The following is a 57,671-nucleotide window of genomic DNA, read 5'->3' on the forward strand; positions in this document are numbered from 1 at the left end:
TGTCGCCGCTGGTTTGGATCCGTTCTTCCTATTGATTTCTATTCGATTCGTCCCACCAGATATCCTCCAAGGGGATCAGCGGTCGCCGCCTGCGCGACATTCTTGCCTGCAACGTAAGCTTTCCCGGATTTGAGCATGGCTTCTCTCATAAATCTTGCGTTGCCGGCGTCTATCCATAGGCGCGCCTGTTGTTCTACCTGTGTTATTTCGCCGCAAGGGACCGGAATCCTTTTGTCAGTGTGTATTCGCTGTCGAAATCAGAAATACTTGTTGACAGCCTTTGTGCGATGAAGTACATTTTCTACAGATACCCTACCTAGGGTATTGTATCGAAGGAGGTTCCCGATGAACACTCTTGATGACCGAAATACGCTGGAATCACCCCCTTCCCCTGGAGACGCAGACAAAAGCCCCATGCTGCCGGACCGCAACCGGCAAGACCTGATCAACCGCATGCGCCGCCTGGAGGGGCAGGTGCGCGGCATCACCAAAATGATCGAAGACCAACGCTACTGTGTCGATATTCTCTTGCAAGTCAGCGCCGCCCGGGCAGGCCTGCAAAAGGTGGGCCTGTCCATTCTGGAAAATCACACCCGCGGCTGTGTCACCACCGCCATCAAGGAGAATCGGGGCGACGAGATGGTGGCGGAACTGATCGATGTGCTCGATCGGTTTATGAAATAGCAAACCCTACGGAAGGAACGATGTCCATGACGGACGAATCCAGCGGCGCCGCAATCGCCAAAGTGACCCTTCCTGTATCGGGGATGACCTGCGCCGCCTGTTCGAGCCGGGTCGAGCGGGGACTGGGCAGACTCCCCGGTGTGACGACCTGCAATGTGAACCTTGCCATGGAAAAGGCGACCATCGAATACGACCCTGCGGCAACGAGCGTCGAACGCTTCGTGGAAAAGATCGCCGACCTCGGTTACTCGACGCCGGCGGAGCGGACCGAACTCGCCCTCGGCGGCATGTCATGCGCCGCTTGCGCCAACCGCATCGAGCGAAAACTGACCCGCCTTCCCGGTGTTATCAAGGCCTCCGTCAATCTGGCCACGGAAAAAGCAGTGGTCGAACATTACTCCGGCGAAGTTGAGACAGGGGATCTGATCGACGCTGTCGTCGGTCTCGGTTTTCAGGCGCGCCTGGCCGAAGCGGCCGAGTGCGCCGACGACGAACAGGAGGCCCGTCAGCAGCGCTTGCGCCGCCAGTGGCTCCTCTTCGGCGGGTCGGCCGCCCTCTCGCTGCCCATGCTGCTCATCATGATCGGCGAGATGACCGGCCTTGCGCTACCGGCTTGGCTGATCGCCAAGCAGACCCAGTTCCTGCTGGCGACACCGGTCCAGTTTGGCGCGGGGTGGTCCTTTTACCGGGGCGCCTGGAAGGCGCTGAAAAACGGCGGCGCCAATATGGACGTGCTGGTCGCCCTGGGCACATCGGCGGCGTACTTCTACAGCGTCTATTTCACCTTTTTCAGTTCCGGCGCCCATCACACCGATCATGTCTACTATGAGACCAGTTCCATCCTGATCACCTTGATTCTGCTGGGCAAGACACTGGAAGCGGTAGCCAAAGGCCGCACCTCCGAGGCGATCAAAAAATTGATGGGCCTTCAGGCCAAAACCGCCCGTGTCATCCGTGACGGCCGCGAACAGGACATCCCCGTAGAGGCGGTGCTCGCCGGTGATCGGGTCATCGTCCGTCCCGGCGAAAAGATCCCTGTCGACGGCGTCGTTGAGGAAGGCGCCTCGGCCGTCGACGAATCCATGCTGACCGGCGAAAGCCTGCCTGTGGACAAACAGCCGGGCGACAGCGTCATCGGCGCCACCCTCAACAAGCAGGGCAGTTTCAAATTCCGGGCGACCAAGGTGGGCCGTCACACGGCGCTGGCCCAGATCGTCCGCGTTGTCGAGGAGGCTCAGGGATCGAAGGCGCCGATCCAGCGGCTGGCCGACACCATCTCGGGCTACTTCGTCCCAGTCGTCGTCTCCCTGGCCGTCGTCACCTTCCTCGCCTGGCACTTCGTCGTCGAACCGGGCAATTTCACCCGGGCGCTGCTGAACTTCACTGCCGTTCTGGTCATCGCCTGCCCCTGCGCCCTTGGCCTGGCCACACCGACATCGATCATGGTGGGCACCGGCAAGGGCGCTGAAAAAGGCATCCTCTTCAAGGGCGGCGAACACCTGGAAAACGCCCATAAGGTGACTGCGGTCATCCTCGATAAGACGGGGACGATCACCAAAGGCAAACCGGAGTTGACAGACCTGATCGGCGTCGGCAACTGGGCAGGCCGGGAAGCAGAACTGCTGACCATCGCCGGCCGCGTGGAAAAACCCTCCGAGCACCCCCTGGCCGAAGCGATCGTCAAGAAAGCCGCCGAAAAGAATTCGGTCTTGAAGGATCCGGAACGATTCCAGGCGATTCCCGGCCATGGCGTCATCGCTGCCATCGACGGGCGGCAAGCCCTGTTGGGCACGCGCCGCCTGATGGGGGAGCATGGACTGTCCTATCAGGACCATGAACCGCTCATGGAAAAACTGGAGAGCGAGGGAAAGACAGCCATGCTGCTCGCTCTGGACGGCCAAGTGATCGCGGCCATCGCCGTGGCGGACACGGTGAAGGAATCGTCGGCGCAAGCCATCGCCGAGTTGAAGGCGATGGGGATCCAGGTTTGGATGATCACCGGCGACAACCGCCGCACTGCTGAGGCGATCGCCCGCCAGACCGGCGTCGACCATGTCATCGCCGAGGTGCTCCCAGAGGACAAAGCCCGAGAGGTGCAAAAGCGCAAGGACGACGGCCATGTGGTGGCTATGGTCGGCGACGGCATCAACGACGCGCCCGCCTTGGTCATGGCCGATGTGGGCATGGCCATCGGCACCGGCGCCGATGTGGCGATGGAGGCAGCCGACATCACCCTCATGTCAGGCGACCTGCGGGCCATCGCCGCCGCCATCCGTCTCAGCCGGGCCACCATGGCCAACATCCGCCAGAACCTGTTTTGGGCGATGATCTACAACAGCCTGGGCATCCCGGTGGCGGCGGCGGGATTCCTGAGTCCGGTGATCGCCGGCGGCGCCATGGCCTTCAGTTCCGTGTCAGTGGTGATGAACGCGTTGCGGTTGCGGCGGTTTGAGCCGTACTCGTCATGAGCGCCCGCTCACAGCCGATAAAACAGTCCACTATGTCGTCATATTGGCGTCGGGGGAATCCGGGCCGTTCGCTAAGCGTTCCGCGGCGGCTCGCTGGCGCGCCAAAGCTCTGGGGTTTTTCTGCATGTCGATGGCGCGCCGGACGCTCCACCGGCTGCGCTCGCTCTTCGCCGCTCCACGCAAACCGCTCACGTCCCGGATTCCCCCTGGGCGCTCTGCGAAAAGGCGGCTTAAAGCGAGCTATAACGGAACGTGATAGACGCATTATATTTCAAATCAGTGTTTTCAACCCCTGTTACCGTCCGGCCTGACCGGCCGGCAGTATAAAATAGTAAGGAGGGCTCTCTATGACGGATGTTACATTGAAAGTGGAAGGCATGTCCTGCGGGCACTGCAAGGCAGCGGTGGAAAAGGCGCTGAAAGGGTTGCCGGGTGTGGCGACGGTGGCGGTGGATTTGGCCGCCAAGGAGGTTGTCGTCCGCTTTGACGGAACGGTGACCGGAATCGACGCCATCAAAAGCGCCATTGATGACGCTGGGTATGATGTTGTGTCCTAAAGGCTCTGCTTCATAACCGGTTTCTCTCTCCCCCGCCAGCGAACTGGCGGGGATTTTTTGACCATTTCTTTGCCATTCCGGTGGTTGCAGAAGCAATTTCGCATTTTCCCTTGCGCCGTTCTCCAAAGTATGATAAATTCTTTAGTTGTGTGGCTCACGCCACTCCCTGCTCCGCTCATTGAGGCGGGGCCATATGTCCGAAGGGAGGTGCCGATTGTGCGCGAATACGAAGCCGTTGTGCTGGTTCGCCCCAACCTGGAAGAGGAGGCCCTGCAAGGGGTCATGGACAAGTTCGTCAACCTCATTCCCCAACAAGGTGGCGAGATTGTCAAGGTGGACAAGTGGGGGAAACGCCGGCTCCAGTACGAAGTCAGCAAGTTCAAAGAGGCTTTCTACTTCCTCATGAACTTCAAGGGCGAACCTGCTGTCGCCCAAGAACTGGAGCGCGTCATGAAGATCTCGGATGACATCATCCGCTTCCTGGTCGTCCGTAAAGACGAGCAGTAACCCGCCCGCCGGAATCATCCTGCCAACCAGAGGGAAAAGGAGGTTTGAACCATGCACGATAGAGGCGATAAGCCTGAACGCAAAGGCCGCAAGGGACGCCGTCCCCGCCGCCGCATCTGCTTCTTCTGCGTCGACAAGATTGAATCGGTCGACTACAAGGAAGTAGGCAAACTGCGCAAGTACATCACCGAACGGGGCAAGATTCTTCCCCGCCGGGTGTCCGGTTGCTGCGCCAAGCACCAGCGCCAGCTGACCACCGCCATCAAGCGGGCCCGCCACGTGGCCCTTCTGCCGTTCACTGTGAACGAGTAGCCCAAGGGTCTAGGGGAATGTCGTTCTGACTTTCCCGCAGATGATACGTTGGTTATCGCGAAACCGGAGAGATCTCAAAAAAGATCCTCCGGTTTCGTTTTTTAGTAGGTTTTTCCGCCTAAATGTCGAATTTTTTCAACGCATGTATCGCAATGACGTAATGACCATTTTCCCTCAACGGGAGAATATGATGTCGGGAGACACCGCTACACACCTCTAGGCGCCCGCTCCCGGAAAGGAGTGATTCTCTTTGAAACAGCCCTTGGCGTCCGGTTCCGTTCCCTCTGAACCACCTTCCCAGGATGAATCGGGCCTTGCGGCGCCTTCGCCTGCTGCTTCAGAGCCTCTGGAAATGCTCAACTGGGCTGGAGGAAACCGGCGGATTCCCTGGCGAAAGACGGTAGCCCTCGCTTCCGTGCTGGGTATGTCCCTGACAATCGCCGGTTGCACCGATAAACCCGCGCCCCCTCCTCCTGACAATAACCAGGTCAGCGTCGTTCAACCGGCGACGCAAAGCGGCGATGTTCCAAACGGCGCTGTCCAACCGTCTATCGCCGACAACGGTGATGATGAAGACGACGAGGACGATGTTGACGACAACGACATCTTTGTCTACAGCGGAGGCCACTACTTCCCCTATCACAGTTATACCGGTTCCATGGCCAGCAATTCGCTCGTCCGGAGAGATAACGGGACCTATGTGCCCTACACGGGGTCAAAGCACCCCACCTCCTGGACGACAAACCCCGGTTACGTAAAGCCGGCAAAGAGCGCTTCCAAACCGACGACCTCGAGCGGCGTCGGCACGGTGACGCGTAAATCGACCGGCGGTTCCAGCAGCAGTAAACCAAGCACATCGACAAGCGGCGACTCAGGTAATGCGATCCGGAGTTCCGGCAGTTCCAGCAGTTCCTTCGGCTCTTCCGGCTCTACATCAAGCTTCGGTTCTTCCTCTTCGGGCTCCCGGTCGGGCTCATCGAGTTCCGGTTCCTCCTCGAGCGGCGGCTGACTTGACGATATGGAAAGGAGGATTCCCTGTGCAACTCTTCACTGATGTGGATCAAGCCATGGCATCCCTCTCTTTGACAAAAAATGCGCCCCTCTCCGCCGAGGTCGTTGAAGACGTGATCATCCGCCTGGAAGAACAGCAACGCCACTACCTCCTCACCTACTATCCCCGATTCGGCGAACGGCCGGAACACTGGCTGCTTCAGCTCCCCGAAGACGTAGGTCAGTATATGCCCAAAGAACCCCTTGCCCCGACCGTGGAGGCAGCCCTCACGAAATGGCTCCTGCAGCGGTGGGTCGTCGTCGACGGCGATATGGCCATCACACTGGCCGAAGGGCTCTGCGCCCTGGGTCTGTCTTATCTCTGCCTCTATCATCCCGTATCCCCCCAGGAAGAAGCCCACTTTGAGTTCCGTAAGCCCGAATACCAGGGCGCCCTGCTCTTTTAGGGAGGCTTTCGCTTGCGCATCTCCCCTGTTTTGTTCGAAGATCGAGAAGCCTATCTGGATCGCTGGGAAGCGCTCGTCGACCGTTTTGAACAAGACTATACATTCTCCTGGGCCTTTGACGGCCGGGGGCAGCACTTCCTCAACCTGCACGCCCTCGTCCTTACGCCAGAAGAAGATCGGGCGATCCGGGAGGCCCAGGCGCGGGTAACGGAGCTGTTTCATTCCATCGCCCGCTTCCTCGAAAGCAACCCGGAAGCCCTCGACGCCCTCGGGATCCCCGATATCCTGAAGCCGCAATGCCTCAAGCGGCCGCTCCCCTATCTCACCGCCCTCGGGCGCTTTGACTGGTATTGGACCGGCGATGGGCCGAAGCTGCTTGAGTTCAACAGCGAGACGCCCTTTGGCCAGGTGGAGGCCTGCCGGCTGCAACCGGAACTGGCGCGCCTGTTTCACCGGAGCCTGAAAGACCCGAATGCCGATCTGGCCGACCGGATCGGCGAGGGGCTCCGCGAATCCTTCCAGCGTCAAGGCGGAAACAGTGAATCGGTGACAGCCATCGTCGGCTTCTGCGCCGATCCGGAGGAAATGGCCACCCTTTCCCTGATCCGGGAGCTGGCTGACTACCCCTGCCACGCGTTGATCGGCGATGTGCAGGCGCTTTCGGTGAACCACGCAGGGCGGTTGTGCCTGGGCGGCGCGCCGGTGGACCTGCTGCAAAGCTTTTATTCCGTCGAGTGGTATGCTCGCGATCCCGGCGGACCTCAGTTTGTGGACAGTCTCGACCAAGGGCTGCTGCGATTGATCAACCCGCCTTCAACGCTGATCCTGCACTCGAAGGCGCTTTTCGCCCTGCTCTGGTTGGTCGCCCCGCAATTGCCGGCGCCGCTCCGTCAAACACTGGAACGCTACATCCCCTACACCGCCCTCGATCCCGATCCCCTGCTGGGCCGCCCTGCGCTGATCAAGCCCTTGCACAATCGGGAAGGCTTGGGCATCGTTTACACAGAGGCCCTTTCCATTCATGAGGCAAAACGAGATGACGCCGTCTACCAGGAACGGGTCGATGGGATCGCCGTATCGTTTCCAGCGATGCGCAATGGACGGATTCGAGAGCGACGCCTCCTGCCCACCATCGGCGCCTACTGCGCAAAAGATGAATTCGTCGGTTACTATACGCGCCTGAGCCCGCTGATCGTGGGACCCCTGGACGTGTGCTGGGCGCCCACCCTGATTGAATGACACTGACAGGAGGGAGCGATTCCGTTGGTTCCGGAGAACTTTCTCAATGCCCTGCTCTATTTCGCCGTTTCAGCCCTGATCCTGTCATTTGCCGTCTGGGTCTTTTTCCGGGTCACTCCCTATGACGACTCGGAGGAGATTCAAAAGGGCAACGGGGCCGTGGGTCTCACCCTGTTCGCCAAGATGTTCGGCCTCGGCCTGATCCTCTGGTCAGCCATCTCCCACAACGACACCTTGCAGGAGACCGTCATCTGGGGTCTCTTCGGGGCCGCGCTGATGATCTTCTCCTACCTTCTCTTCGATTGGATGACGCCCAAGCTGTCGACGAGAGAAGAATTGCAAAAGGGCAATATGGCCGTCGCCTGGGTCCAATCGGGCATCTTCATCACCCTTGGCGTGATCATCAACGCTTGCATCAGCTAACCCATGAAAAAACAAGCCCGCTTTTTTCCTGCGAAAAAGCGGGCTTGCCTTTTTTATCGGCATTTATTCTTCTACTCTTCCAGCGCCTCCGACGTTTTCAAGCGCTGCCGGGGAACTTCTACCTGTTCCGTCACCACCCGCGGGTAGAAGAGGCCTGGTTCGGGCGGCGCAATATCCCGCACCCGGATCTCAAAGATATGTTCGTTGTCAAAATCGAAAAGATAGGCGAACTTCTGCCTGGACTGGAGATTCAGCCGGTCCAGTTGGGCGCTTTTGGCCTGAGCCGCCGACCCTGTGCGCGGTCCACCGAATTCGGCAGCTTTGTCAAAAAGGTGATTATTGAGATAAAAAGCGTACCGGCGGTCGTCCTTCCAGTCAAAGGCCTCCCGGATGATCTCATGCAATTGGTGAAGCGTCTGTTCCCCCGCCACCTCCACATCTCGCCAAAGACCGCGAGCCCCTTTTTGTTTTACCCGGAAGCGGTAGATCGAGCGTTGGCTCCCCTCGGTCCCATGACCGGCAGCGGGAGGCTGTCCTGTCGCCGTCCTGTCCGGCAGAATGGCAAGGGACCTGCGCAGGAAGCGCACCACCTCCCCCAGCAGTTCCCAACCGGCGTCGGTGAGATAGGCGTCCCATGACAGCGCCCGCTCTCTCCGGCGCCGGTCAAAGTGTTCCTGCAACGGCCGGACGAGACGCTCTTGCACCTCCATGCAACCGAGCAGGCAGCAGCGGTCTCCCGGCAGCGGGAGGAGACGAGCCACAAAGGCTTGCCCCGCGCCAGGCGGCTCGAAGTAACTGCTCAGTGAGAGTTCCCATTCCTCGCCGCGCAAAAGGTCATGGAGGAAGCATCGGCTTTCCGAGCGCCATTCAAGCATCTTGTAAAAGCCGAAGGGCTGTTCCCGCCAGTCGCGCAGAACCTCGGCCAGCCGGTGGTGCAGCAGCTCCGGTTCATGGCGCAGACCCGGCGAGTGGCGATCGGTCGGCAAGGCCATGGCCAGGTATTCGAGCAACAACCCGCGGGCGAGGGAATTTGGGCGCAGCAACAATTCGGGCGAGGCGCCCATCCGGTTGCCGAGCAACACGATCGCCTGGGCCAGATCGGTCCGCTCCCCATCATCAAGCCACTCGCTCCAGGCCCGGAGCACCTGGGACCAGTACACCTCCGGCGCCGGAGCGTCCCCGTTCTCCTGGCGCCACTCCTTCGGCAGGCCCGCCTCCTCTTGGTTCAAAAGGGACAACGCCTTGATCAATCCCCGGCGCCATTCGCCGAACGAGGGGGCGTCGACACTGCGCAGCCGTTCCGAAAAGGCCGGGTAGAGCCAGAGAGGCAACAGCCCCCGCTCCGTCGCAGGCGACTGGCGGCTGAACAGACGGCGCTCCCACAGGTTGATGCGGCTTTCATCCTTGCCCAGGATGATCAGTTCCTGGCCCAGCAGATAGAAACTGCAGCGATAGTCCTGCCCTGCGTCGAGCAAGCTCTTCCAATGGGAAGGCCGCTCTTCCCAATAGTAGTTGACCCGCACCAGGGGCGAAAACAATTCGTCGCTGCCGTCGAGACAGCCTGTCACCCGCAGCAGGTTGCGCCCCAGATCATAGACCCGGTACTCGAAGGGCTGGCGAAGGCGTTTTACCTTTTCGGCCATGGTCAAAGAACGCGGTTCCGATGCCTGGACCTCCCGGATCCACCAGTGCATCCCGGCATGGTAAAGGGTGAAGTCCAGTTGCGATTCCACATAGGGGTGGCCGAGAATGTCCAGGATCAGCGGCTTTTCGATGACCGTGCTCTTCAACCACCGGACATGGTACTGGTGGGTCGTTTCCGGATGGCCAAAACGTCGCCGTGTTTCCGGCACGGGACGCAGGTGGACATGCTCCGATTTCCAGGGGACGATCAGCGCCGCATTCAGCAAGTCTTCCACCATGAATTCGGCGATTTTGCCGCTCCCGTGGCCGGAACCGATCCCTGACCTGCCATCCATGCCTTTTCGCTGCGCCAGCCGCTGGCGCATGCGAGCGTGGAGGTGCCAGGGGGCCATGGGCTCACTGACAGGGAGATCCACCTCCAGCAGGCGCTGCTCCAAGACCTCCCACCAAGGGGATTCCTCCGGATTGCCCAGCGGGCCCCGGAGCGCCCCTGCCAATTCAACGTCCAGGTTCTGCCACGCCTGGAGCCAGGCGAAGATGGCATCGTCAGGCGACATACTGCGGGGACGGAGTTTTTGCAGCAGCCTGCGGCTCTGTTCTGTCGATAGGGCCGGCAGGGGCCGCAACCCGCCGATCAGTTTGCCCAGTTCAGGCCACTGTTCACCGATGGCCGATAGATCATCCACCCGACCATCGATGGCCTGCCAATAGCGGAGCAGGCACTGGACAACCTGCCCCAGTTCATCGCGACTGACGGGAACCTCCTTGCTGTGGCAGCTTTCCATCTGCCACTCCTGCCGGCTCATCTCCTGCCAGAGCAGAAAAGACGTGTCTGTGGGATTAAAACTCAACTGGCCCAGACATACCATCAACGACTTGCCCCGGCCTTGCCAGGCGGCGCGAAAGCTAAATACCGAATGGAACCAGCGGTTTTCCCTCTGCCCATGGGCGCCGACAAAGTCGTGCCCGGAAAACCCTTCCCTGAGTTCCCCCTTTCGGTTCAGGGAAAGGATGTTCGACTGGCTCATCGGTCGTTTACCCTTCTTTCTGCCCCCAATAAAAATGCCCCCGTATGAACGGGGACCCAGAAAAACGTTTTCTGAAGTTCAGTTGTGTCACATGTTTCTCCGAGGTCCCAGAGCCGCTGCAGCGTCCCCGAGAGATGCGGATTGTTCTTTTATACGCTATCCCTATTCGCTGCCCTCGCCGACATTCCTGCCTTACAAATCCTTTTTCTCAAAAAAGTGGACAGCACCGGCCAGGGCCGCCAGCAGGTAGCCCGTCGCGTAGACGACCATGGCGCCGCTCGGCGGCGACTGAGCGCCGAAGGGTCCCTGGGCCAGGGTGGCCACCGGGGTTGCTTCCTGGACCGTCAGGACCGTCATCAGTTTGCGAAAGAGGGCGTCGATGGGGATGACCAGGCTGACGGCGATGCCGATATCGACGAGGTCTGCTTTATGAACCAGACTGCCGATTTGCTCCAAAAAACCGCCCACTGAGGCCAGAACATAGAGAAGCACCGTCACAATCCCTGCGGTCAGCGGGCGCAGGAGGGTGCTGAAGAGCATCGCCGCCGCCAGCAGCGCCAATGGTTGCAAGACGAAGAGAAAGGCGCCGTAGAGGACATGGTCGGCGTCCAGCAGGGATAGCGTCTTCCCGTTATAGAGCCCGTTCAGAAGCAGGACGCCTCCGTAGAGAAGCAAGCCGAAACCGGCGATCATCGCGGCATGACCGGCAAATTTGCCCACAATGACGGAACGCCGGGGAAGAGGCTTGGAAACGACGGCGTCTAGCAACCCTGTTTCGATTTCGGCGGCGATGGCGCCCACACCGGCGAGCATGGCCAAAAGGGTCATTAGAAAGGAGGCAAAATAGAGGCCTGATCCCAACAGTTGGTTGCCGATGATCTGGCGCAGCAGCGGCTGCTGGCCCCGCAAGGCCTGCAACCGCTGAAACTCCCGCGCGGCAAAATCAAGACCGATCGCATAGAGCGTCAGGAAGACCAGCGCGAGCAGGATCGCCGCCAGAAAGACCTTCTTGCGGGCCCCTTCCAGAAAGGTGAGGCGGGCAAGGATCAGCATCGCTCAGACCCCCTCTGCAACCTGCAAGCATAGGGACGCATCGACGTTCCCCGTTTCCGCTTGCCTTTGATCGCGGCGCAGAGAGAGAACTTGCGCGACAGACACACCGTCTTCTCCCGTGTTCATCGCAGCGAACGGGCCAACTCGGCCATCCCTTCCTTGTCGAGATCGCCTTCCAGCCGGTAGAGGATGCCCTCGTCCACCCAGAAGAGACTGTTTTTCCCGGTGTGCATATTTTTTGCATACAGGGCTTCCCGTCCGCCCAGATCCACCTTTTCCATGCGGCCCTCGGCATAGGGAACAACCATTGTGTTTTGCCAGTCTTCGATGGCCGCCAACTGGTTGCGCAGATCGCTCGGCAGGATCGGCAGGTTCAGCAGGGACTTGCGCAACGCGGCGGCGTTGACGCCCGGCGGCGCCGTCATCTCGGGGCTGGCAAATTGATCGAGAAGAACGGCCTGCCCTCCCTCCGTTCTTTCACAGGTCAGGCGAACCCCCGCAGGGATGCCGACGCGAAAGGCCTTGCCCGATAAATCGGCAGGGAGCAACGCCTCTGCGCCAAGGCTTTCCAGCAGCCGGTTCACCGGCTCCGCCTGAAGTCGAAACTCTGCGAGTCCGCCCGTAAAAAGGGTCACCGTGCCGGCCAAGCGTAAGCCTTTGGGGAGACGGGAGGGCACTTTCACCGTAAAGGGGAGTTGCTTTTGCGCCTCGGCGAGAGAGAGGGTCAGTAATTCCGGTTTTTCGATCACCTCCACGGCGCCAAACTGCTGCAGATTCACCTCGCCGACACGGGAACGGATCGATTCGGCCATCTGATCCATCTGTTCTGGCGTGACTTTGATCGTCTGCATCTGTTGCACCCGGAATAATGAAAGAAAATCGGCGGTCGCCTGCCGCACCGGCGGCAGGGTGAAAGCGACCGTAAGCAAGGCGATGACGCCGATGGCGGTGAACCCGATTTTGCGATGTTTTTTCAATTCCGTCCGACCTCCTTGGCGATGGTATTTGCCATTTTTAGCCGGACTATGCATATCCTTGACGATGACCGAAAAAGAAACACCGCCGCCAGCGCCTTACGCGCCAACGACGGTGGCCCTTTTGACTTTTATCATTCGGCTTAGGCGAAGGCAAAACCGGTAGCGACGATGCCGTAGGTGGCCAGGAGCATGAGTCCCTCCAGCCAGTTCGTCTCACCGTCTTTGCTGATCGACTTGGCGATCCATACGGCGAGCACGATCGCCACCAGTTCGAACTCATTGAAGACCATAGTCATCGGCTGGCCGAAGATCAAGCCGGCCAATACGAGCAGCGGCGCGACGAAGAGGGCGATCTGGATACTGGACCCGATGGCGATCTCTGTGGCCACCTCGATCTGATTTTTGGCGGCCATCATCACGGCGCTGCTGTGTTCGGCGGCATTGCCGATGATGGGGATCAAGATGATGCCGATAAAGGCTTCCGGCCAACCAAGCGTCGCCACCGTATGTTCAAGGGAACCCACAAGGACCTCGCTGGCCAGAGCGACGGCGACAGTGGAGACAACAAGGACGGACAGCGCCTTCCCCTTCGACCATCCTGCGCCGTGGCTGTCTGCAGGCGGGTTGTCCCCCTTGCCGGCGACCTCCGGCGTGGACAACGCCGGAGCATATTCCGATGGAAGGCCCGTTGTGGCGGCAATCATGCCGCTCGTCTCTGCCGCTATGCCCAGCGGATCGGCCGGGAGACCGCTCTTACGGCTGTGCGAAGCGTCCGCTCCGGCGCCGGTCTGGCGGAAACCGTAGTACAACACGGCGCCATAGACCAGCAGGAGAATGACGGCGACCCCGACGGAGAGTTTCACCGGCGCACCGTCGACAGCCGAGTGGTAATGCATGAAGAGGGACGGCACCAGCATGGCGATGATGGCCAGCAACAGGGTCGTCGCGTTGATTTTGGCCGTCTCCGTGTTAAAACGCTGGACGCCGTGCATCAGCCCGCCGACAAGGACGGACAAACCCAGGACCAAGAGGATGTTGCCGATGATCGAACCGATGAGCGACGCCTTGACCACCTCCAGGTGACCGGCCTTGAGGGCGAACAAGGCGATGATCAACTCTGTGGCGTTGCCAAAAGTGGCGTTCAGAAAGCCGCCCAACTTCGGCCCCACATGTTCAGCCAGTTCCTCTGTAGCGTGGCCCATGTATCCAGCCAGGGGCAGGATGCTCAAGGCGGCGGTGAGGAAGGCCCAACCGCTCTCTGGATCGCTCCAGCGGAAGTACACCATCAGCGGCAGCGCGAGCAACAGGTAACGCAGGTATGTCATCGAGTTCCCTCCGCAAGAGTTGATTTCAATTTATTTTACGGTATCTGCCCCGATCGTTTCCAGCCTTATCCCCCTTCCGTCCGCTTAAATTTCCGCCAATTTGCAAAGAAGGGTCACCGCTCAAAGCTCTGGTACACCTTGTCGGCGATGCGACGGTATCCCTCACGATTCGGATGGAAGCGATCCTCAGCCAGGGCAGCCGGCTCCAGCGATCCCACCGAAACGAGGGCGACACCGGAAAAAGCGGCGGCTTCCTTCGCCGTAATCCCGCGCAAAAGGGCGCGCTCCCCTTCCGCCCGCTCCTGCAACGGCGTCCCCCCAAAGGGATTATACGGTTCGATCAAGCGAACCGGCGCGGCGTCGTTCAATGCACGGATCCGGGAAAGGATCGCCTGCAGATTGCGCTCATAATCGGCTCTACGCTTCTGCATCACCGCCTCGGCAACGCCTCCGATATCGGCTTCTCCCCGGAAAACGTCGTTGCCGCCGATGGAAATCACCACGTGGGACGCCGCTGACAGCGCCTGCGTCACCTCGTTCCTGCCCAGCGACGCCAGGAGACCTTCCGAGCGCAACCCGTTGACGCCGAAGTTTACCAGTTCTACAGGCCTGTCCCGCTTTTTCTCAAAATGATCCTTCAGGTTTCCCGCGTAGCCCTTGCCGCTTTCATCGCCATAGCCGGCCGACAGGGAATCGCCGAGGACGACGAGACGAAAGGGCGGGCGCTCGGCAAAGGGAACGAGCGGCGGCGATTCGGCTCTCCCATGGAACAGAAAGTACCCGCCGGCGAGCAGCATGAACAGCAGGATTATTCCGAGATAAACAGCGCTCCGTCTCATCAATGAGCCACCTCGTCCCATTAAAAGTCCACCGGTATTCGCCGGTTGAGCACCTCCAGAACCTTTATCCGCCCATCGGCAAAACGAATGGTCCAGCGAATGGTATCTTTCCCCATACTGGCCTTGAGAATCGCGCCATCGGTTCCATCGTCGCCATTGGGCAGTCGCAAGACCAGGGCGCCGCGGGGACAGACCTTCAGGCAGGCGGTGCAGTCCCAGCAAAGGGAGGGCTCGCGAAATTGGATTTTGCCATCTTCCCCGGGCGTCAGGAGATTTCCCGGACAGATGTTGGCGCAGCGGTACCCGCCTCCGCAACCGTTGCAGAGGTCTCGATCGATCAAGACAACCACGGAACACACCACCCTTCTGGGAACCGAACCGGCTCGCTTCGCTACAGATAACCCAACGCCTCCAGCTTGCGAATGATGCGCCGGGCGCTTTCTTCCGGGGTGGCGCGATGGGTCTCGACGATCAGTTCGGGATCCAGCGGTTCCTCATAGGGCTCCGTGATCCCGGTGAACCAGCGAATCCCCCCGGTCAAGGCCTTTTGGTAATGTCCCCGCACATCCCGAGCCATGCAGGTCTCCAGGGGCGCTTTGAGAAATACCTCGATAAAATTGCCGCTATGCTGTGCCCGCACATATTCGCGCATCTCCCGGTAGGGCGAGGGAACGGCCGAGATGACCAATACCCCGTTGCGCGACAAGAGCTTTGCCAGGTAGGCGACCCGCTTGATCTGGTTATACCGCTCCTGCCGGATCAGCCCTGACTCCGGAAAAAGGTGCTCCCTCACCTCATCGGCATCAAGGATCTCCACTTTCCGCCCCCGCGCGCCGGCCTCCAGCCCAACGATGCGGGCAAGCGTCGATTTTCCGCTTCCCGAAAGCCCTGTCAACCAGAGCGTAAACCCCGACTCTTTCCTGGGAACGGTTTGGCAAACCATAGAACCCCCATCCTTCCGCTCCCCCATGACAGATGACTCGACCAGGGCCAACAGCAAAGACGATGTCAAGGCAAAGAGGCCCAGTGTTGTTCTCCACAGTATGCGTCAGAACCTCCACCGGTGCCTCTTTACCGTCCTACCGCCGCTCTCCTGCCCCTGCAGTGGGGGTCAGCATTCGACGACTCTTTTCTTGGTCTGGATCGGGCACTTCGCTTTGGCGCAAAAATTGCAGTGAAGGGTCATGTTGGCGATATCCCTGTTCTGCAAAAAAGTCTCGGCGTTATGGATTTGAACGCGAAGAAGATGTTCCTTTTCCTCTTCGGTTCGGATAAATTCGACACCGTATCGGTATAAATCCCCTTCTTCCCTTCGCCAGACAATCCGAGCCTCTTCTTTTAATGCGCCGGACAGCCGGGTCTGCAGATGCATGGTAAGTTCTGGATACTCCCCCGCAGTCGGAAAGCGCAAGTGGGACAACAATTGAGCGCCGCCGGGGCTGATGTTCAAGACGCAAAGATCGATGCCATCGCTATGCCGGATTTGACCTGCTCTTTTTTCCACAGCCAGCTTGGCTGTGGCGCACAATGGATTGTCGTGCAGAGACAACCGTTGATGTTTCCTTCGCTCTTCGCCCATACGGCATCTGCCACCTTGCTTTTGTGATGTCGCCTTCCATCTTTTTCCCACCTGAAATTTCCTTTTTCTATTATTAGTACTGGAGCAATGCCCGTTCGTCAACGAAAATCTATGTCACGGAAAGAAAAAAATCCCTCCTTTCCGGTCGGCTCGCCAAGCCACCGAAAAGGAGGGATTCTTTTGATCATCATCTGTCATCATCATGACGAGCTTCGTCAGTCTTTTCGCCCTATCTGCTCTCTAACGCCTCATTCAGGCTGCCGGTGCGATAACCGGTCAGGTCGAGGGTGACGTAGGTAAAGCCAAGGCCTTTCATATAGCGAACCACCTCGTCGGCCTGAGCGGTCAGCTTGCCCAAGCTCTCCCGTTCCACCTCGATGCGCAACAGGCGGTCATGAAAGCGCGCCCGCACCTGATAAAAGCCGAGCCCCTTCAGGTACTGTTCCGCCTTTTCCACCCGGTCCAGCCCCTCCAGGGTGATCGGAGTGCCATAGGGAAAGCGCGACGAAAGACAGGGGGATGCCGCCTGATTCCAGGTCGGGAGGCCAAGTTCTTTGGACAGGGTCCGGATCTCCGCCTTCGTCAACCCCGACTCCAGCAGGGGACTGCGCACATTCATCCGCCTCGCCGCCGTCATCCCCGGCCGGTAATCGCCCACATCATCGGCGTTGTTGCCATCGAGAATAAAGGGGATTTGACGGTCCCGCGCGATCTGCCATAAGGTCTCGAAGAGGGCTGTCTTGCAGTGGAAGCACCGATCAGGGCCATTGTGCACAAAGGCCTCCCGCGTAAACTCATCGGTGGGCGTCGTCAGCAAGGGGGCGCCGATGCGCTTGGCGAGATCCTTCGCCTGAGCGATCTGATCCTTGGGCACCGTCTCCGAAATCCCCATGACGGCCAGCGCCCCTTCTCCCAGGGTGTCGTAAGCCGCTTTGAGCAGAAAGGTGCTGTCCACGCCGCCGGAAAAAGCGACCAGAACACGGTCCATTTCCCGTAGGGCTGCCTGCAGCGACGCATATTTGGCTTCGGTCGTCTCAACGGGTGTCTTCGTCATCTGCCTGTATGCCTCCGTTATAAACACGATTTCACCCATTATAATTCGGCGCGAAGACCTTGTCACCCTTCCCACTATCATCTTTTATCCCGGTATCCAGTGCTGACTATTGCCCCATGCTTTCCGATGGTACCCGAACCCGGTCACTGGCGAACCCTTCGCCAACGCAGCAGGTGATCGGAAAGACGACGAAATAGGGTCATCAACAGAAGGACGACGCATCCGATGACGACGATGCCGGCGACCACCCGGCTGTAATCGGCAAAGTCGGAGAAGTACTTGACATACCATCCAAGACCGCTGGTGGCGCCGATCATCTCGGCAGCCGTGAGTAAAATGAAGGCCATGACGAGGCTGATCGAACCGCCGGAGAGGATATGGGGCATGGCGCCCGGCAGCAGCACACGGGTCGCGAGCGTCCACCCGTTGACGCCCAGCGTCCGAGCCGAATCGATGAGACCTTTTTCGACGGCCTGGACGCCTGCCACCGTGTTGATGAAGAGAGGCCAGAAGGCGCCCACGAAAATGACAAAGACCGAAGAGGCGGTGAAGGTTGGCAGCAAGGCGATGGCATAGGGGATGTAGACGATAGGCGGTATGGGCCCCAGCAGGTTGGTCACCGGTTCAATGGCCCGGTGCAACCGGCGCTGCCAGCCGACGACCAGCCCGAGCGGGATGGCCGTCACGACAGCCAGAAAAAGACCGCTCACCAGGAGATAGAGGGAGCTGACGATGCTTTTGCCGAAGACAGGGGCGTCCTGCCAAAGCAGCAGGGCTACCTTTCGAGGCGACGGAAACAGAAAGGGATCGAGAACGGGCGCTGCATCGGTGGCCAAAAACCAAAGCAAGAGGATGGCTGATAGGATCAGCAGGCGATCGCGTCCGGTTTGTTTCTTTATCTGGCTCAGTGTTTGGCTCATTGCCTGGCTGCTCTGTCCGGCGCTCCTCATATCCCTGCCCCTCCTTCCACCAGTTCCAACTCCTCTAACAGGCCATTCTGCAGCAGGGTTAGGATGTCGTTGCGCAACACCCGGTAGTTCAGATCATGGACCAATTGAAACCGTTTCCGTGGGCGCGGAAAGGGAACGTCGATCACGCGCCGGATCCGGCCGGGGCCGGGCGAAAAAATGACGACCCGATCGCCCAGATAAAGGGCCTCATCAATATCATGAGTCACCAGGACCACCGTCCGCGGGCTTTCTCCTTCCTCACGCAAACGCAAGAGCACATCTTGCAGGTAGATACGGTTTTTGGCGTCGACGGCGCCGAAGGGCTCATCCATCAGGTAGACCGGCGCATCAAGGGCAAAGGCGCGGGCGATGGCCACCCGCTGCCGCATCCCCCCGGACAGTTCGCCGGGGTATTTATCGCGGGCATCGCTCAGGCCCACCAATTCCAGGTAGCGCAGGGCCGACTCCCGGGAACCGTCGCCCGACTGTTCGAGAGCGAAGCGGATATTCTCGATCGCTGTCATCCAGGGAAAGAGGGAGTAATCCTGAAAAACGACGGCCCGGTCTGGACCGGGCCCTTCAATAGGTCTTCCCTGCCAGGTGATATCCCCGTGCGTCGGCGATATCAGACCGGAGAGCAGGCCGATGGTGGAACTTTTTCCGCAGCCGCTGGGGCCGACCACAGTGACGAACTCGCCCTCCCGTATCTCCAGATCGATGTCTTGCAGGACCCAGCGCTCATCTGTGGGATATTTCAGCGCCACCGATTCCATGCGCAAAAAGGCCACCAGGGGTCACGTCCTTTCCCGTCGAGGTCGTCCTCTCTTTATCGGTTATTGGCGGCATACTCAGAGGCTAACCGGTTGTAGGCGCCGTTTCCCGGCTCGGCCGCCTGAAGTTGGTCAAGGGCTTCCTTGTAAATCGCAGGGTCGACGAAGCGGCTGATGTCCAGGTCGCTCTGGATGTACCCATCCTTTTTCATCGCTTCCCAGAAAGCGGTGAACCGCTTTTTGTCTGGATCAGGGATGCTGTGGATATGTCCGCTGTAGGTGGATTTTTTGATCAATTCCTTGTCGATCTTCACATAATTGGCGAGGATGTTGACGGTCTCGTCCTGATTCTGGCTATAGAACTCATAGGCCCGGATCAGCGCCTTGTCGAAACGAACGAAAGCGTCCCGCTTCGCCTTGAGCACATCTTCCGTGGCGACCACACGGCAGCAGACGTGGCCGGGCATGTAACTGGACGACCAATCGGCCACTTTCAGCCCCTGCTGCTCGGCCATCTCGGTGAAGGGCGCCCAGACGTTCCCCGCGTCGGCGGCGCCTTTTTTGACAGCTTCCATGACCGCCGCCGGTGAATCCAACTCCATGATCGTCACCTGGGTCTTCCAGTCGATACCGGCTTGGGAGAGACCATATCGCCAGACGGCGTCGCCTGTGGACATGCGGACCGTAGCGACGCGCTGGCCCACAAAGCCTTGGGGTGTCCGGAAGCGGTCCACATTCTCCGGCTTCGCCACGATCCCATGGCCCTCGCTCTGCATGCCCGCAATGGCGACGAAAGGCGTCCCCTTGGCGATGAAGGTCTGGGGCGCCGCCGTTCCAAAGGCGCCCGTATCGAGTTTGCCGCTCTTGATGGCGTTCAGACCTTCACCGGAGTTGGTGAATTGGAACATCTCCACGTCCAGACCTTCCTGGTCAAAAAAACCCTTGTCCTTGGCGACGAAGAAGAGCACATCGCCGGGAGCGGGCAGATAGCCTACGTTTAATTTGGTCTTTGCGCCCGTCGCCGAGGCGGCAGCGCCCTTGGCGGCTGGTTCTTTTTGCGTCTGGGCGCCACACCCCGCCGCCCCCAACAGGGTCATGGCGAGAATCGCCGCGCCAGCGATCACCTTGCGCAGGGTCGGTTTTCCCATCCATTGCTTCAATGACGTCACACTCCATCATTTATCGCCCGTGGCAGAGTCCTCTTCGCGCGCCAACAGGCGTTTGTAGTAAAAACCGGACGTATACAAGGCTGCCGCCGGGTTGTGTCCCAGCACCCGGTCTTTCGTGATCAGCGTCGTCACTGGCGCCTTCGAATACTGGATGAACAAGGAATCATGGCCGACACAGAGACCGTTGATCACGTTCAGATCGGTCTCTGCCTCGTTGAGCAGTTCCGCTTGCAGCACAGGGTTGCAGAGCGATTCATGGCACCCCTTCTGGACTTTCAACTCCTCAGGCACGCCGACCTCGGTCTTGTCGATAGCGCCCACCTTGCAGAGGACGCTGTAGCCCTTAAGGCCCTTGGCCTCCAAGATCTTGACGAAGATTTTCGTCTCGTTGATCAGGCCGATGCAGGTGGCGATGCCGATCTTTTGGGCGCCGAGCCGCTTGGCGAAAGCGATGATCTCCTCGACGCGGGTGAGTTTCCCGTAATAGAGCCCTTCAATCTCGGCAGCCACCCGGGCAATGCGCGCCGTTTCACCACCGGTCCGGTACAATTCCGTCGTGCGCTCCAGTTGGTCCCTATCGGCGCCCGTCGTCAGGCAGAAACTCGGAAAGTTTTTATCGCGGCGGTAGCAGTTCAACAGGGCACAGTCGGAACAACTCAGCATTTTGCTGTCATCGTTCACCGGGACCACTCCTTTTCTTTTCAACCCATTAAAAGCCCAGGCAGCCGACGAAGACCTGATCAAAGTCGCCGTAATCGGCCAGTTCGATCACCTCTACCGAAGGGACCAACGCCTCCAACTGGCGGCGCAGGTCGCCATTGAGCAAGAGGGCCTGGCCGCCCGTTTTCGAGGTGTTGCCGAGAAACTCGATTTTCCCGTCAAAGACCTCCGGCAGGAGACCGATCTGGATCAGGCTGCGCGCTTGCAGGTGATAGCCGAAGGAACCGGCAATGAACACACGATCCACCTGGTCTGCTTCGACGCCTCTGCTTCGCAGCAGCAATTCGACGCCCGCTCGGATGGCCCCTTTCGCCAGTTGAATCTGCCGAACATCCTTTTGGGTCAGAACGATGTCCCCGGCGATCCGAAAGGCGGGCTTGCCTTCACAGGCGATCACTCGTTCACGCAACGCCTCCGGTAAGGTCGAACGGTCAGGACGGACGAAGCGTCCTCGTTTGTCGATGACGCCGCAGGCCACCAACTCGCCGGCGATGTCCAGCAGTCCGCTGCCGCAAATGCCGGCCGGCGCCGCCTCTTCGATCGTCTTTATCGTCACCGCACCGTCAGCCTCGACGTAAAAGCGCTCGATGGCGCCCCGGCCGGCGCGCATGCCGCAGGTGATATTCATCCCTTCAAAAGCAGGTCCGGCGGCTGTCGACGCGGCGGCCATGGCGCCGTCGACAGCGAGGACCATCTCCCCATTGGTGCCGATGTCGACAAAAAGAGTCACCCCCTGCTGCTCCGACAACCCGGCCGCCAATATCCCGGCCGTGATGTCTGCGCCGACGTAGGCGGAAAGGATCGGCGGCAAGTAGACGAGCCCATAGGGGGCCACTGCCAGGCCCAGCGCGTGGGCGCGCACATGGTTCCCCCCGGTGATGACCGGTCGATAGGGGTGTTTCCCCAGCGACGAGGGATCGGTGTCTGTCGCCAAATGAAGCATACAGGTGTTGCCGCTGAAGATCACCTCGGCGATGTCTCCGCAGTCAATGGCAGCTGTCGCGGCCACCTGTCCGATCAATCGGTTGATCTCTCGGATCAGTTCTGTATGCATCTGTTCACGCCCGGCAGGTTCAGAAGCAAATTTGATGCGTGACAGCACATCCTGACCATGCAGGCTCTGCGGGTTCAGCGCCGAAGCCGTCGCCCGCTCCTCGCCGGAACCGATATCGACGAGAGACGCCACCAGTGTCGTTGTGCCGATATCGACGACGACGCCGAACAGGCGAGCGGATCGGTCTCCTGGCTCAATCGCAACCACATCGCCGCCGGCGATAATTCGGGTTTCTCCGGCTTTGTGGTCATATGCTTTTGTGAAAAAGGGTTTAACGACGACAGGGCGCGCCAGACCGTGGCTGATGATTTGCAACGAATGCGAGGAAATCCCTTGCGGAATCTCGACTTCAATGTGGCCGGTGACGACGGACTCACAGGCGAGCACCCAGCCGTCCGCTTCGTCCTCAGCCGTCAGGTGATGCTCTCCGCCGGAGCGTACAAAGGGACGGAAGCGCTCCGCCAGTTTCACCCGGCACTTGCCGCAGGTTCCTGCGCCGTTGCAGGGGGCTTCAATGAGCGCGCCGGCCCTTCGCGCCGCCTCCAGGATCGTCGTGCCCGCTTCTACCTGAATCGAATGACGGGAGGGGAGAAAGCGGATATTCACCAGACTAGCCACGCTCTTCTGTCTCCTTTACCGCCTGGGTCATCGCCTGCAGGACCCCTACAGAGGTCGACGTGCTCAGACCGCAAGCCGGCGCGATGATGTCGATGCCGTCACGGATGAGCCGTTGGGTCTGGTCGGCCACCTTGCCGGCGTCGCCAAACTCGAGCAGGTAAGTGCTAAGGTTGCCCATCGTGGTCAGTTCGGGATACTCCTCTTTGAGCAAACGCAGGTTCACCATGGCGTCGGTGCTGATGGCGTCCCCATGGACGCGGGGGATGAGGTGTTTCACCGATTTCATATCGCCGCAGATGTGGACGATGGCTGCGCCGCCACGTTCATGGATCCCGTCGATGACCTTGTTCAGATAACGAAGGGCGTATTCTTCAAACATCTTCGGCCCCAGGATCTCACCGGTCGCCGTCGGGTCGCCGATGGAGATGATCCGGACACCGGCGTCGATCAGCCCTTCCGCATAGGCGATCAGATGGTCGCTCACGTCGTCGATCACGCGATGGGCATTTTCCCGATCCTTGCGCAGTTCCTTCAAAAAAGCCATGGGGTCGACAATGGAGGCGGCCGTGCTGATCGGGCCGGTCAGGTTGCCGATGACGGGAATATCGGGATGGCTGCGGCTCAGCCGCCAGGCCGCTTGAATCACCGTCTCGATCCGGCCTGAAGCCGGTAGATGACCCGGTTTGTGGAAAGGAACGGCCGAAACAGAGGGATAGGCCTCCCGCTCGATTTTCGGTTCGCAGGCGAGACTGCCAAAGTTGATCGCTGAACCGAACAGCTCCGCTTCGACGGTCATGCAAAAGGGGATGCCCAGGTTTTCAAAACCGGTCTGTTCGTGGATATCGTAGGCCAGATGCGCCATCAGCCGGTCGTCATGATGGGCTTCCGGGAGGGTGTGGCCGCTTTGATTCATCACATCGACGATGGCGGCGTTCATCATGCCGCCGGGACAGACGACAGGCGGTCGATCCGTCTTCTCCCTGCGCAGAGCACGCAGCAACCGTTCTTTCGGGCTGATGGAACTCACCCTGTCTCCCCGCTTTCGCTTATAAACTAGTCTTAACGCGCCAGCAAGCCTTCCGGCTCAACGGGCCAACCCACTTCCCGCACCGTATCCAGCATGGCGTGGATGTTCGCGAAGGGGGTTTCCGTCGGCAAACTGCATCCGGAAGCAACAATATACCCTTTTGGGTTGTCATAGGCCTGGGCGATGCATTGGAGGACAGCCTGGCAGACATCGTCAGGGCGCCCTTGCAGCATCGTCTCAGAGGGTTTGACATTTCCCATCAGCCGCACCCTGTGACCAACCTTCTCTTTTGCTTCCAGCAGGTCAGCATCGTTGTCGATGCTGATGCAGTCGGCGCCGGCTTCGACCATGAGATCCCAGATGCGGTTCGTCCTTCCGCAGATGTGCAGCGTGACCGATTTGCCGCGGGAGTGGATGTAACCGATGAGCCGCTTCAGGTAGGGATAGGAAAACTCTTGAAACTGGCGAGGGCTGATGACGGTGCTGGAGGACATGGCGTCAGTGAGGCTGGGAACGCCGCCGGCGTCGAGAATGGCCTTGGCATAGCGCAGGCTCGTTTCCAAGGAGAGCTCGCAGAGACGGTGCACCGCGTCCGGGTTGCGCAGGGTCAGGCGGACTAACGTCTCGGCGCCGATGAGAAAAGAAGCGTTTGTGAAGGGACAGGTCAAGGCCGCTGTTACGGTGACCTCCTTGCCAACGGCGTCAAGGGTTCGTTGCAACGCCTCCAAGTGATGGGGCAGATTCCCGTCGCGTTCCGGATCGGCAGGGACGATCCTTTCGATTTCGGAGACATCCTTAATGGCCGGCGCGGCGAGATAAGCCGTTTCATCGTCAGGGTAGTGGACGATGGCGCCCATCGCTTCGGCCTGGGTGTACAGATCGGTAAAAATCCGGATGATATCGTAACGGAACAACCGGTAGGCCTCCGTATGGGCCTGGGCCAACAACGCACCGTTGCCGCGAAACTGGGAGATCTTTGCGCCGATGACACGGGCCGCCGTGTTGCCCACGATGGGCACACAGGGCATCCGGTCCACGGCTTCTCCCCGGTTGTAGGCCTGTAACCGTTCGAGTGGCGTCATGGACTCCAGAGCCTGGCGATTGTTGTTGTCTTTGCCTGTACTCAACTGACCAGCCTCCTGGCGAGTTTTACAGCGTCGGCGGCATTGGCGGCATAGCCGTCGGCGCCGATCTGGTCGGCAAAGCGTTGGGAGATCGGTCCGCCGCCGACGATCACCTTGTAGCGGTCACGGGCCTGCCGCGCGTTCAGCAACCGGATCACCTCTCCCATGCCATCCATGGTGGTCGTCATCAGGGTCGAGATGCCGATGATCTGAGCGCCCACTTCGTCAGCCCGTTCAACAAAATGTTGAGGCGGCACGTCGCGTCCCAAGTCATGGACCTCAAAGCCGGACGTTTCCAGCATGATCTTGACCATGTTCTTGCCGATATCATGGGTGTCGCCTTCGATCACCCCGATGACAACCTTCACCTTCTCCCCCTCATCGCGTGGTTTCAGGTGGGGCTTGAGCACCTCCAACCCGGCGTACATGGCGTCTGAGCACATGAGGATCTCGGGAATGAAGTACTCTTCCTGTTCAAAGAGTTCACCGGCCCGGGCCATCCCGTGAGCGAGCCCCTGATCGATGGCCTCGTAGGCGTCAAGGCCTTCCTGAACCACCTGCTGGCTCGTCTCGACCGCTTTTTCCTCGTCCATGTCGAGGACGGCGTCCGATAGATCTTGAAGCAGCTTTCTTTTCAGCTCCGCCAAGTGCGAAACCCTCCCTTTGCGCAATAAAAAAAGGCCGAGCAGGGTCGGCGCGTTGTTGTTTGCGCCTTCCCTGCCCGGCCTCCAGTGTGTCTGGTCAGCCACTCGTGGGATGATCAACCGCTATGTCCCTTTACCGCTCATCGGCGATGCCTCCGGCAACGCCGGCGCTCGAAATTCACTCGTCCCTATCGCTTATACCCCAGCCAGCGCTTGTTCAATGTCGGCGATGATATCGCCGATATCTTCCAGGCCGATGGAAAGGCGGATGAAATCGTCGGTGACACCGCTCTGCTGCTGCTCTTCCGGCGTCAGCTGGGAATGGGTGGTCGTGGCCGGATGGATGGCCAGCGATTTGGCGTCGCCCACATTGGCCAGGTGGGAGAGCAGTTGCAGTTTGTCGATGAAGGCCCGGCCAGCTTCCCGGCCTCCGGCGATGCCAAAGCCGAGGATGGCGCCGTAGAGGCCTTCGCGGTGATATTTTTGGGCGATGTCATGGGAACTGTGGTCATCCAACCCGGGGTAGTTGACCCAGGTGACTTTCGGATGATTTTGCAGGAAACGAGCCACTTCCAGCGCGTTCTGGCTGTGCCGCTCCATCCGGACCGGCAGCGTCTCGGCGCCTTGCAGGATTTGGAAGGCGTTGAAGGGGCTCAGCGCCGCGCCAAGATCGCGCAGGAGCTGGACACGGGCCTTGATGATATAGGCCACCGCGCCAAAGGTCTCTGCGTATTTCAACCCATGGTAGCTGGGATCGGGTTCGGTGAATTCGGGGAAATTGCCGTTCGCCCAGTTGAAGCGGCCCGAGTCGACGATGATCCCGCCGATAGAGGTTCCGTGACCGCCGATGAACTTGGTCAGGGAATGGACGACAATGTCGGCGCCGTGTTTGATCGGCTGCACCAGGTAGGGCGAGGGCAGGGTGTTGTCGACGACAAGCGGCAGACCGGCCTCATGGGCGATGGCGGCAACGGCTTCAACATCGAGGGTGTCCAGCTTGGGATTGCCCACTGATTCAGCGTAGACCGCTTTCGTCTTCGGTGTGATCGCCTTGCGGAAGTTCTCCGGATCTTTCGGGTCGACAAAGCGGACCTTGACGCCCAGCTTGGGGAAGGTGTAGGCCAAGAGACTGTATGTTCCGCCATAAAGGCTGTTGGCGGCGACGATTTCATCGCCGGCATGGGCGATGTTCAGCAAGGACAGGGAGATGGCGGCCTGCCCCGACGCTACGGCGAGGGCGGCGACGCCCCCTTCCAGGGCGGCGACGCGCTGTTCCAACACGTCGGTGGTGGGGTTCATGATGCGCGTATAGATGTTGCCGAACTCTTTCAGGCCAAAGAGATTGGCCGCATGTTCGGTGTTCTTGAAGACATAGGATGTGGTCTGGTAGATGGGGACGGCTCGGGATCCGGTGGTGGGATCGACGGTCTGACCGGCGTGGAGGGCGTTCGTGGCAAATCCTTTTTCAGCGCTCATGGGGAGATACCTCCTATGTTTTTTTAGATTCCGTCGCCGTACAGCCCTTCGAGGAGCGGGAAGCGGCGTTTCTCCGTCCGTTCAATCTGAACGATCCGGCCTTTCTGGATGACGATGACCACCTCGCCGTAGCGGAGTCCGCCGACGGCTTCGATGATGCGCCGGCGAAAAGACGATGACGTCTGTCCCTGCGCCGGCGCGAATTTTACTTCCGTCGTTTCTGGTTTCGCTCCCTTGCTCCCTTCGTCAGCGTCAAAGCGTATCTTCTCCAGTTTGTTCATCTGGATGATGTGGGCGTCTTGAAGCACCAGGGTCACCGTACCGAAGGTCATGGCGCGAATCTCCTTTTCAATCCGCGCCAGCACCTCTTGCGGGAGCACCGGCGATTCCTGGGCGTTCCTCAGTTCGCCTTGTTTCACCACACCTATACCCCCCACCCCAATCTTTACTAATCCGACTACATTGCTTTGATTTAAGGTGAGTATAGGACGGGCAGGAATTCCTTGTCAATAGGAATGTCTTTCTAGACGTGATTATCCTTCCTGGAAGAGGGGCGTGCTCAGATACCGTTCCCCTGTATCGGGCAAGACGGCAACGATGAGCTTGCCGGCGTTTTCCGGTCGTTTGGCGATCTGAATCGCCGCATAGGCGGCCGCGCCCGAAGAGATCCCGACCAGGATGCCCTCTTCGCGGGCGATGCGACGGCTCGTTTCAAAGGCCTCTTCATTGCGGACCTTGAAGATTTCGTCGGCAACCTCCAGATTCAGAACCTGGGGAACAAAGCCCGGTCCGATCCCCTGAATCTTATGCGGACCCGGTTGGCCGCCTGAGAGCACAGGCGAGTCAAAGGGCTCCACGGCAACGACCTGGATACCGGGTTTGCGCGCCTTCAGCGCTTCGCCCACACCGGTGACGGTGCCGCCGGTGCCGACGCCTCCGACGAGGATATCCACTTTTCCATCCGTATCGGCCCAGATCTCTTCGGCCGTCGTCGCCCGGTGAATTTTCGGGTTCGCCGGGTTGTTGAACTGCTGTGGAATGAAGGCGTTGGGGATCTGGGCAGCCAGTTCTTCAGCCCGGCGCACAGCGCCTTTCATCCCCTCCGTGCCGGGGGTAAGGACCAGTTCGGCGCCGTAGGCCTTGAGCAGGTTTCGGCGCTCAATGCTGAAGGTCTCCGGCATGGTCAGGATCACCCGGTAGCCGAGGGCGGCCGCCACGAAGGAGAGGGCGATGCCGGTGTTGCCGCTGGTCGGTTCGATGATCACGGAGTCTTTATGAAGCAACCCTTTTTCTTCGGCGTCTTTGATCATGGCGTAGCCGATGCGGTCTTTCACACTGCCGCCGGGATTGAAATACTCCAATTTGGCGACGACATCCCCTTCCAGCCCCTCAGCGACGCGGTTCAACCGCACCAAGGGGGTTTTGCCGATCAGTTCGGTGATGTTGTTGGCGATTTTGGCCATGGAAAGCATCCTCCTTATCGTTCTTAAACATTCTTATTTTCCTTCGTTCCCATTGCTTGCTTTCGTTTCTGTTCGACTTTTATTGCGATTATTGCGATGTGCGAAGTACAGAGAAAGATACCCTTACGCGTTCATCGGTTTTTCTCTATCAACCCATTCGTCGGTCTGCCCGGCCGGCATGAACTGCCTCGCTCTCGCGAACCGGGAAATTGAGATACAGTCCATACCACTCCCCCTTATCTAGACAAAAAGAGGCCAAGGGTTTCGATCACTCTTTTGATCGAAGCGCCTCGGCCTCCGGTCTATCCGGTCAGCGTCGGTTAATTCCGAGTTTTTCGATTTACATTTATGATATTAAAGCCTAGTTGGATATCTGTCAATCCGTTTTTTTCTATGTTCCGCAAGTATTTTTCCTTCGGACTTATGACGCCAATGCCTGTGTCAGATCGTTGAGCAGGTCGCTGATGTTTTCAATCCCAACAGACAGCCGCAACAGGCGGTCGGTGACGCCGCAGCGCCGGCGGATCTCTTCGGGGATGTCGCCATGAGTCTGACGGGAGGGAAAGGTAAGCAGCGATTCGACGCCACCGAGGCTTTCCGCAAAGGCGATCAGGCGAATTCGCGAAAGCACCTGCGGAATGTTGCCGGCGTCATGGAGGGAAAAGGAGATCATGGCGCCTGGACCGGCGGCCTGCTGAAAATGAATGTCCCGGCCGGGGTGGTTGTCAAGGCCGATAAAGTAGACCTGTTCAACGGCGGGGTGTTGTTCCAGCCAACAGGCGATGGCGCTGGCGTTTTCCTGGGCGCGGTCAAGGCGCAGGCCCAGCGTCTTCATCCCCCGCAGGAGCAGCCATGAATCGAAGGGGCCGAGGATGGCGCCGGCAGCGTTTTGATAGAATGCGAGCCGCTCGCCGAGGTCCTCGTCGGCAGCGACGACCAGACCGGCCACCACGTCGTTGTGACCGCCCAGGTACTTGGTGCCGCTGTGAACGACAATATGGGCGCCCAACTCGATGGGTCGCTGCAGGTAAGGGCTCATGAAGGTGTTGTCGACGATCAGCAGGAGGTCATGGCAATCACAGATCCGCCGGATGGCCTGCAGGTCTGTGATCTTCATCGTCGGATTGGTCGGCGTTTCGATCAGGATGGCCTTCGTACAGTCTCTGACTGCGGCGTTCACTTGCTCGAGATCGCTCGTGTCGACAAAGTCCGCCTCGACGCCCCAGGGACGAAATACCTGCTCCAGCAGCCGGTAGGTCCCGCCATAGAGGTCTTCACAGAGGATCAGATGGTCGCCAGGCCGGAAGAGGGACAGCACAGCCGTCAACGCAGCCAAGCCGGAAGCGAAAGCCAACCCGCGCCGTCCCCCCTCCAACCGGGCGATCTGTTCTTCCAGCACCTGCCGCGTCGGGTTGCCCGAGCGGCTGTAATCAAAGCCAGTGCTTTCTCCCAGGGCGGGATGCTGAAAGGTGGCCGTTTGGTAAATGGGAAAACTGACGGCGCCTGTGCCGGTGTCTTTGCCGTTGCCCCCTTGGGCCAATAACGTGTCGATGCGCATCTGCAAAACTCCTCCCATTTCATCATGATTTCCTCTGTGCCTTCTGTCTGTTTTGGTTTCTGACCGTCAAAACAAGAAACGGTCTCCTCTGAAAGAGAAGACCGTCAACAGCCACAGGGCAAGTCTTATCTTTCAGGGTTTCCCCTGCAGGAATTGGCACCATGCAGGTATGCCTGCTGGTTGCCGGGCTTCATCGGGCCAGTCCCTCCACCAACTCTTGATAAGAGCGTCTTGATTCAATTGTTCCCGGCGCGAACCGGATTGACTATACATTACTCGGAATGGACGGTGATCGTCAAGCGTTTTTTTCGCCAATTGAACAAATACTTTTTTTGCGAAAAACCTTCCTTTCCTTGACAGGATCCGCCACCCCTTCTATCATGGAGTCTAGCAAATATAAGATAATCCGACTAATATAGTAGGTTTTTGTGAGGAGCGTGGTTTTCCATGGAAAAAATCGCCCAGGACGTGTCCGCCTTGATCGGAAATACCCCGATGGTTCGACTGCGCCGGATCGTGGCTTCATCGCATGCTGGAGAGACCGCCCATGGCAACGCGAAAGCGGGACGGGCAAAATCCCCTGCCGGTAGCGATAGCGGCGATGCGGCAGAGATCGTCGCTAAGCTGGAAACCTTCAACCCCGGCGGCAGTGTAAAGGATCGCATCGGCCTCAGCATGATTCAGGACGCCGAAAAACGGGGCTTGCTGAAACCGGGAGCGGTCATTGTGGAACCGACAAGCGGCAACACCGGCGTCGCCCTGGCCATGGTCGCCGCCGTCCGCGGGTATCGATTGATCCTGACCATGCCGGAGACGATGAGCGTTGAACGGCGAAACCTGCTAAAAGCCTTCGGCGCTGAGCTGGTGTTGACGCCAGGCGCCGAGGGGATGCGCGGCGCCGTCGAAAGGGCGGAACAGATTGTCAAGAATACCCCCGGCGCGTTCATGCCCCAACAGTTCGCCAACCCGGCCAACCCGGCCACACACGAGGTTACGACCGCTGCGGAGATCTGGCAGGACACGAATGGACGGGTGGATATCTTCATCGCCGGCGTCGGCAGCGGCGGCACCATCACCGGTACGGCCAAAGGGCTGAAACAGCGGAACCCCAACCTCCATGTCATCGCCGTTGAACCGGCGACCTCGGCCGTCTTGTCGGGCGGCAAACCGGGACCCCATGGGATTCAAGGCATCGGCGCCGGTTTCATCCCTGATGTCTACGACAGCCGCCTGATCGACGAGGTCTTCCCTGTGTCCGATTCGGACGCCATTGCCACCAGCCGCCGTTTGGCCCGGGAGGAAGGATTGCTCGTGGGCATCTCCGCCGGCGCCGCCGCCTTCGCGGCGATCCAAGCGGCGAAGCGACCGGAGAACCGCGGCAAGCGCATCGTCGTGCTCCTGCCGGATACGGGAGAGCGCTATCTGAGCACGGCGCTGTTTTCGGAAGTTTAAGAAAGTAAAACAATCATTTTCCGTTGACTTTGGGGCCTGGCTCCCCTAATGTAAAGAAGAATGAATAGTTGGGGGAATTGCCATGGAAAACCTGTATCTTGTAGCAGTCATTCTCGGTATTGTGGAAGGTCTTACCGAATTCCTCCCCGTGTCATCGACGGGGCACATGATTCTTGTCGGCAGTCTCCTCGGTTTTGAGGGAGATAAGGCGGCCACCTTTGAGGTCTTTATCCAGCTGGGCGCGATCCTGGCTGTGCTTGTCCTCTACCGGGATCGTTTCCTGAACCTGATTCTGAACCTCTTCGCTGACGGAATCCGCTTTGACGACCGGGGATTCAACATCTGGCATGTGGCCATCGCGATGGCGCCAGCCTGTGTGCTCGGTTTCCTGCTGCACAAACCGATCAAGACCTACCTCTTTTCCGACAAGACGGTCGTCATCGGTCTCATTGCGGGCGGCATCCTGCTGTTGGCGGCCAACTGGATTGAGCCTCGTCGCCGGGTCGATGACCTGGACCGGATCAACTTTCGCCAGGCGCTGTTCGTCGGCCTGATGCAATGTCTCGCCCTCTGGCCCGGGTTTTCCCGCTCCGGCGCCACCATCGCCGGCGGTATGCTGTCAGGGATGACCTCTGCCGTCGCCGCCGAATTTTCCTTCATCGTCGCTGTGCCGATGATGGTGGCAGCGACCGGCTATGACATGCTGAAATCCTACCAAAACCTGAGCGTCGGCGATCTGCCGCTCTTCGCCATCGGCTTTGTCGTGTCCTTCGTCGTCGCCTGGGCAGCCATCGTTTGGTTTTTGAAACTGCTGAACCGGATCGGTCTGGCCCCTTTCGCCTATTACCGTTTTGTCGCGGCCCTGCTCTATTTTGTCGTGGTGATCCTCTAACAGGCGACCCTCTTCCTGATCGCCTTGATCCGTCTCTAGAGAAGGTACATAAAAGAAGAAAAAGGGCGGGTCGCTTGTTTGAGCGGCCGGCCCTTTTTTCTGTCCTATCACAATTTCTTTTAGCTGTAATCCTTAGAAATCTCCGGGATCGAGTCGATCTCTTGGAGCCCGCTGATGCCGTCAAACTCCTGAATCTCATCAACAGCCTCGGGGTCCCCCTGCGAATTTTGCAACCCGCTTTTTTCATCGACGGCGGCTGCCGGTTCCCCGGTCTTTCCGGCTGGCGATTTTGGACGCAGCGGCATGGCTCTCCAACCTCCTTTTCCTTGCGAGGTTAGTATCACCTTCCATGGCGTTCCTATCACCAGCCGGTTCGACTTTCCTCGGACTGCCGCCAATCTTCGTGTTCCTTGTAAGTGTTGATCACGTGGTTTTTGCGATCAACCGGTTCAATCGTTCGAGGACGGCGTCGGAGTTTTTCTCCAGTTCGGCGAGCATCCGCTGGGCCCCTTCACGATCCCCGGCGCCGAAGGCGTCGGCCGCTTTCAGGGCGAACTCATGGACGCGGGCATGAGGGCCGTCCAAGGCAACGAAGTCAGGATCATTCCGGAAGGGGTTGTCATCGGTAAAATACCATTTGCCCAAGCGGCAGTGGTGATGAGAGGTCACTTCCTCCGGGTTGACCTGTTCGTAGCCTTTGAGCATGTTCTGGATCCGGATCTTCCAGAGCAAATGGTCGGACTTTGCCTTTTCCAGGAGTTCTGCCGCGCCCAGAGCGCCGGCATCGGGCAACTTGAACTTCTGCACGGCGCCGGCCAGTTCGATGGCCATAGCGCTCGCCTCTTCTGTCGCTGCTGCGATCGTCTCCATGCCGGATGATGTCTCTTCCGTCGCCGCCGCCACCGATTCGGCCAGTTCCGCCGTCCCTTCAACGACGGTGGCGATGGAATCGATCAGGCCGATGATGCGATCGGAACTGGCCACTTCCTCATTGGTCAATGTGACGATGCCGTCGACCGCCTTTTCCGTCTCCTGAACAGCCTGAAGGATCCGATATAAGGCCTCGCCCGCTTCTTGAACCACCGCGGCGCCTCGTTCCGCCTCACTGTGGCTCTGCTGGGTAGCGGTCACCGCAGCAGCGGCGCTCTCCAGAACCTTGCCCACCAGTTCTGCCACCTCGCCGGCGCCCCGGTTGGATTCCTCGGCGAGTTTGCGCACCTCGTCGGCAACAACGGCAAAGCCGCGACCGGCATCACCGGCCCGGGCCGCCTCGATGGCCGCATTGAGGGCCAACAGATTTGTCTGGGCGGCAATGGCCGTGATCGTCTCCGTCATCCGGTTGATTTCGCGGGAGTAGCGATCCAATTCTGCCATCATCGCTTCGGCCTCGTTTGTCTTGTCTTTGATCGCCGTCATATGATCGATGCTTTTGGCGACCGTCTCACTTCCCCGCTCCGCCGCCGTCAGGGTCAGCCGGGAGTTGTCTGCGGCGATGGCTGCCTGGTTCTTGGCCAGTTGGATCAAGGAGGACAGTTCCAGCAGCACTTCGGACGCGTCCAAGGCCGCCTCCGTTCCTCTCTCGGCGTTCTCGGCGACCTCTTGGATATTGCGAGCCACATCCTGGACGGCGGTCATCACCTGCTGGGCCGATGACGCCATCTCTTCCGAACTGGCCGCCATCTCCTCAGCCGATTTGCGAACCATGCCGACGATCTCCGTCTGACGCCGGATCATCAGATTGAAACCGGCCACCGATTGACCGATCTCATCGGTCGAGTGAACAGCTCCATGAACCGTCAAGTCGCCAGCGCCGGCTCGGGCCATCAGGTCCTGCAGCTCCACGAGCGGGCGCGCCAAACGGCGAGCGAACCAGATGCCGATGATCCCTGCCAGCAACAGCACAACCAAAGAGGAGAGAAAGATCCGTCCGGCGATCGACTGCTTCACCGCTGTCAAGGCGGCCTTTTCCTTCGCCGTCCCCACCATGCCGATGATCGTTCCATCAGCGCCGATCAGCGGCGCATAGCCTGTGATGTAATCACCGTCAAGATCCTTGTTCTCCCCGATATAGGGCTTGCCTTCGTTAAAAATGCTCTTGACGATGGTATCTGCTGTGACTTGTCCGGCTGTGATCCGCTGTCCCCTTTTGTCGACAATGGACGTCGCGACGCGCTCCTGACCGAGGAAGAGGCTGAACTCTGCGCCAAACATCCCTTTCGCCTTGTCGACAATCTCGTTTCTGCTGACCACATAACCGGTCGACAGAACACCGATCAATTGTCCCTGATCGTAAATGGGTGCGCCGGCTCGAACGGACAGGCGAACCGTCTTGCCCTGTTCGATGCCGGTGAAGGTCTTTCCTTCGAGGGCGCGGGCCACGTTGATCTGGTTGGCGATGTTGTCATCCCCTTTGGGCGCCTTGTCCGGTTCATGGGTCCGGATGATCGCGTTCCCTTTGGCATCGGTAATGACAAGGTAGTCGAGGTTGCCTTTTTGCATCAGCGGCGCTGTCACCTGTAACAAGGCCGCAAAATCGCGGTTTTTTGTGCCCGCAATAATTCCAGGGTGGGTGGCGAGATTGTTGGCGTGGGCTAACGCCTCGGTCTTATAATTCTCAAGCAGGCTTTCAAATCCAGACAGATTTTTCTCGGTCTGGCGGGCAAAATCCCCTTCAAAGGCTTGGCTCGTCGTCATTAACGATGAAAGAGCGACAACCGTCGTGGTGATCAGGAGAACGCCCACGATGACGAGAATCAACTTCGTTTGGATACTTCGAAACAACGGCATCTTGTTCCTCCTCCTCAATCTGTCGAGCACTATTGCTTCTCTGTCACAAAGCATCATCATCGATAAGAAAAACCCTATCTGAATCAGTTACTATCTTACCGCCCTTTCCCAGGAGTGGCAACGCATATGTCGTCAAAGGCAAAAATAAACCCCTGGGACGCGCCGTAAAAAGCGAACCAGGGGTGATTTGCAGCTATATTGAATTTTTTTGTCATTATATTGCAGAATGAAAAAGGGATATGCCGCAGGAAACCGTCCCATGGGTCACGACGGGTTCACCGGGAGCCCCAGATCGAGAAGCATCTGGATATCCTCAGCCACCGTCCGCCCGCTCGTCGTCAGGTAGCTGCCGACGAGCGCGGCGTCGGCGCCGGCCATGAAGCAGAGCGATTGCAGGTTGCGCAACGCCCCCTCGCGGCCACCGGCCATGCGGGCACGAGCGGACGGCAGCATCAGGCGATAGATGGCGATCGATTTGAGGATTTCCAGCGGGGCGATGACGGGCTGTTCTTCCAGCGGCGTCCCGGCGATGGGATTGAGGATGTTGACCGGCGCTGACTGGACGCCCAATCCCCGCAGTTCCAGGGCCATGTCGATGCGGTCTTCCATCGTCTCTCCCAGGGAGAAGATGCCCCCCGAACAGACGGCCATCCCGGCGGCTTGGGCGGCCAGAATGGTGGCGATCCGCTCATCGTAGCTGTGGGTGGTGCAGATCTGCGGAAAAAACCGCCGTGATGTCTCCAGGTTGTGATGGTACATGGTGACGCCCGTTGCGGCCAACCGGCGCAGTTGTTCCTCCTGTAAGATGCCCAGGGAGGCGCAGAGGCCGAGCTTCGTTTCCCGGCGGAGCCGCTCGTAGATGGCCAGCACCGGCTCCAGCTCAGCGTCATCCATCCCCCGTCCACTGGTGACCAGGGAAAAACGATGGGCGCCTTCCGCCTCCATCGCTTTGGCCCGGGCAACAATCGCGTCAGGTTCCATCAGGTCATAGGTCTCCACGCAGGACGGATGGTGGGCCGACTGGGCGCAAAAGCGGCAATCCTCCGAACAGGCGCCCGATTTGGCGTTGACGATGGAACAGAGGTCCACATGACCGGCGCCGAACCGATCCCGTACTCGGCGCGCCAGATCCATCAGCCCATAGATCTCGTTGCCTTCGATTGCGGCGAGTTTCAGGGCGGTGTCCCGATCCAGGGCCTCGCCGGCGAAGAGGATGGCTTCTGCCTGATTGATGATCCCTTGCATATTTGATCGTCCTTTCTATCGAAACTTGTTGTTTTGGCGCTTTCATTGCTTGCTTTTTTTCACAGGCGCTTCGTTGAATCAACGGTCACGCAAAAACTTGGAATCGGGCGCTCCGTGAACATGGGGCGCCCGATTGTAAACCGATTATGTTCTTGCTTGTCGACAAAATGATTATACGTCTCTCCCTTTTCCCTGTCTATCCTTTCTCATCTGAATCGGTTCCTTCAAAAGTCCTGTCTTTTCTGCAAGGGGCCTCTTTTCCCCTACTTGCGCCATGTAATTTTTCTTGTTACCCTTGATCTAAATACCGCGTACACGGGACGCTGTGATTTCTCGCGTTGTTTCTTTGAAAAAAGGGGGGAGTGTCCTTGTTGATTCACCCCGACATCCTGCTTTTTTTGACTCAGCGGATGACCATCGTCATCACCATTTCCTTCTTGCTCTCCCGTCAACCGGCCGTCCGCCGTTTTTTTGCCAACGGGACGACGACCCGCGAGGATGTGTACCGGTTGATCGTCATCTTCGGCGGTCTCTCCATCATCGGCACCTATGCCGCCATCCCCATCGACGGCGCGTTGGCCAACTCACGGGTCATCGGACCGGTGCTGGCGGGTCTGCTCGGCGGGCCGCTGGCCGGTTTCGGCGCCGGTTTGATCGGCGGTGTTCACCGCTTCGCCATGGGCGGCTTTACCGCCTTGGCCTGCGCCATCTCGACCATCGCGGAAGGCCTGTTGGCCGGCCTGATTCGTCGCTACCACCCCGAGGCCTTAAACGGCATGGGCGCGCTGATCACCGGTTTGATGGCGGAAACATTGCAGATGCTGATCATCCTGGCTGTGGCGCGGCCTTTTGAGGACGCCGTCCTGCTGGTGAGTCACATCGCCCTTCCGATGATCACCGTCAATGCCGTCGGCATCGCCGTCTCGGTGATGCTCATCCAGGATATCCGCGCCCAGGAGGAACAAGCGGGCGCGCTGGAAGCCCAAAAATCGCTGCGCATCGCCAACATCACACTGCCCTTGCTTCGCCGGGGCCTCAACGAGTCGTCGGCCCAGGCGGTCGCCCAGGTTGTCAAAGAGATGACCGACCTCGATGCGGTTGCCTTGACCGACCGGGAAAAGATCCTGGCCCATGTGGGTCTCGGCGCCGACCATCACCTGGCTGGGCAACCGTTCCTGACGCGGGCCACTGAGGAGGCGCTCCAGACAGGCGGTCCAGTCATCGCTTCCTCGCAGGACGAGATCCAGTGCGCTCACCTGGACTGTCCCCTCCATGCGGCCGTGATCGTCCCCCTGGTGAGCAAGGACATGCCCCTGGGGACGCTCAAACTCTACCGGACCAAAGAGGTTGGCATTGTCGATGAGGAACTGGCCAAAGGTTTGGCCCACCTGTTTTCGACCCAACTGGAAATCGCCGAGTTGGAGCAGCAGGCTCGCCTGGCGGCGACAGCGGAGATTCGCGCGCTCCAGGCCCAGATCAACCCGCACTTTCTCTTTAACGCCCTCAACACAGTGGCCTCTTACGTGCGCACTCATCCGGAAACGGCGCGCAACCTCTTGATTCAACTGGGCGATTTTTTCCGCAAAAACCTCCGCGAGCCCTCGCAATTCGTTTCCTTGCGGGAAGAACTGGCTCATATTGAATCCTATCTCGCCCTCGAACAAGCCCGCTTTGAAGACCGCTTGCAGGTCATCCATGACATCGACCCGGGCGCATTGTCCTGCCCCATTCCCCCGTTGCTGTTGCAACCGCTGGTGGAAAACGCCCTTCGCCATGGCCTCCTCCCGCTGCGCGATGGCGGTTCGGTCACCATCCGAGCCCGCCGCCAGGCCGACGACCACATCGATATCTCTGTAGAAGATGACGGTGTGGGCATGACACCGGAAAAGGTGGCTCAACTGTTGGTTCGCAACGGAGCAACCGCTGGCGCCGCATCGGGCGGCATCGGTTTGCGCAACGTCCACGAGCGCTTGTGCAGCATCTACGGCCCCGACTACGGACTGCGCATCGAGTCGAAACCCGGCCTGGGCACCATCTGCGCCCTGCGCATCCCCGATAAGGACATCTCTCTGTTAATGGCCAGCTAGGCCGGTCAGGAGGGAATTCCATGCTCATCCGCGCCTTTATCGTCGATGATGAAGCCCCGTCCCGCCGTGAACTGCGCTTTTTATTGGAAAAGCTTCCCGACTGTCGTATCGTCGGCGAGGCGTGCGGCGGCGAGGAAGCCCTGGAGATCTTGGCCGATCTCCCTGTGGACGTGCTCTTTCTCGACATCCAGATGCACGACATCGATGGCCTGTCAGTGGCCCGCAGTCTTTTAGAACAAAACCGGCTGCCCCTTGTCGTCTTCGCCACCGCCTTTGACGCCTATGCCCTCCAAGCCTTCGAGGTGCGCGCCCTTGATTACATCCTCAAGCCCTTCCACCCCGAGCGCCTAGAAGCGACGTGGCAGCGGGTGCGCGATCGTCTGGGACAGCAAACCGGTCTGGAAGCGCACCTCACCGAATTGAAAGCCCTGTTGCTCAGCCGGGAACCCCTCCCTTCAGCCGGCGCCAGGCTGAATCCTCTGCAAAATGAACGGCCCGGGCTATCGCCCTTCGACTCGACCGGCGAATCTTTCGGAAAAGCATCAGGGGAGGCGCAAAGGGGACTTTCCCCGGCGTGGACGGAGGAATCGGACGCCCTGTCGACAGCAGAAACGGGCGGCAGCGGCGGCGTCGCCGGCCAAGAGCGACACCGCCCCTTTGACCGCGTCGCCGCGAACAAGGAAGGCAAACTGCTCCTCGTCGATGTGGCGGACATCCTCTACGCCACCGTGGAGGGGCGCAAAGCCTTGATCAAGGTGGACGGCGAATTCCTGGAATTGAACCTGACCTTGCAGGAACTGGAGGATCGCCTCGACGCCGATCGCTTCTGCCGAACCCACCGGGCTTTTCTCGTCAACCTGGCGGCCATCCGAGAGATCGTTCCCTGGTTCAACGGCGCCTACAACCTGCTTCTCCAGGACAAGAGCGAGGTTCCCGTCAGCCGCCACTACGCGCGGCAATTGAAAGACCTGCTGGGGCTGTAACGGCCCTTTCCGCAGAAAGCTGTAGCCATTCCCATTGCCTCTGTCATTCATGCAAAAAAGCGTGCATCTGATGCGCGCTTTTTTTCCTTTCATGCAGCTTTTCTGTTCATTTGTGATTGCGCTCACTAAACTGATAGGTAACCGGACTTTATCACATCCCTATTTTCGCTTCAAAAGGAGGAAGGTCTCATGAACGCATTGACACTCATCATCGCCACGGCCTGTATCCTCGTGATCGCCTACCGCTTTTACGGCGGCTTCGTGGCCTCCAAGGTGCTGGCCCTCGACCCGGCCCGCCAGACGCCGGCCCACGAACTGAACAACGGTTCTGACTATGTGCCCATGAACAAATGGGTCGCCTTCGGCCACCACTTCGCCGCCATCGCCGCCGCCGGGCCTCTCGTCGGCCCCATCCTGGCGGCCCAGTTCGGATACCTGCCCGGCGTCCTCTGGCTGCTCATCGGCGGTGTTCTCGGCGGCGCCGTCCACGACATGGTCGTTCTCTTCGCCTCTGTCCGCCATAAGGGCAGTTCCCTCTCTGATATCGCCAAGGAAGAGATCGGCCCCATCGCCGGTTTTGCCGTCGGCCTGGCCATCCTCTTCACCATCACCATCACCATGGCCGGCCTCTCTCTCGTCGTCGTCCACGCCTTGAAGGAAAACCCCTGGGGCACCTTCACCGTGGGCATGACCATCCCCATCGCCATGATCATCGGCCTGATCATCAAAGCTCGCCCGGACAAGCTTCGTGAAGCGACTGTCCTCGGCATGGCCCTGATCATCGCCGCTGTCGCCTTCGGCCCTTATATCAAAGGCACCGCGATCGGCCACTTCTTCACCCTCTCAGAAACAGGCGTCAAACTGGCCCTGCCCATCTACGCCTTCTTCGCCGCCGCCCTGCCCGTCTGGTTCCTCCTGGCCCCCCGGGATTACCTCTCCTCCTACATGAAGATCGGCACCATCGGCGCATTGGCGCTGGGCATCATCTTCGTCAACCCGCAACTGCACATGCCGGCCATCACTGACTTTGTCAACGGCGGCGGCCCGATCATCAAAGGTCCCGTCTGGCCCTTCGTCTCCATCACCATCGCCTGCGGCGCCATCTCCGGCTTCCACGCCATGGTCGGCTCCGGCACGACGCCCAAGATGATCGACAATGAACGGGATATCCAACTGGTCGGTTTCGGCGGCATGCTGATGGAGACCTTCGTCGGCATGATGGCCCTCATCGCCGCCTGCGTGCTCATGCCTGGCGACTACTTCGCCATCAACGCCGCCCCGGCGGTCTTCGCCAAACTGAACATCCCTGTCGTCAACCTGCCGGAACTGTCCCAGATGGTCGGTATGGATCTGGCCGGACGGACCGGCGGCGCCGTCTCCCTGGCTGTCGGCATGGCCTACGTCTTCTCCGCCCTCCCCGGCATGAAAGGTCTCATGGCGTACTGGTACAACTTCGCCATCCTCTTTGAAGCCGTCTTCATCCTCACCGCCATCGACGCAGGCACCCGCGTGGCCCGTTACATCGTCCAGGACTTCTTCGGCCAGGTCTTCCCGAAACTGAAAGACAACGACTGGACACCAGGCGTTGTCGGCGTCTCGGTCGTCGTCTGCTTCCTCTGGGGTTACCTGCTCTATGGCGGCGACATCGCCACCGTCTGGCCCCTCTTCGGCGTCTCCAACCAGCTTCTCGCCTCGCTGGCCCTGGCCATCGGCACCAGCCTGATCCTCCGCAAGACAGGCAAAGTCCTCTACGGCCTGGTCACGGCGATTCCCATGGTCTACCTCTTCGCCTCCGTTATGACCGCCGGTTACTGGACCATCGTCAACCAGTACCTGCCGGCCAACAACATGATGAACACGGTCCTCTCGTCGATCATGATGGGCCTCTCCGTTGTCGTCATGGGCGACGCATTGATCAAGTGGTACTCCATCATCAAGGAGCATCCGAAGGCGAGAGCGAAGGAAGCGGCCAAGTCGATGTAAGGTTGTTTCCGAAAAAACTGCAAAAAAAAGAGCCGCTGATCATGATCAACGGCTCCTTTTTTTTACGACTAGCGCTACATCTCCAACCCGATATTGACCTCGATCCTCCCGAAGGACGTCTCCACCGGCACGGCGATCGTCTCGACAGAACTGATGATGAAGTAGATGTCCTGACCGAAGATGATCGAGGGGGGCGTGATGTCATAGGTGGCGGTTCCGCCGGAGAGCAACGCCTGCACATTGGCGGTGATGGCGTTGCCGGTGATCATGTTGGCCATCTCGCCGATGGCGCTGCGGGCGATGCTGTCGATCTCCTCGACCGGCATGCCGTACATCATGGCTGAGACGATCTTTTTCGCCGTCTCCGACGAGAGCGAATAGGCCACGTTACCTCGCAGGTTGCCGACCAAGCCGAGCACGGCGGTCACATCCATGTCCACATGCATGGTCTCTTTCTGTTCCGGTGCGCCCCGGCGGATGTCGGTGGCGCCGAACTGGCCCAAGACGTTTTCCAGGGCGTCCAAAAACGGGACGATATGCTTATCTTGCATCAGTCGCTCCTCCTATCGGCGCCCTAGGCCTTGCTGATGGCCATGCTGGCCTTCAGTCTTCCATGCGCGGTTTTAAAGTTGACAGAGATGGACGCGATCTTGGGGATGGCGATGATCACGTCGTTGCCGGCAAAAACGATGGGCGGCGCCAACCGCAGGCTCAGGCTGTATTCATTGTTCAATTGGGTGATGGCGTTGCCGGAGATGATGTTGTTCATCTCCGAAACAGAAGCCAACACCATGTGATCCTTGACGGAATCATATTCGCCGCCGATGAGGGTCTTCGCGACATGCAAGGCCAGGTCGCTGTCGAGATCGAGCAGAAAGCGGCCTTTCACCTTGCCGGCGAAGGTGAGGATGGAGGTGACGCCAAGGGAACGGATTTCATCGCTGTCCTGCGCCGGGCCCGATTCGATCTCCACGTCGATGTCCGCCATCTGCCGGAAGATGTTGACGACCGCGTCGGAAAAGGGTTTGGTCATGCGTTGATCCATGGTTCTTCCCCCTTTTATACCACCTTGGCGATGGCGCTGATGATTTTATAATCGTCGAAGGGCTTCTGGAGGAAAATATCGACGCCCAACTCCTTGGCCTGTTTGACGATCTCTTCATCGCCCATGGCGCTGAGCATGATGATGCGCGCCTCGGGGCTCTCCGTCTTGATGGCTCTCGCCGCTTCAATCCCATCCATAACAGGCATGGTGATGTCCATAAAGACCAGATCGGGGGAAAGCTCCCGATACAGTTCAACGCCCACTTTGCCGTTCATGGCATCGCCGGCGACTTCATAGCCATGCTTTTCCAGGGTTTTGCGGAGCAGGTTGTGAATCAACGGGGAATCGTCGACAAGCAGGATCTTTTTAGTCATGGTTCTCCCTCCAAATATGCGATTTCCAGGATGAGGTTCACGTCGCCGGCGAAGACACGCAGGCACCGGTCAGCTGCCTTGTTTTTATATAAGGTATATCGGTTCTGCCCCACCATGACGAAGGGTAGGGTGATCCGGTAGTGTTCATCTGTTCCCACGAGACCGGACTTGCCGCTCCCAGCGATAATGTTGATCAGTTCGGCCACCCCGTCGGCCAAGTCCTCTTCGGACAACTCCTCCGGCGCAAGACCGGTCATCTGGGAGACGGTGAGTGTTGCCGCTTCGCGCGACAGTCCAATGGCGACCATGGCCGTTCGTCGTCCGATGATCATCATGGCGCCGGTAAAATCGCAGGCGGGGCGCTCTCCGGTGGGACAGGCCGCTGCTTCCACCGCCAGTCCCGCCATCGTATGTAGCACTTCCATAACGGCGCCGGTCAGGGAATCGCGCAGGCTGTTTATAGCTCTCCCCTCCCCAGGCACTCGATGATTTTCTTCAGCAGCTCTTCCATCGTAAACGGTTTGACCAGGTAGTGAATGGCGCCGGCCCGGATGGCGCGGACAATGTTTTCCCGCTCTCCCTCGGTGGTCACCATCATCACGGGGATGTGCTTATATCGGGGATGATGCTTGATGGTCTGAAGAAACTCCCAGCCATTCATCCCTGGCATGTTCCAATCCAACAGGATCAGATCCATGTCGGGATGCGCTTCGAGAATCGCCAGCGCTTCCGCTCCTTCCGACGCTTCCAAGAGGTCGCAGTCGAGCACCTCGGCGGCGCCGCGGATGATTTTCCGGATAATCGCGGAGTCATCGACTGATAAGAATTTCATCATGGCTCCCTCTTGACGAGATAGTAAATTCCACCTTGATGCTCATGTCGTTGGTAGTGCTCGCCATAGCCGGTGAAAATCTCGGAACCGCCCAGGAAGAGCGCCCCGCCGGTGCGCAACTGATCGGCCATCCGCCGGAAGATGTCACGCTTCAATGGCTCGGAAAAGTAAATGGCGACGTAACGGCAAAAGATGACGTCAAAGCACCCCAGCCCTTGATAGGCATCCTGCAGGTTAAACCGTTCAAATCGGACAGCCCTGCGGATCCGGTCGTCGATCGACCAGACACGCCCCTCTTTTTGAAAGTAACGCTCCTTATGGCCGGCATCAAGGCCGCGCAGGATGGAGATGCTGTCGTATTTGCCGGCCCGGGCCACCTGCAATACGGCCGGAGAGATATCGGTGGCGACGATCTCGAATTGATCGAGGGTGATACCGGCGATGGCCTTGTCCTTGAGGTACCGATCAATGCACATGGCCGTCGAGTAAGCTTCCTGCCCTGTTGAGGCGGCGGCGCTCCAGAGACGGATGCGCAAGCGCTTCCCTGTGCGCAATTCCTGAATAAAGCGGGGCATGAAGATCTCTTCAAGAATGCGCCAGGGCGTCTTGTCGCGAAACCACATGGTCTCATTCGTCGTGATCGCGTCGATCACCTTTTCGGTCATGGAACGATCACGGCTTTTGTAAAGGAAATGGTAAAACTCTTCAAAGTCCCGTGCGCCCGATTCAGCCAGCAGTTTGCCCAACCGGCCTTCGATCAGGTAGGCTTTGTCATCATCGATGTGGATGCCGCACTCCCGCTCAATATACTGCTGCATTGAGCGAAAGCCTTTCCTATCCTGCAACATGCTCATGGGCTAGACTCCCCCCGAAACGATGCGAACGACGCGGGCGGAGATATCGGGCAGGTCAACCACTTCATCGGCCAGTCCCGCTTCCGCAACGCTGCGCGGCATGCCGTAGACAACACAGGTTTTTTCGCTCTGGACAAGACAGTAGCAGTCACAGTGCTTTTTCAGTTCCGCCACGCCGCCCATGCCGTCGCTTCCCATCCCCGTCAGCACAATCGCCAAGACACGTTGCCGCGCCCATTCGCGGGCCAAGGAGGCGAAGAGAACATCGGCGGCAGGACGGACGCCGTGAACGGGCGGTCCCTTATCCAATCGGATCACTTTTTCCTTCCCCTGGGAGGCGACAGCCATATGGCACCCGCCGGGCGCGATCAGGATCCGGCCCGGCGCGATCGCCTCCCCCTCCCGTGCTTCTGCCACCGGGATGGCGCATTTCCGGCTCAGCGTGTGGGCCAGGATGCGAGTAAAATCGGCCGGCATGTGCTGGACCACCAGGATCGGCTTGGCGAAGGAAGGCGGCAACGGGAAAAGAACTTGCTCCAATGCCACCGGGCCGCCCGTGGAGGAGGCGATGACCACCAGATCGACGCCGGTCAACCGCTTCCGTTTCGACGGCTGGGCGATCCCTGTTTCCTCTTCCGGAGGAAGGGGGGCTTTTCGTTGCGCCCAAAGCTGGGCAGGGGGTTGCGGCGGCGCTTGCGGCCTCGTTGAAACCGGCGGCGCCGGCGCCCGTGAACTCATCACCAGTTTCCCCATGTGAATCTGGGTGAACAGGGCCTGCAGTTGAGACTTGAGCCGCTCCGTGCTCTTCTCGGCATCTGTCTCAGGCGGTTTCGCGACGACATCGAGCACGCCGGCGCCGGAATCCTGCGTCGTCGCCAAATCGGAACCGTCACCGCCGATCATGATGACGGGCAGTTGGGGGTACTCCCTGCGGATCCGCGCCAACGTGGCCGGGCCGTCCAATTCCGGCATCGATTCGTCCAGGAGCACCACATCAATCCAGTGCTGTTTCAACCGTTCCAGGGCAAGCAGACCGTTGGAGGCTGTGCATTCGACAGTGGCCAAGCCGGTGCTCTCGACTGCAAGGGCGAGCATCTTGCGGTACACCAGGGTGTCTTCAGCGATGAGAACCTTCAGCTTTTCCAAAGGGCGCTCCTTTATGTTCAAATCTTAAACTGCTTGACAAGGGCTTCCATGGCCTGGGACATTTCCGACAGCTCTTGGGCGGAACCGCTTGTCGATTCAGCGCCTGTGGCGGTCTCCCCGGCGGCCATGCTGATCTCTTGAATGCTCTGGGTGATCTCGTTGGCGCCTTTTGACACCTCGATGGCGGAACGAGCCACTTCGCTGACTTTTTCCGAAGCGGTTTCCGTGTTGTGGGCCACCTCGTTCGATGCGCCGGCCAGTTCCTGGGCGGAACGGGCGATCTCTTGGACGCCTTTTGACGCCTCGTTGCCGCTGCGGGCGGCATGTTGGGCGTTGAGCGCCAAATCGCCGATCTCACGGGTAATGGCGTTGACCCGCTCCGCCGCCGCCACGATGGACTTGGAGATCTCGCCGGTGATCGATGACTGTTCCGTCACGGCAGAGGCGATCGTGTTGGTGATGTCCATGATCTCCCGGACGACCTGGGTGATCGCCTCGACGGCTTTGACGGCGCCGGACATATTGTCCTGCATGGCTTCGATCTGCTGGCTGATCTCATCGGTGGCCTCGGCTGTCTGTTTGGCCAGTTCCTTGACCTCGTTGGCGACGACAGCGAATCCGCGGCCTGCCTCGCCGGCGCCGGCGGCCTCGATGGCGGCGTTCAGGGCCAGCATGTTCGTCTGTTCGGCGATATCGTTGATCACATTGATGATTTTGCCGATCTGTTTCGACGAGTTGTTCAACTTGCTGATGATCACATTGGTCTCACGCGCCTTCTCACCGGCGTCGCCGGTGATGTCCTTCGACCGCTCACAGCTGCGGCTGACTTCATGGAGGGAGATGTTGATCTCCTTTACGGCGGTGGCGACGCTGTTGACGGCGCCGGAGACGTCCGTGGCCGAATGGGACACATTGTTGATCCCGTTCGAAATCTGATCGACCACTTCGCTCACCTGTTCGACACTGGCCGAGATCTCTTCGGAGGCGGCCGCCAGATTGCGGACAGTGCCTGACATCTCCTCTACGGCAGACGCGATGACATTGATGTTGCGGCTGACGTCGCTGGCAGCGTTGGCCGTCCCGTCGATGCTTGTTGAGATCTGGGTGGCGGCGGCGCTGGCGATGCTGGTCTTGGCGCTCATCTCTTGACTGGTGGCGGCCATGGTGGTGGCTGTGTTCAGCAGGCCCTCAGAAGACTTGCTCAAGGCCAGGGAGTTCTGATAGATATCGCCGATCATGGCTTGAAAGCGACCAAGCAGTTCATTGAAGGAGCCCGTCAGTTGTCCCATCTCATCCTTCGACAAGGTCTCACCACGAACGGTCAAATCGCCTTGCTCGGCCTTCGCCATCAAACCCTGGAGTTGTTGGATCGGCCGGGTGATCAGACGAGACACATAGAGCCCCAGCGCTACTGCCAGCACTATGCCGAGGGCGGCCAGGGCCAGCATCAACCTGGTCGCTTGCTCCCCATCGACTTGGTTGACGTCGGCCTTCTTCTTGCCCTGTTCCACCTTCAGATCCATGATCTTGTTGACAGTGTCGTCCACATCTTTGACGAGTAGGGCGCCTTCCCCGTAGATCAGGGCAATCGCCTGGTCGTCATGACCGGACGCAGACAGTTGCATGATCCGCTCATACATGGGCTGCCAACGGTCGAGGGCCTGATGGAGTTTTTGCGTTTCTCCTTTGACCGCTTCCTCTTTGGCTGTCTTTTCAAACTCTGCTAAACTGGCGCTCAACTGTCTGTTCAGATCTTTGAGTTTGTCTTCGCTGCGCCGCTTTTCTAGGGGATCCTTGAGGATGATGTAGTTTCGCATCTCCACACGGGTGCGCTGGAATAAAATCGCCGTGTCGGCGATGTCATGCAGGGGTTCTGTATTCATCAGATACAAGTCCATATCGGCCTGACTCAGATCATGCACCTTTAGATAGCCCTGGATGCCGATCATGCCGGCGATACAGGCGATGACGATAAAACTGCCCACCAGTTTCGTCCCGATTCGCAGGTTTTGAAACCATTGCATGAAGTTGTTCACGCCCCTTTCATCTTCCCTCTTGGTTGCGATGAATCTCTATAGCTGATAGATCACATCCGGATCCAACACCATCAACAATTCGTTGGGCAACTTGACCACTTTCTTGACGAAGCCGGTTAAATCACCGTCCATGTTCGCCGGCGGTTGTTCCGCCTCGTTCGGATCGATATCGACGACCGAGCCGGGGCGGTCAATGGGGAAACCAATCAGGTCGGGCAGATCGGGCTGCGGTTTTAAGACGACGCATACAAAGCGTTCCTGCTCCTCTTCGGCGCCGATCCTCAACAGACGGGCCAAATGGAGCAGTGTGACGACCTGGCCGCGCATGTTAAAGAGCCCGACGATATGGGCCGGTGAATCGGGAATCGGGGTGCACTCCACGTTGCGCTGGATCTCCTTGACGGTGTGGATATCCAACCCAAAGAGCGACCCGTTCAGGTAAAAGGTGAGCACTTTTCCGCTCATAAGGCCTCCCTTTTTCGCGTGAGGACCTTCTCCAGCGTGTCGAGCATCCTCTCTTTATCGAGTTTGGATTCGTAATCATCGAATCCGGCTTCCTTCCCCTGGCGGCGACTCCCTTCATCGGTCATCGATGTCAGGGCGATCACCGGGAGATGGGCCAGCCGCTTATCGGCTCGGATGCGCCGCACCAGCTCAAAGCCATCCATCACCGGCATCTGGATGTCCGAGATGACCACATCAACGGACTCGTCGTCGAGGATCCTGAGCGCTTCTTTGCCGTTGCTCGCAGAAAGGACGCGAAAGCCGGCCCATTCTAAGTAATTCTTTTCCATCCGGCTGAAAAATGGCGTATCCTCGGCCAGCAGGACGGTCCGCTGTTGTCCGCTTCCTTGCCGTCCCTCGGCGACAGCGTAGTGTTCCGGCGCCGCCATCTCGAAGAGCTCGAAGATATTGACGACCAGGACGATCCGGTTTTGCAGGATGGTCGAGCCGATGATCCCTTTGGCCCGGATGTTCTCTTGGTTGAAACGGATCCGTGTCTGTACGATGTCGTGGATGCGATGAATCAGGATGCCCATGGGGTAGCGAACCAGTTTGGGGATGAGCACATAGAGCTTTTCCGGCCGCTGCCCCCCATCTTGAACCGGGAGGTACTGTTGCGGCTGAATGACCCGCAGGGAATCTCCCCGGAACTGGATGAACTCTTTGTCGCCGATCCGCTCGATCTGGCGCGCCTGGATCGGCTCAATGCGGGCGATCATGGCGAGATCGATGCTAAAGGTTTCCGGACCGGCGCACTGGAAGAGCAACAGGTTCTGCACCTCCGCCATTTCAGCGGCGGCCAGTTCCTCATCATCCCGCGGCGGCGGCTCTTCGGTAAAACGCAGGTTCGCCTTGGCGGCGATGCCATCGGGGTCAAGGATCATGGCTGTCTTGCCATCGCCCAGGATGGTCACACCGGAATAGCAGGCGCAATCGCCCAGATGGCGCGGCAACGGCTTGACCAGGATCTCCTCACCGTCATGGATCCGGTCCACAGCGAGCCCGTACCGTTTGGCGCCGATCTTCAGCACCAGGACGCGGACGACGGCGCTCGTGTCGATGGCGCCGGGGCGCAAGCCCAAGACCTGCCCGAGGTGGATGACAGGCAGCAGGCGCCCGCGCAAGCGAAGCACCTGGGCGTCATGGAAGCGCTCGATCTTTCGATTGGCATCGCCCGGTTTGATCCGCACCATTTCCTGCAGGTTCGTCTGGGGAAGGGCGAACTTCTGACCGGCCACTTCGACAATCAGCGAGGGAATGATGGCCAAGGTGAGGGGCAAGGTCAACCGGAAAGTGGTTCCCCGCTCCGGTTGGGTGAAGATATCGATGCTGCCGCCGAGACGTTCGATGTTGGTCTTGACCACATCCATGCCGACGCCGCGGCCCGACACATCGGTGATCTGTTCGGCCGTGGAGAAACCGGGCAAAAAGAGCAGCTTGAGCGTCTCCCCTTCCGCCAGGCCTTCCGCCTCGCGGGCTTTGATCAACCCCTTTTCCACCGCCTTGGCCCGAATCTTCTCCGCCCGGATGCCGCCGCCGTCGTCAGCGATGTCGATATTGACGCGGCCGCCTTCGTGGTAGGCTTTCAGCAGGATCCTCCCTAGCTTCGGCTTGCCGAGGGCTTCCCGTTTTTCCGGCGACTCAATGCCATGATCGGCCGCATTGCGCACCAGATGGGTCAGGGGATCGGCGAGGGCTTCGATGATGGACTTGTCGAGTTCCACCTCTGTCCCTTCCATGTGCAGTTCCATGTCCTTGCCGAGCTTTTTGGAGAGTTCGCGGATGATGCGCGGGAATTTATTAAATATTTTTGCAATTGGCTGCATACGGGTCTGCATGATCTTTTCCTGCAGTTCTGTGGTGATGTTATCAATGTTCTGCAGGATGCCGCTGAGGCCGGCGATCTGTTTGCGGTGGCCCTCAAGGCAGCGCAGCAGTTGATTGCGGCCCAGAACCATCTCACTGGCCAGGTTGAGCAGGTCGTTGAGCAGGGAGACATGGACGCGCACCGTATCGTCGGCGATAACCGCCGCTTTTTTAACAGCGTCGGCCGCTTCGTCGACGACACAGGCCATCGCCTGCGGCGGCGGCGTGTCGTTGCCGGTCTGTGCAAGGACTGGGGCTTTCACGGGCATTTTCTGATCTGTCGCCAAGGAGTCCCCACTGCCGTTGTTTGCGATCAGGTCTGCCGTGTGTGGTCGATCAGACGGACGGGCAGCCTTCGTTCCTGCCGCCGGTACGCTTTCCCGAAGGATCTGGGCCAGTTCCTCCGGCTTCAAGTTCACATCCAGTTCCTCGATGTGCTCTTCCGGGATATCGAGAGCGAGGGCGATCAGTTTTTTCTCCAACACCGTCGTGAACAAGAAAACACAGTTGAGCCCGGCTTCGAGAAAATCGTCAAGGCCGCCGACATCGCTGATGTCCGTATAGGAGTCGATGATCTGCCCGATGGACGAGATCTTGCGAAAAAAAACGACCGGCGAGACACTGGCGCTGACGTTTTCCACCAGATTGAGCCGGATCTTGTACAGGCGATGGCCGTGTTTCAAGGCGTCTGTGATGACCGTCTTCTCTACCTCTTCCAGCAGCACCTCATTCTGGCTGGCATCGGTGACGACGATGGGCGGCGACGGCTCAGCGGGCGGGTGATCCCCCGCTTTTTGCAGGGCCTCCAGCGCTCTCACATGGAGCGTAATGTCCGCCGACTCGCTATTTTCCACATCAGCGACCATGCACTTCAGACAGTCGTTGGCCGCCAACAGCACATCAACCGTATGGCCGCCAATGGTCAGTTTGCCGTTGCGGGCGTCGCCGAGCAGGTTTTCCATGATATGGGTGAGTTCGACGATGTTGCACAACGCAAAAAACCCGGCTGTCCCCTTGATGCTGTGAACGGCCCGGAAGATACCATGAATGGTGTCCCGTTCCTCCCGGCCCTCGCCGAGTAAAAGGAGACCGTTTTCCACTGTCTCCAGATGGGATGCGGCCTCCTCGACAAACTCTTTGATAAATTCAAGATTCTGCACTGGCCGTTCTCTCCTTATCCGGCTGCGGACATGTCAAAAATCTTGTCCAGTTTCATGAGCCGGAACAACCCCAGGAGATCTTGATTCAGACCGGTAAGTTTGAATGTTTTCCCGGTGCTGCACGTTGATTTATACAGACCGATGATAAAAGAAATGCCGGTAGAATCGATATACTGGACCCGGGTCAAATCCATAACAAGTTGGTTATACTCTTCATGCTCAGCCACGCGACGCTTTGCTTCATCGACGATCTCCTTTGCCCGGTTGGCGGTGAGATCGGCGTCCAGCAAGAGGATCAACCGGTCAGCGTCGTTTTCAAACCGCATCGAACCCCATCCTCCCCTTCTCGTATCTACGACTTTATTCGGAATGCACAGCGCCCTGCTGAGGCCGATCCAGATCGTTCCAGGCCAAATGCGCCTCCACATGGTTTCCGGTGACCGTAATGGAAAAGCCCATCAGTCCGATGATCTCGAGACCGCGGTTCCTTTCCCGCATCAGGTCTTGCAGCACCTCATCATCAACGGCGTTCTCCAGACAGAAACCTGCTCCCTCATCCCACACATCCAGGCAAACCTGCTGTTCGGAAATGGCAAGCCGGCAGGTCACCTGCTTGGCAGGGTCCATCTGGTTTCCATGTTCAACAGCGTTGTTGAGCAGTTCCCGAAGGGCGAAGTCAACGGCAAAAAGCTGTTTCCCGTTGAAGTTCGGCCCCTTTTCCCGGATGTCTGTCATCACCGCTTTGATCGAGCGATCGACCGCTTCAAAGGTCGATTCGGTTGTGAAGGAATAATTCAATCCGGGTACGCCCCCTTGGACCGTGGGCTTGCGGCTGAAGCCGTAATCTCACAGTCTGTTGTCCTATTTCCATTATAGTCAGTGCAAAAGTCACGTACAATGACCTCAAAGGGCGAAAGAGGACAAAGTGTAAACTTTGTAGGAGAAAAAAAGAAGGAGGCGGGCAACAGGCCCCCTCCTTTCACCGGTATCGTTTCAATGCATAGGCCAGCACGCCCAGGGCTGCGACCGCCAGAACCAGGCGACTGGCATTTTGCGCCGGATTCCACATATCGTGACCGACGACGCTTTCCAAGAAGATCGTGGGAATCTTGCCGAGCGCTGTTCCCAAGATAAAAGGGACAAATCCGACAGAACTGACAGCCGCCGCCAGGTTGATCGCGGCGGAAGGCACGAAGGGCGCCAGGCGGATGAGAAAAATGCTGCCGAAGCCGTGCTTGGCCGTCCACTCGTCCCATTTGGAAAATCCTTTTTTTTTCCCCAGCCAGCGGGCCACAGGACCGCGACCGAAATAGCGGAACAGGACAAAGGCCACCGCCGATCCGGCGATCTCACCGGCCCAGCCGATAAACAGGCCCGGTCCCCAACCGAAGATGATGACCAGCGCGCCCAACAAAAACACGGCCGGGATCAGACCGATCAAGGTCTGCAGGGTCATGATTAAAAAGCCGGCGATCCAAGCGGCCCACCCGTAGGAACGAAGAAGGGTCGTCAATTCGTCTATGTCGGTCAGCGTCACCATGTTGATGACCCGGCGTCCCATATCGGTGCCAAAAAGCAGGGCGCCCCCGGCGATCAGCGCCAGAAGGGCGGCGACTTTGGGCCCGAAGGCTCGCAGGTTCATCGCTCCGGCACCGTCAGAAAGCGGATCTGCGGATTTTGCTCGACGGCCCAGCGAACAGACCACTCGTTGCGGAAGAGGGCCACCGGTCGCTCCTTGCCGTCACGGATCAACATGCCGCTGTCCAGGCCCTTGACCGGTTTGGCGGGATCGTACCCGTCGAGCCAGCGGGCGACGCTGAAGGCCAGGTGCTGCATGAGGATGTCGACGCCGTACTCCTGCTTGAGCCGGTATTCGAGCACCTCCATCTGCAATACGCCGACGGCGCCGACGATGAAGGATTCCACGCCGATCTCAGGCTGGCGGAAAACCTGCACCGCCCCCTCCTGGGTCAACTGGGTCATCCCCTTGACAAACTGCTTGCGCTTCATCGTGTCCTTGGGTTGCACCCGGGCAAAGTGCTCGGGCGGGAAGACGGGAAAGTCTTCAAATTGAAAGTTCTTGCCTTCCATACAGAGGGTGTCGCCGATGCCGAAGACGCCGGGGTCGAACAGGCCGATCACATCACCGGGGTAGGCCTCGTCGATGATCACCCGCTCCTGGGCCATGAACTGCTGCGGCTGGGCCAATTTCACGCTCTTGCCGGAGGGCACGTGCTTGACGCTCATGCCGCGGGCGAACTTGCCCGAGCAGATGCGGATAAAGGCGATGCGGTCCCGGTGGGTCGGGTTCATATTGGCCTGGATCTTGAAGACAAAGGCCGTAAAGCCCTCATCGTCAGGGGCCACCAGTCCGTCGACAGAGCGCCGGGCCAAGGGCGGCGGCGCCAGTTGCAAAAACTCTTCGAGGAAGGGGCGGACGCCGAAGTTGGTCAGGGCGCTGCCGAAGAACATGGGTGTCAGTTCGCCCTGGAGCACCTTTTCGATGTCAAACTGGTCGCCGGCCATGTCGAGCAGTTCGATATCCTCGATCAGTTGGTTGTGGGCGTCAGCGCCCAGCAGTTCGGTGAAAGCGGGGTCTTCCGCGCTGCCGATGGTGGAGGGCATGACCCACTGCCCATGGGCGCCGCCGTTGTCAAAGAGTTCGATCTGGGCGAGACGGCGGTTGTAGACGCCTTTGTAATCGCCATCGACACCGACAGGCCAGTTCATGGGATAGGCGCGGATGCCAAGGACGTTCTCGATCTCTTCCATCAGTTCGAAGGGACTCTTTCCATGGCGATCCAGCTTATTGACAAAGGTGAAGATGGGGATCCCCCGCTGCCGGCAGACATGGAACAGCTTTTTCGTCTGATCCTCGACACCTTTGGCCACGTCGATGACCATGACGGCGCTATCGGTCGCCATCAGGGTGCGGTAGGTGTCTTCACTGAAATCCTGGTGACCGGGAGTGTCCAGGATATTGACGCGATAGCCGTCATAATCAAACTGCAGGACGCTCGATGTGACCGAGATGCCCCGCTGCTTTTCGATCTCCATCCAGTCGGAAACGGCATGTTTGGCCGCTTTGCGGGCCTTGACCGTGCCGGCCAGGCGGATGGCGCCGCCGTAGAGGAGCAGCTTTTCCGTCAAGGTTGTCTTCCCCGCATCGGGGTGAGAAATGATGGCAAAGGTCCGGCGCCGCTGGACTTCTGTTTGCAGTTCCGTCGCCGTCGTGGACATGTTATCCATTCCTCCAAAATGTCATTGCTTCCATTCGCGTAAAACTGAAGGGTTCTCCCTAAAACGCATAATATCACATTATAATAGTATACTTGCTCGCCGCGCAAAGGAAAAGCCCGCTTTTCTGCCAATAAAAAAACCAGCGTTCGCTCAAAGCGCCGCCGGTTCTACCTGATTTCGCTGCATAGACGGCAGCAAAATGACAAAGGTTGTGCCCCGCCCCCACTGGCTCGCCACGGTAATTTCCCCGCCGTGGGACTCGACGATGGTCTTGACGATGGACAGCCCCAGGCCCGTTCCCGTCGTCTTCCGGGTGACTTCGTTCTCGGCCCGGTAGAATCGCTCAAAGAGTTGGTTCATCTCCCGCTCCGATAAGCCGATGCCTGTATCGCGCACCTCGATCCGGACCTGCTCTCCCTGCCGGCTGGCGTGAATCCCGCAGCACCCGTCCGGGGTGTACTTGATCGCATTGGAGAGGAGGTTGCTGAGCGCCTGGCCCAGCCGGATCTCGTCGCCACAGAGCGGGGGCAAGGCGGGCGCAATCTCGCACTGAAACTGCAGCCCCTTTCTGGCGGCGAGAATGGCGTAGTTATCGGCGATGGCGTGGATCAGCGTCTCCACATCAAGCGGCTGAAAGCGGTGCCCTGGCGGGCTCGCCTGCAGTTTCTCCAGATCGAGGATGTTGCTGACCAACTGGTGAAGGCGGCTGAGATTGGACTTGGCCTGCTTGAGGTAATGGCGCCGTTCATCGACAGGAACACCCGGTTCCAACGCCAGCTCGATATAGCCGTCGATGCTGGCCAGGGGCGTGCGGATCTCATGGGTGGCCGCCGAAAAATACTCGCTCCGCAGGCGATGGAACTCGATTTCCTTGGTCACATCACAAAAGAGCAGCAACCAGCCGAAGATGTTCCGCTCCACTTCGACCGGGTTCAGATAGAGGTCGACGGTGCGGCAGGGCTCGGAGAGCACATGAATGCGCCATGGTCCCAACCGCTCCGCTTCTTCTCGCTGCAGTTCATTTTGCAGAAGCGCCGCCACCTTCTCCGGTTCGTCCAGTTTGGCCTGAATCGCGCGATAGAACAAGTCCGTGTTGTCAAAGGTGAGCACTTCCTCGTCGCTGCCGAACATCTCGCCGAAGGAGGCGTTGCAAATCCAATCGCCATGTTTGCGCGTGTAAAAAGCGATGCCATCCTTGCTGGCGTTCATCATGGCCACCATCCGCGCGCGATGCTCAGACCGCCGGCGAGCCAACTCCTCAAAGGGGGTTTTCACCTGACGGATAAAGATGGCCTGATAAAAAAAAGCGTAACTGATGACCTTCAGAAAATGGCTGCTGAAGAAAAAGCCGCCGGGAACGACATCCTCCAGAAAAATCACCGCGGCAGACAGGGCGCTCAAGATGAGACCGGCGGCGATCCGTTTCCACTGATTCCTTCGCTCTTCATCGCCGCGACGCCAATAAAACCAGGCGGTGACAAGATCGCCGATCACAGCCGTGACCATCGTGGCATCAGTGAACCCGCGCAGGCGCTCTTCGTTCACCTGTTCCGGATAATGGGCAATGTTGGTGAAAAGGGAAAGGGCGACAACGCTCAGCATTGTGGCGGCAGCGACTAACCACAGCAGGCTTTCCCGCAACGAAAGCCGATTCAACGGCGAGATGAACAGGCCGCCCAGCATGGCGCCGGCCAGGATCAACCGGCTCAGGCATCCAAAAACTGCGGATACATGGGCGCTGTACAAAGACGAAACCGCTAACATTGGTTTGGACAACAGGTGAAGGGCATCGACCATGCCGATAATCCAAAAGGAAATCCCAACGTAAACGAGCCAAGTGGTCGCCTTTTCGCGCGTATGCCAGATGGTAGAAAAGATAAACATGGAAACGACAACGCCGGCGCCTTCCATCGCGAGATGGAGCGGCACCATCAAGTCGGCTTTCAACCGCGTTTTATCCATTGGGGGAACCATGATCGCAGCGACAATCAACAAAAAGACGAAGCCGACGATCAGAAGGATGTATCGTTCGCTCCCTCTGTCCGGCATCGTCTCTTCGGTATCTATCGCGATTCGTTCCAAGCGGCTGCCCCCTGTCTTACAGAAACACAATAAAGGATAACATTAATTTTCATTTCTATTTCTATCCACGCAATACAGTATCCTCCCATAAACTCATTTATTTTGCTACTGTCCCCGCAACAACGGAACCAGCAGCGGATGATACAGGAACTGCAGAAACAGGAAGAGGATAAGACCCACGATGCCGCCGACGAGGGAGCCATTGATGCGGATCCACTGCAGATCGTTGCCCGCCTTGTCTTCTATAAACCGGTTTAGATCATCATTGGTGAAGGCGTTGAGGACATTGCGGACAATGTTTCCGATCAGCCGGTGCTCCTTTTCGATGATCCGGAAGAGGGCTTCTTTCAGCCGTTCCTCCAGTTGCTCCCGCAACGCCGCATCATGGACGACGCGTTGGACAAAGGAGTCGACCGTTCCCTGCAAGGGAGCTGGCAGCCGTATCTCTGCCGAACCGGCGCCGCCCAATGGAACCGGCGCTTCCGAAAGGGCCGAAAGGCCCACCAGCCCCTCTGTCCCGCTGGGCCATAAGGCGCGCAACCATCCTTCGAGGGGCAATTCGTCGATGATCCGCTCTTTCCATGATTCAATCGCCTCGACCAACTCCTCCCGCTCCGTTAGACCGGCCGTTTTTTCGAGGAGGATCTCTTTCAGTCGAAGCCGCAGGGGATGCTGGGGGTCCTTCATCTCAGCCAGACTCTCCAGCAGCCTCCGGTGCAGCGAGTCCGCCGCTTCCGATGGATTGTAACTGTTGGTCAGCAGCGCTGTCGTCAGCACCAAGGCGCTGAACAACCCCTCCGATTGCTTTTTTTCAGTTCCCCGAAGGAAACGGTAGATCCGATCGCGTGTCTCCGGCCGCGCGGCCGCCTGATGCATCTCTTCCATTAAAAGGGCGATCCACCGCTCTTCCTCGCCCGCTGTCAGCGCCCGCTGGCCCCACTGGGTCAACAGCGCCGGCAAGGGGATCCGCCGCAGCCGGTCCTTCACCGGACGTTCGATATAGCGGGCAATCGTTTTCGGCTGCAAATGGCCCAGCGCCTCCTGGCTCAAGCGTCCAAGGAAGTCGGTCAGATAGCGTTTTCCCTCTTGGCGGTCGAGCCAGTCGATGATCCCGTCGATCAGGCGTACATGGGCCAGCTTGGATTTAATCACCGCAACGCCGAGGAGTTCCCCTTCCACCACCTTGACGATGGCATCGATCGTCTTTTCCCGGTTGCGCGGGATCAGTTCCGTATGCCAGGGAAAGCCGAGAGGACGGCGAAAAAGAGCCGTGATAGCGAACCAATCGGCGATGCCGCCGACGAGGGCCGCTTCCGCGATAAAAAAGCCCATCTTCACCCAAAGCCACTGGGGATAGAGCCACCGCAACCCTGTAAACAGTACG

55 protein-coding genes and 1 riboswitch (1 of these 56 only partly in view) are annotated in these 57,671 nt (G+C 58.9%); of the genes, 14 read left to right on the forward strand and 41 right to left on the reverse strand.

Translation table 11 applies throughout. From position 1 onward, the window contains the following. Window positions 1–345 precede the first annotated feature (345 nt). Together GTO89_RS05835 and GTO89_RS05840 are read left to right on the forward strand one after the other, a co-directional pair. Window positions 346–684 carry a metal-sensitive transcriptional regulator gene (locus GTO89_RS05835; protein ID WP_235920267.1) on the forward strand — a complete coding sequence of 113 codons (339 nt, stop codon included), beginning with the start codon at window positions 346–348 and terminating at the stop codon, window positions 682–684. Window positions 685–710: 26 nt separating this feature from the next. Next, entirely contained in the window at window positions 711–3,152 is a 2,442-nt protein-coding gene (locus GTO89_RS05840) for a heavy metal translocating P-type ATPase (protein ID WP_204758172.1), read from the forward strand. Window positions 3,153–3,182: 30 nt separating this feature from the next. Here GTO89_RS05840 and GTO89_RS05845 read toward each other — a convergent pair whose 3' ends face one another. Then, complete coding sequence (locus tag GTO89_RS05845) at window positions 3,183–3,344, reverse strand: hypothetical protein (RefSeq protein ID WP_161261126.1); 162 nt, start codon at window positions 3,342–3,344, stop codon at window positions 3,183–3,185. A 155-nt stretch (window positions 3,345–3,499) separates the two neighbouring features. On the opposite strand from GTO89_RS05845, the gene copZ reads away from it, so the two are divergent. From copZ to GTO89_RS05880, 7 genes are all read left to right on the forward strand, one after another. Further along, window positions 3,500–3,709: a copper chaperone CopZ gene (copZ, locus tag GTO89_RS05850; RefSeq protein ID WP_161261127.1), complete on the forward strand. Its 210-nt coding sequence runs from the start codon at window positions 3,500–3,502 to the stop codon at window positions 3,707–3,709. Window positions 3,710–3,925: 216 nt separating this feature from the next. Then, on the forward strand, window positions 3,926–4,216 hold the full coding sequence (gene rpsF, locus GTO89_RS05855) for a 30S ribosomal protein S6 (protein WP_161261128.1): 291 nt from the start codon (window positions 3,926–3,928) through the stop codon (window positions 4,214–4,216). Between the two features lie 51 nt (window positions 4,217–4,267). Continuing rightward, complete coding sequence (gene rpsR, locus GTO89_RS05860; protein ID WP_161261129.1) at window positions 4,268–4,528, forward strand: 30S ribosomal protein S18; 261 nt, start codon at window positions 4,268–4,270, stop codon at window positions 4,526–4,528. A gap of 250 nt (window positions 4,529–4,778) precedes the next feature. Further along, window positions 4,779–5,537 (forward strand): hypothetical protein, encoded by a 759-nt coding sequence (locus tag GTO89_RS05865; RefSeq protein WP_161261130.1) that lies wholly within the window; start codon window positions 4,779–4,781, stop codon window positions 5,535–5,537. 28 nt (window positions 5,538–5,565) lie between these two features. Continuing rightward, window positions 5,566–5,985 (forward strand): hypothetical protein, encoded by a 420-nt coding sequence (locus GTO89_RS05870; RefSeq protein ID WP_161261131.1) that lies wholly within the window; start codon window positions 5,566–5,568, stop codon window positions 5,983–5,985. A gap of 12 nt (window positions 5,986–5,997) precedes the next feature. After that, the gene (locus tag GTO89_RS05875; protein WP_161261132.1) at window positions 5,998–7,224 is read left to right on the forward strand and encodes a glutathionylspermidine synthase family protein; all 1,227 of its coding nucleotides are present in this window, start codon (window positions 5,998–6,000) and stop codon (window positions 7,222–7,224) included. Window positions 7,225–7,248: 24 nt separating this feature from the next. Beyond that, on the forward strand, window positions 7,249–7,647 hold the full coding sequence (locus GTO89_RS05880) for a DUF350 domain-containing protein (RefSeq protein ID WP_161261133.1): 399 nt from the start codon (window positions 7,249–7,251) through the stop codon (window positions 7,645–7,647). 71 nt (window positions 7,648–7,718) lie between these two features. Here the strand turns inward: GTO89_RS05880 and GTO89_RS05885 are convergent, their stop codons facing one another. The 21 genes from GTO89_RS05885 to GTO89_RS05985 form a co-directional block, all read right to left on the reverse strand. Continuing rightward, window positions 7,719–10,319, reverse strand: coding sequence for a plasmid pRiA4b ORF-3 family protein (locus GTO89_RS05885; protein WP_161261134.1), 2,601 nt, complete (start codon window positions 10,317–10,319; stop codon window positions 7,719–7,721). 192 nt (window positions 10,320–10,511) lie between these two features. Next, window positions 10,512–11,372, reverse strand: a complete 861-nt coding sequence (locus tag GTO89_RS05890; protein WP_161261135.1) for an ABC transporter permease — start codon at window positions 11,370–11,372, stop codon at window positions 10,512–10,514. Window positions 11,373–11,494: 122 nt separating this feature from the next. Then, complete coding sequence (locus GTO89_RS05895; protein WP_161261136.1) at window positions 11,495–12,349, reverse strand: DUF4367 domain-containing protein; 855 nt, start codon at window positions 12,347–12,349, stop codon at window positions 11,495–11,497. Window positions 12,350–12,489: 140 nt separating this feature from the next. After that, the gene (locus GTO89_RS05900; protein WP_161261137.1) at window positions 12,490–13,674 is read right to left on the reverse strand and encodes a calcium:proton antiporter; all 1,185 of its coding nucleotides are present in this window, start codon (window positions 13,672–13,674) and stop codon (window positions 12,490–12,492) included. Between the two features lie 113 nt (window positions 13,675–13,787). Beyond that, window positions 13,788–14,513 carry a GDSL-type esterase/lipase family protein gene (locus GTO89_RS05905; RefSeq protein WP_161261138.1) on the reverse strand — a complete coding sequence of 242 codons (726 nt, stop codon included), beginning with the start codon at window positions 14,511–14,513 and terminating at the stop codon, window positions 13,788–13,790. A 20-nt stretch (window positions 14,514–14,533) separates the two neighbouring features. Next, the gene (locus GTO89_RS05910) at window positions 14,534–14,863 is read right to left on the reverse strand and encodes a 4Fe-4S dicluster domain-containing protein (protein ID WP_161261139.1); all 330 of its coding nucleotides are present in this window, start codon (window positions 14,861–14,863) and stop codon (window positions 14,534–14,536) included. A gap of 41 nt (window positions 14,864–14,904) precedes the next feature. After that, complete coding sequence (gene cysC / locus GTO89_RS05915; protein WP_161261140.1) at window positions 14,905–15,456, reverse strand: adenylyl-sulfate kinase; 552 nt, start codon at window positions 15,454–15,456, stop codon at window positions 14,905–14,907. A gap of 168 nt (window positions 15,457–15,624) precedes the next feature. Further along, complete coding sequence (locus tag GTO89_RS05920) at window positions 15,625–16,092, reverse strand: PilZ domain-containing protein (protein ID WP_161261141.1); 468 nt, start codon at window positions 16,090–16,092, stop codon at window positions 15,625–15,627. Between the two features lie 229 nt (window positions 16,093–16,321). Further along, entirely contained in the window at window positions 16,322–17,146 is an 825-nt protein-coding gene (gene larE / locus GTO89_RS05925; RefSeq protein WP_161261142.1) for an ATP-dependent sacrificial sulfur transferase LarE, read from the reverse strand. 143 nt (window positions 17,147–17,289) lie between these two features. Further along, window positions 17,290–18,096 (reverse strand): ABC transporter permease, encoded by an 807-nt coding sequence (locus GTO89_RS05930; protein WP_161261143.1) that lies wholly within the window; start codon window positions 18,094–18,096, stop codon window positions 17,290–17,292. Continuing rightward, window positions 18,093–18,884, reverse strand: coding sequence for an ABC transporter ATP-binding protein (locus GTO89_RS05935; protein WP_161261144.1), 792 nt, complete (start codon window positions 18,882–18,884; stop codon window positions 18,093–18,095). Before GTO89_RS05935 ends, GTO89_RS05930 begins: the two co-directional genes overlap by 4 nt. Window positions 18,885–18,922: 38 nt before the next feature. Then, a complete protein-coding gene (locus GTO89_RS05940; RefSeq protein WP_235920268.1) occupies window positions 18,923–20,026 on the reverse strand; it encodes an ABC transporter substrate-binding protein in 1,104 nt (367 codons plus the stop codon). A 15-nt stretch (window positions 20,027–20,041) separates the two neighbouring features. Continuing rightward, on the reverse strand, window positions 20,042–20,698 hold the full coding sequence (locus GTO89_RS05945; protein ID WP_170294408.1) for a DUF1847 domain-containing protein: 657 nt from the start codon (window positions 20,696–20,698) through the stop codon (window positions 20,042–20,044). A 46-nt stretch (window positions 20,699–20,744) separates the two neighbouring features. Beyond that, a complete protein-coding gene (locus tag GTO89_RS05950; protein WP_328793871.1) occupies window positions 20,745–22,427 on the reverse strand; it encodes an ASKHA domain-containing protein in 1,683 nt (560 codons plus the stop codon). Further along, window positions 22,420–23,454, reverse strand: a complete 1,035-nt coding sequence (locus GTO89_RS05955) for a uroporphyrinogen decarboxylase family protein (RefSeq protein WP_161261146.1) — start codon at window positions 23,452–23,454, stop codon at window positions 22,420–22,422. The genes GTO89_RS05950 and GTO89_RS05955 overlap by 8 nt, the downstream gene beginning before the upstream one ends. Window positions 23,455–23,486: 32 nt before the next feature. Then, window positions 23,487–24,536: a uroporphyrinogen decarboxylase family protein gene (locus GTO89_RS05960; RefSeq protein WP_161261302.1), complete on the reverse strand. Its 1,050-nt coding sequence runs from the start codon at window positions 24,534–24,536 to the stop codon at window positions 23,487–23,489. A 41-nt stretch (window positions 24,537–24,577) separates the two neighbouring features. Further along, the gene (locus GTO89_RS05965; RefSeq protein ID WP_161261147.1) at window positions 24,578–25,225 is read right to left on the reverse strand and encodes a corrinoid protein; all 648 of its coding nucleotides are present in this window, start codon (window positions 25,223–25,225) and stop codon (window positions 24,578–24,580) included. Between the two features lie 192 nt (window positions 25,226–25,417). Beyond that, window positions 25,418–26,698, reverse strand: a complete 1,281-nt coding sequence (locus GTO89_RS05970; protein ID WP_161261148.1) for a homocysteine synthase — start codon at window positions 26,696–26,698, stop codon at window positions 25,418–25,420. A gap of 23 nt (window positions 26,699–26,721) precedes the next feature. Then, the gene (locus GTO89_RS17150) at window positions 26,722–27,120 is read right to left on the reverse strand and encodes a YezD family protein (protein ID WP_161261149.1); all 399 of its coding nucleotides are present in this window, start codon (window positions 27,118–27,120) and stop codon (window positions 26,722–26,724) included. Between the two features lie 111 nt (window positions 27,121–27,231). Further along, window positions 27,232–28,161, reverse strand: coding sequence for a cysteine synthase A (gene cysK / locus GTO89_RS05980; RefSeq protein ID WP_161261150.1), 930 nt, complete (start codon window positions 28,159–28,161; stop codon window positions 27,232–27,234). A 421-nt stretch (window positions 28,162–28,582) separates the two neighbouring features. After that, complete coding sequence (locus GTO89_RS05985) at window positions 28,583–29,719, reverse strand: trans-sulfuration enzyme family protein (protein ID WP_161261151.1); 1,137 nt, start codon at window positions 29,717–29,719, stop codon at window positions 28,583–28,585. 122 nt (window positions 29,720–29,841) lie between these two features. Continuing rightward, window positions 29,842–29,946, reverse strand: a riboswitch (SAM riboswitch). A 220-nt stretch (window positions 29,947–30,166) separates the two neighbouring features. On the opposite strand from GTO89_RS05985, the gene cysK (GTO89_RS05990) reads away from it, so the two are divergent. Continuing rightward, window positions 30,167–31,171 carry a cysteine synthase A gene (gene cysK / locus GTO89_RS05990; protein WP_161261152.1) on the forward strand — a complete coding sequence of 335 codons (1,005 nt, stop codon included), beginning with the start codon at window positions 30,167–30,169 and terminating at the stop codon, window positions 31,169–31,171. An 82-nt stretch (window positions 31,172–31,253) separates the two neighbouring features. Next, entirely contained in the window at window positions 31,254–32,063 is an 810-nt protein-coding gene (locus GTO89_RS05995; RefSeq protein WP_161261153.1) for an undecaprenyl-diphosphate phosphatase, read from the forward strand. 119 nt (window positions 32,064–32,182) lie between these two features. Here the strand turns inward: GTO89_RS05995 and GTO89_RS06000 are convergent, their stop codons facing one another. The 3 genes from GTO89_RS06000 to bioB form a co-directional block, all read right to left on the reverse strand. After that, entirely contained in the window at window positions 32,183–32,368 is a 186-nt protein-coding gene (locus GTO89_RS06000; protein WP_161261154.1) for a hypothetical protein, read from the reverse strand. Window positions 32,369–32,486: 118 nt separating this feature from the next. Beyond that, window positions 32,487–34,850 (reverse strand): methyl-accepting chemotaxis protein, encoded by a 2,364-nt coding sequence (locus tag GTO89_RS06005; RefSeq protein WP_161261155.1) that lies wholly within the window; start codon window positions 34,848–34,850, stop codon window positions 32,487–32,489. A gap of 264 nt (window positions 34,851–35,114) precedes the next feature. Continuing rightward, window positions 35,115–36,095: a biotin synthase BioB gene (bioB, locus tag GTO89_RS06010; RefSeq protein WP_161261156.1), complete on the reverse strand. Its 981-nt coding sequence runs from the start codon at window positions 36,093–36,095 to the stop codon at window positions 35,115–35,117. 362 nt (window positions 36,096–36,457) lie between these two features. On the opposite strand from bioB, the gene GTO89_RS06015 reads away from it, so the two are divergent. The 3 genes from GTO89_RS06015 to GTO89_RS06025 all read left to right on the forward strand — a co-directional run bounded on the left by GTO89_RS06015 (window position 36,458) and on the right by GTO89_RS06025 (window position 41,148). Continuing rightward, complete coding sequence (locus tag GTO89_RS06015) at window positions 36,458–38,182, forward strand: sensor histidine kinase (protein ID WP_328793872.1); 1,725 nt, start codon at window positions 36,458–36,460, stop codon at window positions 38,180–38,182. 20 nt (window positions 38,183–38,202) lie between these two features. Further along, on the forward strand, window positions 38,203–39,165 hold the full coding sequence (locus GTO89_RS06020; RefSeq protein ID WP_161261158.1) for a LytR/AlgR family response regulator transcription factor: 963 nt from the start codon (window positions 38,203–38,205) through the stop codon (window positions 39,163–39,165). Window positions 39,166–39,354: 189 nt separating this feature from the next. Further along, window positions 39,355–41,148 (forward strand): carbon starvation CstA family protein, encoded by a 1,794-nt coding sequence (locus tag GTO89_RS06025; protein WP_161261159.1) that lies wholly within the window; start codon window positions 39,355–39,357, stop codon window positions 41,146–41,148. Between the two features lie 74 nt (window positions 41,149–41,222). On the opposite strand, the gene GTO89_RS06030 is transcribed toward GTO89_RS06025, so the two are convergent. The 16 genes from GTO89_RS06030 to GTO89_RS06105 form a co-directional block, all read right to left on the reverse strand. After that, on the reverse strand, window positions 41,223–41,699 hold the full coding sequence (locus tag GTO89_RS06030) for a chemotaxis protein CheX (RefSeq protein WP_161261160.1): 477 nt from the start codon (window positions 41,697–41,699) through the stop codon (window positions 41,223–41,225). Between the two features lie 23 nt (window positions 41,700–41,722). Further along, complete coding sequence (locus GTO89_RS06035; protein WP_161261161.1) at window positions 41,723–42,193, reverse strand: chemotaxis protein CheX; 471 nt, start codon at window positions 42,191–42,193, stop codon at window positions 41,723–41,725. Between the two features lie 14 nt (window positions 42,194–42,207). Beyond that, window positions 42,208–42,567 carry a response regulator gene (locus GTO89_RS06040; RefSeq protein WP_161261162.1) on the reverse strand — a complete coding sequence of 120 codons (360 nt, stop codon included), beginning with the start codon at window positions 42,565–42,567 and terminating at the stop codon, window positions 42,208–42,210. Beyond that, window positions 42,564–42,974: a chemotaxis protein CheX gene (locus GTO89_RS06045; RefSeq protein WP_161261163.1), complete on the reverse strand. Its 411-nt coding sequence runs from the start codon at window positions 42,972–42,974 to the stop codon at window positions 42,564–42,566. Before GTO89_RS06045 ends, GTO89_RS06040 begins: the two co-directional genes overlap by 4 nt. A gap of 50 nt (window positions 42,975–43,024) precedes the next feature. Further along, the gene (locus GTO89_RS06050) at window positions 43,025–43,399 is read right to left on the reverse strand and encodes a response regulator (protein WP_161261164.1); all 375 of its coding nucleotides are present in this window, start codon (window positions 43,397–43,399) and stop codon (window positions 43,025–43,027) included. Then, the gene (locus tag GTO89_RS06055; protein ID WP_161261165.1) at window positions 43,399–44,253 is read right to left on the reverse strand and encodes a CheR family methyltransferase; all 855 of its coding nucleotides are present in this window, start codon (window positions 44,251–44,253) and stop codon (window positions 43,399–43,401) included. Before GTO89_RS06055 ends, GTO89_RS06050 begins: the two co-directional genes overlap by 1 nt. 3 nt (window positions 44,254–44,256) lie before the next feature. Continuing rightward, a complete protein-coding gene (gene cheB, locus GTO89_RS06060; protein ID WP_161261166.1) occupies window positions 44,257–45,399 on the reverse strand; it encodes a chemotaxis-specific protein-glutamate methyltransferase CheB in 1,143 nt (380 codons plus the stop codon). 17 nt (window positions 45,400–45,416) lie between these two features. Continuing rightward, entirely contained in the window at window positions 45,417–47,435 is a 2,019-nt protein-coding gene (locus GTO89_RS06065) for a methyl-accepting chemotaxis protein (RefSeq protein WP_161261167.1), read from the reverse strand. Window positions 47,436–47,471: 36 nt separating this feature from the next. Next, complete coding sequence (locus tag GTO89_RS06070; RefSeq protein ID WP_161261168.1) at window positions 47,472–47,900, reverse strand: chemotaxis protein CheW; 429 nt, start codon at window positions 47,898–47,900, stop codon at window positions 47,472–47,474. Next, entirely contained in the window at window positions 47,897–50,965 is a 3,069-nt protein-coding gene (locus GTO89_RS06075) for a hybrid sensor histidine kinase/response regulator (protein ID WP_161261169.1), read from the reverse strand. The genes GTO89_RS06070 and GTO89_RS06075 overlap by 4 nt, the downstream gene beginning before the upstream one ends. Before the next feature lie 14 nt (window positions 50,966–50,979). After that, window positions 50,980–51,291: an STAS domain-containing protein gene (locus GTO89_RS06080; RefSeq protein WP_161261170.1), complete on the reverse strand. Its 312-nt coding sequence runs from the start codon at window positions 51,289–51,291 to the stop codon at window positions 50,980–50,982. 34 nt (window positions 51,292–51,325) lie between these two features. Further along, the gene (locus GTO89_RS06085) at window positions 51,326–51,763 is read right to left on the reverse strand and encodes an ATP-binding protein (protein ID WP_161261171.1); all 438 of its coding nucleotides are present in this window, start codon (window positions 51,761–51,763) and stop codon (window positions 51,326–51,328) included. Window positions 51,764–51,944: 181 nt separating this feature from the next. Next, a complete protein-coding gene (locus GTO89_RS06090; protein ID WP_161261172.1) occupies window positions 51,945–52,607 on the reverse strand; it encodes a TVP38/TMEM64 family protein in 663 nt (220 codons plus the stop codon). Then, window positions 52,604–54,205 carry a peptide chain release factor 3 gene (locus tag GTO89_RS06095; RefSeq protein WP_161261173.1) on the reverse strand — a complete coding sequence of 534 codons (1,602 nt, stop codon included), beginning with the start codon at window positions 54,203–54,205 and terminating at the stop codon, window positions 52,604–52,606. The genes GTO89_RS06090 and GTO89_RS06095 overlap by 4 nt, the downstream gene beginning before the upstream one ends. A gap of 150 nt (window positions 54,206–54,355) precedes the next feature. Beyond that, the gene (locus tag GTO89_RS06100; protein ID WP_161261174.1) at window positions 54,356–56,287 is read right to left on the reverse strand and encodes a sensor histidine kinase; all 1,932 of its coding nucleotides are present in this window, start codon (window positions 56,285–56,287) and stop codon (window positions 54,356–54,358) included. A gap of 105 nt (window positions 56,288–56,392) precedes the next feature. Continuing rightward, on the reverse strand, window positions 56,393–57,671 hold the 3' portion of the coding sequence (locus tag GTO89_RS06105; protein ID WP_161261175.1) for a DUF445 domain-containing protein. It continues 50 nt past the right edge of the window; the window shows 1,279 of its 1,329 coding nt (coding positions 51–1,329); the start codon falls outside the window, past its right edge; its stop codon occupies window positions 56,393–56,395.

The organism is Heliomicrobium gestii, from assembly GCF_009877435.1.
Lineage (GTDB): Bacteria > Bacillota > Desulfitobacteriia > Heliobacteriales > Heliobacteriaceae > Heliomicrobium > Heliomicrobium gestii.

Coding starts and splice junctions, on each gene's coding strand:
- copZ (WP_161261127.1), top strand. CDS start 3,500: ATGACGGATGTTACATTGAAAGTGGAAGGCATGTCCTGCGGGCACTGC.
- larE (WP_161261142.1), bottom strand. CDS start 17,146: ATGACGAAGACACCCGTTGAGACGACCGAAGCCAAATATGCGTCGCTG.
- cysK (WP_161261152.1), top strand. CDS start 30,167: ATGGAAAAAATCGCCCAGGACGTGTCCGCCTTGATCGGAAATACCCCG.
- GTO89_RS05960 (WP_161261302.1), bottom strand. CDS start 24,536: ATGACGCCACTCGAACGGTTACAGGCCTACAACCGGGGAGAAGCCGTG.
- GTO89_RS06020 (WP_161261158.1), top strand. CDS start 38,203: ATGCTCATCCGCGCCTTTATCGTCGATGATGAAGCCCCGTCCCGCCGT.
- GTO89_RS05840 (WP_204758172.1), top strand. CDS start 711: ATGACGGACGAATCCAGCGGCGCCGCAATCGCCAAAGTGACCCTTCCT.
- GTO89_RS06035 (WP_161261161.1), bottom strand. CDS start 42,193: ATGGATCAACGCATGACCAAACCCTTTTCCGACGCGGTCGTCAACATC.
- GTO89_RS06030 (WP_161261160.1), bottom strand. CDS start 41,699: ATGCAAGATAAGCATATCGTCCCGTTTTTGGACGCCCTGGAAAACGTC.
- GTO89_RS05890 (WP_161261135.1), bottom strand. CDS start 11,372: ATGCTGATCCTTGCCCGCCTCACCTTTCTGGAAGGGGCCCGCAAGAAG.
- GTO89_RS05905 (WP_161261138.1), bottom strand. CDS start 14,513: ATGAGACGGAGCGCTGTTTATCTCGGAATAATCCTGCTGTTCATGCTG.
- GTO89_RS06070 (WP_161261168.1), bottom strand. CDS start 47,900: ATGAGCGGAAAAGTGCTCACCTTTTACCTGAACGGGTCGCTCTTTGGG.
- GTO89_RS06055 (WP_161261165.1), bottom strand. CDS start 44,253: ATGAGCATGTTGCAGGATAGGAAAGGCTTTCGCTCAATGCAGCAGTAT.
- rpsR (WP_161261129.1), top strand. CDS start 4,268: ATGCACGATAGAGGCGATAAGCCTGAACGCAAAGGCCGCAAGGGACGC.
- GTO89_RS05835 (WP_235920267.1), top strand. CDS start 346: ATGAACACTCTTGATGACCGAAATACGCTGGAATCACCCCCTTCCCCT.
- GTO89_RS05970 (WP_161261148.1), bottom strand. CDS start 26,698: ATGAGCGCTGAAAAAGGATTTGCCACGAACGCCCTCCACGCCGGTCAG.
- GTO89_RS05930 (WP_161261143.1), bottom strand. CDS start 18,096: ATGAGGAGCGCCGGACAGAGCAGCCAGGCAATGAGCCAAACACTGAGC.
- GTO89_RS05995 (WP_161261153.1), top strand. CDS start 31,254: ATGGAAAACCTGTATCTTGTAGCAGTCATTCTCGGTATTGTGGAAGGT.
- GTO89_RS05885 (WP_161261134.1), bottom strand. CDS start 10,319: ATGAGCCAGTCGAACATCCTTTCCCTGAACCGAAAGGGGGAACTCAGG.
- GTO89_RS05900 (WP_161261137.1), bottom strand. CDS start 13,674: ATGACATACCTGCGTTACCTGTTGCTCGCGCTGCCGCTGATGGTGTAC.
- GTO89_RS06090 (WP_161261172.1), bottom strand. CDS start 52,607: ATGAACCTGCGAGCCTTCGGGCCCAAAGTCGCCGCCCTTCTGGCGCTG.
- GTO89_RS06000 (WP_161261154.1), bottom strand. CDS start 32,368: ATGCCGCTGCGTCCAAAATCGCCAGCCGGAAAGACCGGGGAACCGGCA.
- GTO89_RS06050 (WP_161261164.1), bottom strand. CDS start 43,399: ATGAAATTCTTATCAGTCGATGACTCCGCGATTATCCGGAAAATCATC.
- GTO89_RS05945 (WP_170294408.1), bottom strand. CDS start 20,698: ATGCTGAGTTGTTCCGACTGTGCCCTGTTGAACTGCTACCGCCGCGAT.
- bioB (WP_161261156.1), bottom strand. CDS start 36,095: ATGCAAGGGATCATCAATCAGGCAGAAGCCATCCTCTTCGCCGGCGAG.
- cysC (WP_161261140.1), bottom strand. CDS start 15,456: ATGGTTTGCCAAACCGTTCCCAGGAAAGAGTCGGGGTTTACGCTCTGG.
- GTO89_RS05985 (WP_161261151.1), bottom strand. CDS start 29,719: ATGCGCATCGACACGTTATTGGCCCAAGGGGGCAACGGCAAAGACACC.
- GTO89_RS06025 (WP_161261159.1), top strand. CDS start 39,355: ATGAACGCATTGACACTCATCATCGCCACGGCCTGTATCCTCGTGATC.
- GTO89_RS05920 (WP_161261141.1), bottom strand. CDS start 16,092: ATGGGCGAAGAGCGAAGGAAACATCAACGGTTGTCTCTGCACGACAAT.
- GTO89_RS06095 (WP_161261173.1), bottom strand. CDS start 54,205: ATGTCCACGACGGCGACGGAACTGCAAACAGAAGTCCAGCGGCGCCGG.
- GTO89_RS06040 (WP_161261162.1), bottom strand. CDS start 42,567: ATGACTAAAAAGATCCTGCTTGTCGACGATTCCCCGTTGATTCACAAC.
- GTO89_RS06005 (WP_161261155.1), bottom strand. CDS start 34,850: ATGCCGTTGTTTCGAAGTATCCAAACGAAGTTGATTCTCGTCATCGTG.
- GTO89_RS06045 (WP_161261163.1), bottom strand. CDS start 42,974: ATGGCGGGACTGGCGGTGGAAGCAGCGGCCTGTCCCACCGGAGAGCGC.
- GTO89_RS06080 (WP_161261170.1), bottom strand. CDS start 51,291: ATGCGGTTTGAAAACGACGCTGACCGGTTGATCCTCTTGCTGGACGCC.
- cysK (WP_161261150.1), bottom strand. CDS start 28,161: ATGGCCAAAATCGCCAACAACATCACCGAACTGATCGGCAAAACCCCC.